57 protein-coding genes, 1 tRNA gene and 1 pseudogene (1 of these 59 running past the window's edge) are annotated in these 56,123 nt (G+C 58.4%); 28 read left to right on the forward strand and 31 right to left on the reverse strand.

The genetic code is table 11. The annotated features are described in order from the left end of the window. Nucleotides 1-142 precede the first annotated feature (142 nt). The 24 genes from AKL27_RS22815 to AKL27_RS22930 form a co-directional block, all read right to left on the reverse strand. Nucleotides 143-703, reverse strand: coding sequence for a hypothetical protein (locus AKL27_RS22815; RefSeq protein WP_232311074.1), 561 nt, complete (start codon nucleotides 701-703; stop codon nucleotides 143-145). A 204-nt stretch (nucleotides 704-907) separates the two neighbouring features. Then, nucleotides 908-1,570: a DUF799 domain-containing protein gene (locus AKL27_RS22820; protein WP_050465178.1), complete on the reverse strand. Its 663-nt coding sequence runs from the start codon at nucleotides 1,568-1,570 to the stop codon at nucleotides 908-910. 11 nt (nucleotides 1,571-1,581) lie between these two features. After that, complete coding sequence (locus AKL27_RS22825; protein WP_050465179.1) at nucleotides 1,582-1,941, reverse strand: DUF4810 domain-containing protein; 360 nt, start codon at nucleotides 1,939-1,941, stop codon at nucleotides 1,582-1,584. A gap of 18 nt (nucleotides 1,942-1,959) precedes the next feature. Next, nucleotides 1,960-2,634: a CsgG/HfaB family protein gene (locus AKL27_RS22830; RefSeq protein ID WP_050465180.1), complete on the reverse strand. Its 675-nt coding sequence runs from the start codon at nucleotides 2,632-2,634 to the stop codon at nucleotides 1,960-1,962. Nucleotides 2,635-2,908: 274 nt separating this feature from the next. Further along, entirely contained in the window at nucleotides 2,909-3,673 is a 765-nt protein-coding gene (locus AKL27_RS22835; RefSeq protein ID WP_083439227.1) for a 4'-phosphopantetheinyl transferase family protein, read from the reverse strand. 20 nt (nucleotides 3,674-3,693) lie between these two features. Next, nucleotides 3,694-4,941 (reverse strand): beta-ketoacyl-ACP synthase, encoded by a 1,248-nt coding sequence (locus tag AKL27_RS22840; RefSeq protein WP_050465182.1) that lies wholly within the window; start codon nucleotides 4,939-4,941, stop codon nucleotides 3,694-3,696. Next, a complete protein-coding gene (gene fabG, locus AKL27_RS22845; protein WP_050465183.1) occupies nucleotides 4,938-5,675 on the reverse strand; it encodes a 3-oxoacyl-ACP reductase FabG in 738 nt (245 codons plus the stop codon). Before fabG ends, AKL27_RS22840 begins: the two co-directional genes overlap by 4 nt. Then, nucleotides 5,672-6,175, reverse strand: coding sequence for an ApeP family dehydratase (locus tag AKL27_RS22850; protein ID WP_050465184.1), 504 nt, complete (start codon nucleotides 6,173-6,175; stop codon nucleotides 5,672-5,674). Before AKL27_RS22850 ends, fabG begins: the two co-directional genes overlap by 4 nt. Before the next feature lies 1 nt (nucleotide 6,176). Next, nucleotides 6,177-7,358: a beta-ketoacyl-ACP synthase gene (locus tag AKL27_RS22855; protein WP_050465185.1), complete on the reverse strand. Its 1,182-nt coding sequence runs from the start codon at nucleotides 7,356-7,358 to the stop codon at nucleotides 6,177-6,179. After that, entirely contained in the window at nucleotides 7,355-7,936 is a 582-nt protein-coding gene (locus AKL27_RS22860) for a DUF3261 domain-containing protein (RefSeq protein ID WP_083439228.1), read from the reverse strand. Before AKL27_RS22860 ends, AKL27_RS22855 begins: the two co-directional genes overlap by 4 nt. After that, nucleotides 7,927-9,156, reverse strand: coding sequence for an NAD(P)/FAD-dependent oxidoreductase (locus tag AKL27_RS22865; protein WP_050465186.1), 1,230 nt, complete (start codon nucleotides 9,154-9,156; stop codon nucleotides 7,927-7,929). The genes AKL27_RS22860 and AKL27_RS22865 overlap by 10 nt, the downstream gene beginning before the upstream one ends. Continuing rightward, nucleotides 9,143-11,512 (reverse strand): MMPL family transporter, encoded by a 2,370-nt coding sequence (locus AKL27_RS22870; RefSeq protein ID WP_050465187.1) that lies wholly within the window; start codon nucleotides 11,510-11,512, stop codon nucleotides 9,143-9,145. The genes AKL27_RS22865 and AKL27_RS22870 overlap by 14 nt, the downstream gene beginning before the upstream one ends. Nucleotide 11,513: 1 nt before the next feature. Beyond that, complete coding sequence (locus AKL27_RS22875; protein ID WP_083439229.1) at nucleotides 11,514-12,134, reverse strand: outer membrane lipoprotein carrier protein LolA; 621 nt, start codon at nucleotides 12,132-12,134, stop codon at nucleotides 11,514-11,516. A gap of 14 nt (nucleotides 12,135-12,148) precedes the next feature. After that, nucleotides 12,149-12,616 carry an acyl-CoA thioesterase gene (locus tag AKL27_RS22880; RefSeq protein ID WP_050465189.1) on the reverse strand — a complete coding sequence of 156 codons (468 nt, stop codon included), beginning with the start codon at nucleotides 12,614-12,616 and terminating at the stop codon, nucleotides 12,149-12,151. Continuing rightward, the gene (locus AKL27_RS22885; RefSeq protein ID WP_050465190.1) at nucleotides 12,609-14,183 is read right to left on the reverse strand and encodes an HAL/PAL/TAL family ammonia-lyase; all 1,575 of its coding nucleotides are present in this window, start codon (nucleotides 14,181-14,183) and stop codon (nucleotides 12,609-12,611) included. Before AKL27_RS22885 ends, AKL27_RS22880 begins: the two co-directional genes overlap by 8 nt. Continuing rightward, entirely contained in the window at nucleotides 14,176-15,147 is a 972-nt protein-coding gene (locus tag AKL27_RS22890) for an LpxL/LpxP family acyltransferase (RefSeq protein WP_050465191.1), read from the reverse strand. Before AKL27_RS22890 ends, AKL27_RS22885 begins: the two co-directional genes overlap by 8 nt. Beyond that, on the reverse strand, nucleotides 15,144-15,902 hold the full coding sequence (locus tag AKL27_RS22895) for a glycosyltransferase family 2 protein (RefSeq protein WP_050465192.1): 759 nt from the start codon (nucleotides 15,900-15,902) through the stop codon (nucleotides 15,144-15,146). Before AKL27_RS22895 ends, AKL27_RS22890 begins: the two co-directional genes overlap by 4 nt. A gap of 2 nt (nucleotides 15,903-15,904) precedes the next feature. Then, nucleotides 15,905-17,686, reverse strand: a complete 1,782-nt coding sequence (locus AKL27_RS22900; protein WP_050465193.1) for an AMP-binding protein — start codon at nucleotides 17,684-17,686, stop codon at nucleotides 15,905-15,907. Next, nucleotides 17,679-18,236 (reverse strand): COG4648 family protein, encoded by a 558-nt coding sequence (locus tag AKL27_RS22905; RefSeq protein WP_050465194.1) that lies wholly within the window; start codon nucleotides 18,234-18,236, stop codon nucleotides 17,679-17,681. The genes AKL27_RS22900 and AKL27_RS22905 overlap by 8 nt, the downstream gene beginning before the upstream one ends. After that, nucleotides 18,223-18,498 carry an acyl carrier protein gene (locus AKL27_RS22910; protein WP_083439230.1) on the reverse strand — a complete coding sequence of 92 codons (276 nt, stop codon included), beginning with the start codon at nucleotides 18,496-18,498 and terminating at the stop codon, nucleotides 18,223-18,225. Before AKL27_RS22910 ends, AKL27_RS22905 begins: the two co-directional genes overlap by 14 nt. 9 nt (nucleotides 18,499-18,507) lie before the next feature. After that, entirely contained in the window at nucleotides 18,508-18,768 is a 261-nt protein-coding gene (locus AKL27_RS22915) for a phosphopantetheine-binding protein (RefSeq protein WP_050465196.1), read from the reverse strand. Continuing rightward, a complete protein-coding gene (locus AKL27_RS22920) occupies nucleotides 18,755-19,525 on the reverse strand; it encodes a lysophospholipid acyltransferase family protein (protein WP_050465197.1) in 771 nt (256 codons plus the stop codon). The genes AKL27_RS22915 and AKL27_RS22920 overlap by 14 nt, the downstream gene beginning before the upstream one ends. Next, the gene (locus tag AKL27_RS22925) at nucleotides 19,515-20,312 is read right to left on the reverse strand and encodes a beta-ketoacyl synthase chain length factor (RefSeq protein ID WP_332308361.1); all 798 of its coding nucleotides are present in this window, start codon (nucleotides 20,310-20,312) and stop codon (nucleotides 19,515-19,517) included. The genes AKL27_RS22920 and AKL27_RS22925 overlap by 11 nt, the downstream gene beginning before the upstream one ends. 526 nt (nucleotides 20,313-20,838) lie before the next feature. After that, nucleotides 20,839-21,807, reverse strand: a complete 969-nt coding sequence (locus AKL27_RS22930; RefSeq protein WP_050465198.1) for an aliphatic sulfonate ABC transporter substrate-binding protein — start codon at nucleotides 21,805-21,807, stop codon at nucleotides 20,839-20,841. Between AKL27_RS22930 and AKL27_RS28700 the strand changes: the two genes are divergently transcribed. The 8 genes from AKL27_RS28700 (at nucleotide 21,806) to AKL27_RS22965 (ending at nucleotide 29,311) form a co-directional block, all read left to right on the forward strand. Next, nucleotides 21,806-21,934 carry a hypothetical protein gene (locus AKL27_RS28700; RefSeq protein WP_269749270.1) on the forward strand — a complete coding sequence of 43 codons (129 nt, stop codon included), beginning with the start codon at nucleotides 21,806-21,808 and terminating at the stop codon, nucleotides 21,932-21,934. The two genes, AKL27_RS22930 and AKL27_RS28700, sit on opposite strands and share 2 nt — an antisense overlap. 74 nt (nucleotides 21,935-22,008) lie before the next feature. After that, entirely contained in the window at nucleotides 22,009-22,938 is a 930-nt protein-coding gene (locus AKL27_RS22935) for a LysR family transcriptional regulator (protein ID WP_083439231.1), read from the forward strand. Nucleotides 22,939-23,259: 321 nt separating this feature from the next. Beyond that, nucleotides 23,260-24,219, forward strand: coding sequence for an SMP-30/gluconolactonase/LRE family protein (locus AKL27_RS22940; RefSeq protein ID WP_050465200.1), 960 nt, complete (start codon nucleotides 23,260-23,262; stop codon nucleotides 24,217-24,219). A gap of 58 nt (nucleotides 24,220-24,277) precedes the next feature. Beyond that, entirely contained in the window at nucleotides 24,278-25,306 is a 1,029-nt protein-coding gene (locus AKL27_RS22945; protein ID WP_050465201.1) for a TRAP transporter substrate-binding protein, read from the forward strand. Continuing rightward, the gene (locus AKL27_RS22950; RefSeq protein ID WP_050465202.1) at nucleotides 25,303-25,863 is read left to right on the forward strand and encodes a TRAP transporter small permease; all 561 of its coding nucleotides are present in this window, start codon (nucleotides 25,303-25,305) and stop codon (nucleotides 25,861-25,863) included. Before AKL27_RS22945 ends, AKL27_RS22950 begins: the two co-directional genes overlap by 4 nt. Next, nucleotides 25,847-27,133, forward strand: coding sequence for a TRAP transporter large permease (locus AKL27_RS22955; RefSeq protein ID WP_050465203.1), 1,287 nt, complete (start codon nucleotides 25,847-25,849; stop codon nucleotides 27,131-27,133). The genes AKL27_RS22950 and AKL27_RS22955 overlap by 17 nt, the downstream gene beginning before the upstream one ends. A gap of 38 nt (nucleotides 27,134-27,171) precedes the next feature. Beyond that, nucleotides 27,172-28,140: a hydroxymethylglutaryl-CoA lyase gene (locus AKL27_RS22960; protein WP_050465204.1), complete on the forward strand. Its 969-nt coding sequence runs from the start codon at nucleotides 27,172-27,174 to the stop codon at nucleotides 28,138-28,140. A gap of 10 nt (nucleotides 28,141-28,150) precedes the next feature. Further along, entirely contained in the window at nucleotides 28,151-29,311 is a 1,161-nt protein-coding gene (locus tag AKL27_RS22965; protein WP_083439233.1) for a CaiB/BaiF CoA transferase family protein, read from the forward strand. Between the two features lie 42 nt (nucleotides 29,312-29,353). On the opposite strand, the gene AKL27_RS27945 is transcribed toward AKL27_RS22965, so the two are convergent. Next, nucleotides 29,354-29,491, reverse strand: a complete 138-nt coding sequence (locus tag AKL27_RS27945; RefSeq protein ID WP_157057061.1) for a hypothetical protein — start codon at nucleotides 29,489-29,491, stop codon at nucleotides 29,354-29,356. 348 nt (nucleotides 29,492-29,839) lie between these two features. On the opposite strand from AKL27_RS27945, the gene AKL27_RS22970 reads away from it, so the two are divergent. After that, on the forward strand, nucleotides 29,840-30,367 hold the full coding sequence (locus AKL27_RS22970; protein WP_232311075.1) for a response regulator transcription factor: 528 nt from the start codon (nucleotides 29,840-29,842) through the stop codon (nucleotides 30,365-30,367). 1 nt (nucleotide 30,368) lies between these two features. Next, nucleotides 30,369-31,007 carry a GGDEF domain-containing protein gene (locus AKL27_RS22975; RefSeq protein ID WP_232311076.1) on the forward strand — a complete coding sequence of 213 codons (639 nt, stop codon included), beginning with the start codon at nucleotides 30,369-30,371 and terminating at the stop codon, nucleotides 31,005-31,007. Nucleotides 31,008-31,047: 40 nt separating this feature from the next. Here AKL27_RS22975 and AKL27_RS27950 read toward each other — a convergent pair. Continuing rightward, nucleotides 31,048-31,221, reverse strand: a pseudogene (locus AKL27_RS27950) (integrase core domain-containing protein); the annotation flags it as partial. Between the two features lie 80 nt (nucleotides 31,222-31,301). Between AKL27_RS27950 and AKL27_RS22980 the strand changes: the two are divergent. Then, the gene (locus AKL27_RS22980; RefSeq protein ID WP_050465208.1) at nucleotides 31,302-32,480 is read left to right on the forward strand and encodes a hypothetical protein; all 1,179 of its coding nucleotides are present in this window, start codon (nucleotides 31,302-31,304) and stop codon (nucleotides 32,478-32,480) included. A gap of 6 nt (nucleotides 32,481-32,486) precedes the next feature. Continuing rightward, complete coding sequence (locus AKL27_RS22985) at nucleotides 32,487-33,578, forward strand: hypothetical protein (protein WP_050465209.1); 1,092 nt, start codon at nucleotides 32,487-32,489, stop codon at nucleotides 33,576-33,578. Nucleotides 33,579-33,843: 265 nt separating this feature from the next. Here AKL27_RS22985 and AKL27_RS22990 read toward each other — a convergent pair. Then, a tRNA-Leu gene (locus AKL27_RS22990) sits at nucleotides 33,844-33,930 on the reverse strand. Between the two features lie 136 nt (nucleotides 33,931-34,066). Between AKL27_RS22990 and AKL27_RS22995 the strand changes: the two genes are divergently transcribed. Continuing rightward, nucleotides 34,067-36,028 (forward strand): APC family permease, encoded by a 1,962-nt coding sequence (locus tag AKL27_RS22995; protein ID WP_050465210.1) that lies wholly within the window; start codon nucleotides 34,067-34,069, stop codon nucleotides 36,026-36,028. A gap of 28 nt (nucleotides 36,029-36,056) precedes the next feature. On the opposite strand, the gene AKL27_RS23000 is transcribed toward AKL27_RS22995, so the two are convergent. From AKL27_RS23000 to AKL27_RS23010, 3 genes are all read right to left on the reverse strand, one after another. Continuing rightward, on the reverse strand, nucleotides 36,057-36,479 hold the full coding sequence (locus tag AKL27_RS23000; protein ID WP_083439234.1) for a surface-adhesin E family protein: 423 nt from the start codon (nucleotides 36,477-36,479) through the stop codon (nucleotides 36,057-36,059). 328 nt (nucleotides 36,480-36,807) lie between these two features. After that, entirely contained in the window at nucleotides 36,808-37,821 is a 1,014-nt protein-coding gene (locus AKL27_RS23005; protein WP_050465211.1) for a DctP family TRAP transporter solute-binding subunit, read from the reverse strand. A gap of 119 nt (nucleotides 37,822-37,940) precedes the next feature. Next, nucleotides 37,941-39,017: a tartrate dehydrogenase gene (locus AKL27_RS23010; protein ID WP_050465212.1), complete on the reverse strand. Its 1,077-nt coding sequence runs from the start codon at nucleotides 39,015-39,017 to the stop codon at nucleotides 37,941-37,943. Nucleotides 39,018-39,148: 131 nt separating this feature from the next. Here AKL27_RS23010 and AKL27_RS23015 point away from each other — a divergent pair, with 131 nt between their 5' ends. Then, entirely contained in the window at nucleotides 39,149-40,060 is a 912-nt protein-coding gene (locus AKL27_RS23015; protein ID WP_050465213.1) for a LysR family transcriptional regulator, read from the forward strand. A gap of 12 nt (nucleotides 40,061-40,072) precedes the next feature. Here AKL27_RS23015 and AKL27_RS23020 read toward each other — a convergent pair whose 3' ends face one another. Continuing rightward, the gene (locus AKL27_RS23020) at nucleotides 40,073-41,146 is read right to left on the reverse strand and encodes a substrate-binding domain-containing protein (protein ID WP_050465214.1); all 1,074 of its coding nucleotides are present in this window, start codon (nucleotides 41,144-41,146) and stop codon (nucleotides 40,073-40,075) included. Nucleotides 41,147-41,328: 182 nt separating this feature from the next. Between AKL27_RS23020 and AKL27_RS23025 the strand changes: the two genes are divergently transcribed. The 14 genes from AKL27_RS23025 to AKL27_RS23085 all read left to right on the forward strand — a co-directional run. Then, nucleotides 41,329-42,972 carry an OFA family MFS transporter gene (locus AKL27_RS23025; protein ID WP_050465215.1) on the forward strand — a complete coding sequence of 548 codons (1,644 nt, stop codon included), beginning with the start codon at nucleotides 41,329-41,331 and terminating at the stop codon, nucleotides 42,970-42,972. A gap of 331 nt (nucleotides 42,973-43,303) precedes the next feature. Next, entirely contained in the window at nucleotides 43,304-43,807 is a 504-nt protein-coding gene (locus AKL27_RS23030; RefSeq protein WP_083439235.1) for a formate dehydrogenase subunit gamma, read from the forward strand. Then, on the forward strand, nucleotides 43,804-45,369 hold the full coding sequence (locus tag AKL27_RS23035) for a formate dehydrogenase beta subunit (RefSeq protein ID WP_198156061.1): 1,566 nt from the start codon (nucleotides 43,804-43,806) through the stop codon (nucleotides 45,367-45,369). Before AKL27_RS23030 ends, AKL27_RS23035 begins: the two co-directional genes overlap by 4 nt. A gap of 28 nt (nucleotides 45,370-45,397) precedes the next feature. Then, complete coding sequence (gene fdhF / locus AKL27_RS23040) at nucleotides 45,398-48,271, forward strand: formate dehydrogenase subunit alpha (RefSeq protein ID WP_050465216.1); 2,874 nt, start codon at nucleotides 45,398-45,400, stop codon at nucleotides 48,269-48,271. Nucleotides 48,272-48,366: 95 nt separating this feature from the next. Continuing rightward, complete coding sequence (gene fdhD, locus AKL27_RS23045) at nucleotides 48,367-49,227, forward strand: formate dehydrogenase accessory sulfurtransferase FdhD (RefSeq protein ID WP_083439240.1); 861 nt, start codon at nucleotides 48,367-48,369, stop codon at nucleotides 49,225-49,227. 28 nt (nucleotides 49,228-49,255) lie between these two features. Beyond that, the gene (locus AKL27_RS23050; RefSeq protein WP_050465217.1) at nucleotides 49,256-49,480 is read left to right on the forward strand and encodes a formate dehydrogenase subunit delta; all 225 of its coding nucleotides are present in this window, start codon (nucleotides 49,256-49,258) and stop codon (nucleotides 49,478-49,480) included. A gap of 406 nt (nucleotides 49,481-49,886) precedes the next feature. Further along, a complete protein-coding gene (gene dapA, locus AKL27_RS23055; protein WP_050465218.1) occupies nucleotides 49,887-50,756 on the forward strand; it encodes a 4-hydroxy-tetrahydrodipicolinate synthase in 870 nt (289 codons plus the stop codon). Between the two features lie 60 nt (nucleotides 50,757-50,816). Then, nucleotides 50,817-51,455 carry a glutathione transferase gene (gene yfcF / locus AKL27_RS23060; protein WP_050465219.1) on the forward strand — a complete coding sequence of 213 codons (639 nt, stop codon included), beginning with the start codon at nucleotides 50,817-50,819 and terminating at the stop codon, nucleotides 51,453-51,455. 158 nt (nucleotides 51,456-51,613) lie between these two features. Further along, nucleotides 51,614-51,991, forward strand: coding sequence for a YdcF family protein (locus AKL27_RS27290; RefSeq protein WP_083439236.1), 378 nt, complete (start codon nucleotides 51,614-51,616; stop codon nucleotides 51,989-51,991). After that, complete coding sequence (locus AKL27_RS27295) at nucleotides 51,988-52,344, forward strand: YdcF family protein (protein ID WP_198156062.1); 357 nt, start codon at nucleotides 51,988-51,990, stop codon at nucleotides 52,342-52,344. Before AKL27_RS27290 ends, AKL27_RS27295 begins: the two co-directional genes overlap by 4 nt. A gap of 318 nt (nucleotides 52,345-52,662) precedes the next feature. Next, nucleotides 52,663-53,760: a LacI family DNA-binding transcriptional regulator gene (locus tag AKL27_RS23070; RefSeq protein WP_232311077.1), complete on the forward strand. Its 1,098-nt coding sequence runs from the start codon at nucleotides 52,663-52,665 to the stop codon at nucleotides 53,758-53,760. 177 nt (nucleotides 53,761-53,937) lie between these two features. After that, nucleotides 53,938-54,744 carry a transporter substrate-binding domain-containing protein gene (locus AKL27_RS23075; protein WP_050465221.1) on the forward strand — a complete coding sequence of 269 codons (807 nt, stop codon included), beginning with the start codon at nucleotides 53,938-53,940 and terminating at the stop codon, nucleotides 54,742-54,744. A gap of 95 nt (nucleotides 54,745-54,839) precedes the next feature. Beyond that, nucleotides 54,840-55,646: a transporter substrate-binding domain-containing protein gene (locus AKL27_RS23080; protein WP_050465222.1), complete on the forward strand. Its 807-nt coding sequence runs from the start codon at nucleotides 54,840-54,842 to the stop codon at nucleotides 55,644-55,646. A 79-nt stretch (nucleotides 55,647-55,725) separates the two neighbouring features. Further along, nucleotides 55,726-56,123: the 5' portion of an amino acid ABC transporter permease gene (locus tag AKL27_RS23085; protein WP_050465223.1), read on the forward strand. 301 nt of this gene lie beyond the right edge of the window; the window shows 398 of its 699 coding nt (coding positions 1-398); its start codon is at nucleotides 55,726-55,728; its stop codon lies beyond the right edge, outside the window.

The raw sequence follows: 56,123 nt of genomic DNA on the forward strand, positions 1-56,123 counted from the left end.
CTATTGCCCGCGCCTACGAACATAAAAAATCTCAAAAAAGAATCTTTGGGCGTGCCTCGGACCATGAAGGTCGGTTTTTTTGCAGCTTTGGGAGAAGAAAAAGGCGGCGGGTCCCCGCCGCTTTGTCATGACTTGCCGGCGCTTATTTTTGCGCGGTGGTCGCGGTTCCGGCCGGCGCTTCATCCTCGACGCCGGTAGGACCGCCGACGGCGATCCGGTAATTGTTCTGGGTGTATTCGGTAATCAGGGTCGTCATGCGCGTGAGCATGTTGCGGTCCGTGCCGCCGAATGAATAGGCGCCGCCCATGGCGAAGGCGCGCTGGTAGAACTCAGGTTCGGCTACCACTCTGCCGGACGCTGCATCGGTATAGCGCACGCGCATCACCACCGCCGAGCTGCCGGACAACGGTCCGGTAAAAATGCGCTTGGCGGTACCGATCATCTTGGCATCGGTACAGAATGGTTCGATGATCAGCCGGCGCGTAGCCGTCTCCGGTTTCTTGCGCTGGTTCCACTCCGTGAGCACCGGCGTCAGTATCTTGCCGAGCCGTCCTTGCACACCCTGAAACGCACTGTCGGCGCCGCTCTGCTTGGAGCATCCGTCCTGCATGTTGACCGGCTTCAATTCAAACGTGTTGAATGCCGAAAAAGCTTCAAGCGGGGGCGGGTTGACCGCATTGGCTGGCATTTTAACGGTGGTCATGCAAGCTGAAGTCAGAACTGCGGTGGCAAGAATGGCGCTGCAAGAGAGTACTTTCGGGATTGGCATAGTGGGTATCAGGACAGAGTTTTGCGTAGTTTTAGTTTTCTGAAGCGACACGAATTGTAACCCCGGCCGGCAATCAGTATTCTTTGCCATCGAACTATTTGATAGTGCAGACCGATTGCCGCCAGATACGGATGCGTCTCAGTCTTTGCCGTAGCGGGGGGAGCGCGGGCCATACAGCATGCCGTTCGGCGGGCGCGCCATCAACAGGCGCTGACTCGTGAGTCCGGCGATTCTGTAGCTGGCGTCGGTGGCGCTGTTGATGATTTGATTGATCACTGCGCTTACCAGCATGCCGACAAGACCGCCCGAATTGTTCTGGCCTTCTTCGCTGGAAGCGGAGGCCGCGCCGTGCCACAGCGTTTTGCCGTTGTTGAGATCGACCAGCCGGGCTTCGGCAGTCACTATCGTTGCGCTGCTGACCACCATATAGCGGGAACCGTAATCCTTGACGTCGACATACAAGGCAGCGTCGGCACCGAAAATCTCGCGTAATTTGCGAGGCTCAACGTGATGGATGTCATGGGCGGTGTGCAGGCCATTTTGTTTGAAGGTTTCGTCCACCAGCGCCACCGGTAAGACATAGTAGCCGGACTCCGCCAGCGGATGGCTCATCTGCGACAGCATGCCGTAAGTTGCCTCCACCTCCGGCGAACTGTTGAGCGGCGGCAGGATCAGCAAGGTGCGCGGATCGGCGTCCCGGAACGCAGCGTAATCGTAAGGCCGGGGTGCGATGGCACAACCGCTTGCCAGCACCGTCAGCAGTAAGATGGCAGCGACGGTCCATGATTTTTCAAACGGCATTTTGCGGCTCCTTATTTCCGGTATTTGTTCAGCAGAAAATCGATGTAGCCGGATGATTCCGGAAACAGTGTCTTTTCAGTTTCAAATGATTGAACCACCTGATCGTGCTTGCCGATCCTGGCATACAACATGCCAAGGTGGGCGTGGTAGCCGGGTGGCATGGCACCGCCATTGGCGCGGGCTTTCACGATGCCTTGCTCCAGAGCGGCGATCTGTTCTTCGCTACTGTTGCCTTCGGTTTTAAAGTGCTGATACACCTGCTGTTGATAGTCGCCCCAGTGGTAGATGGTTTTTTGTGTGGCGCAGCCGGCCAGCATTACCAATGCGATGGACAGCATCAGTGACGAACGCTTTGTGAGCGCGTTTTTCATGAATGAACTCCTGTTGGTTTACTGCCGGCGGGGGCGCCATGCGCCGGAATCAATATCGCCGACGAGCTTGTTGATGGCTTCGCGGATGGCGAGATCAAGCACTTTGCCGTTGAGCGTGGCGTCATAGCTGGCGGTGCTGCCGAAGCCGGCTATTTCGCGGCTGGCGAGGCTGTACTCACCGGCCCCCTGTGCCGAATGGACGACCTGCGCAGTACCGACATCGACGATGTTCAGACTGACCCTGGCATACGCGATCTGCGATTTGCCGCGGCCCAGAATGCCGAACAACTGCCGGTCTCCGACCTCTTTGCGGCCGAACCCGGTGACGTCGCCGGTGACGACATAAGCCGCGCCGTTGAGGTTTTGGGTTTGCCGGCCGAGTTTTGCTTCCTGACCGATTTCAGCCATGTTGTCGCGGTCCAGTACATCGAATCTGCCGGTTTTCTGTAAATGCGTAATCAGGATGGTTTTGGCCTGTCCGCCGAGACGATCAACGCCGTCGCTGAACAAGCCGCGCATGTAGCTGGAGCGGTTGTCGAACTTGCCGATGGCGATTGGCGTGCGTATCCCCTGATAGGGTGTCGCGCTGGCGGTCGTTTCTGCAATCGCCAGGGGGCGCGACTGTTCTGTGGTGGCGCACCCGGCAAGCAAGAACAACATTCCAAGCGCGATAGAAATAGTGGTATTGCGCATTTCCGCTCATTCCTTTTCTTGATGTAGATGCGGGCAACCTGATGGTTGTCATTGAAGTTTGTTGATTTTTTATCAACACCGGCGGCTCACTTTAAGGGAATGTGCGTTGTCTGGATATCGTAAAAATGCGAAGTCGGCAGGCTTTTTTATCGGCAAGCGATTTGATTGTTTGGCGCCGGGCAATGCCCGGGACCAGCGTGCGAAGCTGGACGACGGCAGCGGCTTTGTCTTTGTCAGATGCCGCGATTACGCCACTGCCGGCGCCCTGACCGCGTCAGGAAAAGAAGCGCCCGATGTCGTTGCCGTCGCGGTCGGAGCGGAAGGAAAAGAGGGGGAGGCAAGTCACGCAAGACAGTGCCTGCATGCTGCAAATCGCCACAAATATATCGGGGCGGGGGCGAGGGAAAACAAAGCAGGGTGGTCCCGCAGTCAGCAGCTTGCCGTCAGGGCCGGTCATTTCGGGGAGTGCGGATGGCTGTCGTTGCAGTATGCATTGCAGCTTGTATAGCGCTTCCTTGCTGTTCCACAGCTGATAAAACGCAGCCGTGCGGTCCGCTTCATTCTGCGCCAGAAGCCAGGCATGTTCTGCCGGTGAAAATGTGGCGCGGCTGATGGCCAGCGGATCATGTCGCGGATTGTGTGTTTCGATGTCGAGACCCAGCGCCTGGGTTTGACTGACGGCGCAAGCGACGATGCCGTTGCTGTGCGACAAACTGAAAAATGGCACGTCTGTGGTGCTGCCGTTCACCCTCAGGTGCGGAGCGGCATCGGCTTCGACACTGACTTCAATTGCAGCGGTTGCGATCTGCAAATGCCGGGAAATTGCCAGACGCAGCAACAGTCGCGACGCCAGAAATTCAAGTTGTCGCTGCGCCCGGATGAAGCCGGCGTACCGCCGTCGTTCATCGGGTGTCAGGAATGCCAGGCAATCGGCGTAATTGCTCACGTTCGTCGCCAGACTGTCGCGCACATCGGCCAGCCAGAGTGTCGCTGCGCCGGACGACATGGCGACTGCTGGTTGGCTGGCCGGGGTGGACATGGCGCTGAATCAGCCGCTGCTCAAGTCAGCCGCTTGAATATCAGCGAAGTATTGATGCCGCCGAAAGCGAAATTGTTCGACATCACATAGTCGCATTCGAGCGCGCGACCGTCGCCGGTCAGGTAATCGAGTTCGCCGCACAGCGGATCGACCTGTTGCAGATTGATTGTCGGCGCAAACCAGCCGGTGCGCATCATCTCGATGCTCATCCAGGCTTCCAGCGCACCGCAGGCGCCGAGCGTGTGGCCCATGTAACTCTTGAGCGAACTGATCGGGGTGCGGTTGCCGAATACTTGCGCGGTGGCGTTGGTTTCGGCGATGTCGCCTTGCCGGGTGCCGGTGCCGTGGGCATTGATGTAACCCATGGCGCTGGCCGGCAGGCCGGCATCGGCCAGCGCCAGTTCCATGGCGATGCGCATGGTGTCGGCATTCGGATTGGTGACGTGACGACCGTCGCTGTTGGTGCCGAAGCCGACCACTTCAGCGTGGATCGTGGCGCCGCGCGCCAGCGCATGTTCCATGTCTTCCAGAATCAGGCTGCCGGCGCCTTCGCCCAATACCAGGCCGTCGCGTTCGCTGTCGAACGGGCGCGGTGTGGTGTCGGGCGTATCGTTACGAACGCTGGTGGCATACAAGGTATCGAACACCGCAGCTTCGGTCGCGCACAGTTCTTCCGAACCGCCGGCAATCATGACTTGCTGGCGGCCGCTGCGGATGGTTTCGTAGGCATAGCCGATGCCTTGACTGCCGGAAGTGCAGGCACTGGAGGTGGTGATGATGCGGCCGGTGACGCCGAAGAACACGCCCATGTTGACCGGCGCCGTATGCGCCATCATTTTGAGATAGGTATTGGCATTGATGTTGCGGGTACTTTTTTCCGCAAACATCATGCTGAAATCGGCGATGGCATTCGGCGTGCCGGCCGATGAGCCGTAGGCGATGCCGACCTTGCCGCTGGCCAGCAGCGGATCATCCAGCAAGCCGGCATCTGCCAGCGCCAGTTCGCTGGCGCGGGTTGCCAGCAGCGCGACCCGGCCCATGCTGCGGGTGGTTTTACGGTTGTAACGGTCGCTCAGTTCGAAGGCGGCGGCGGGCGCACCGAGGCGGGTATGCAAGCCGTCATATTCGGCCCACTCCGGCATCTGCACCACGGCATTGCGCAAACTGCGCAGCGCCTGCTGCACGCTGTGCCAGTCGTTGCCGATCGGGCTGATGCCGGCCATGCCGGTGACCGCCACGCGGCGGTTGTGGTTGCCTGCGGTGTTCATGCCAGGCCTCCGTTTACCGAGATCACCTGGCGCGTGATATAGGCCGCATCATCGGCCATCAGAAAGCTGACGGCAGCGGCCACTTCCTCAGGCTTGCCGACACGGCGCGCCGGAATCAGCTTGACGATCTCGTCGAGCGGCGCATCGTGCGCCATGTCGGTATCGATCAGGCCCGGGGCAACGCAGTTGACGGTGATGTCGCGCTTGGCCAGTTCCAGCGCCAGCGCCTTGGTGGCGCCGATGATGCCGGCCTTGGCGGCGCTGTAGTTGACCTGGCCGCGATTGCCGACCAGTCCCGAGACCGATGCCAGCGTCACGATACGACCCGGCTGGCGGCGGCGCACCATGGGCATGGTGAGCGGTTGCAAGACATTGTAGAAACCATCCAGATTGGTTTTCAGCACGCTGTCCCAGTCTTCGCCGGTCAGCGCCGGAAAGGCATTGTCGCGGGCGATGCCGGCATTGCACACGACGCCGTAATAGCAGGCATGCTGCTCGATGTCTTGCAGCAAGATGGTGGCGCACTGCTGGCGGTCGGCGATATCGAATTGCAGCACGCGTGCGGCGCGACCGAGTTCGCGTACCTGTTGCGCGACGTCGTCGGCAGCGGCGCGCCGGCTGTGGCAATGCAGCACGATGTCGAAGCCGTCGCGCGCCAGGCGCAACGCAATGGCCTTGCCGATGCCGCGGCTGGAACCGGTCACCAGAATGGTTTTACCGTCATGCTTGCTCATGTGTGTTTTCCCCTGGTAAATTCTGGCGCGTTGTCCGGCTGGAATACAGTTACCGTAGCTTCTGCCAGCGTTTCACGCGTCTGTTTGTCTTGTATCGTACAGGCAAAGGATCCCAAACCGTTGTCTGTGTGCAGCAATTTTTGTGCTTTGATGATCAGTGTGCTGCCAGTCGCAAATTGCGCGGTCCGGCATGCATAGCGCCGGGTGCCGAGCAAAAAACCGATCCCGGGAGTATCGCCGCGCTGCTGCGCATGATACCCGGCATAGGCGGCGATGGTTTGCGCCATGTATTCGATGCCGATCCAGCTGCCGACGCCGCTGCCGTCATGAAACAGGCTGGCCGGCGTGATCTCGGTCTCGGCCCACAAGCAGTCTTCGTCGACCGCCACCATGCGCTTGAGCAACAACATGGTGGCGGCGTGCGGCACCAGTGTGTGCAAGGGCGGGAAACGGTCGGGGTCGGTTGCCGGAATTGCGGCGGCAGGATTGAACAACGTCATCTCAACTCCGGCCGAATACCAGCGCAGCATTGCTGCCGCCAAAGGCAAATGAATTGCTGAGCGCCAGCCGCAATGGCCGCCCCAGTCGCTGGCCGGGCGCAACCAGTTGCAATGGCGGCAGCGCCGGGTCGGCGACGCCATCCCACAGATGCGGCGGCAGGTTGCCCTGGTCGTCCTGCATCGCCAGCCAGCACAAACCGGCTTCAACCGCGCTGGCCGCACCGAGTGCATGGCCGGTCAGCGGTTTGGTGGAGCTGACGGCCACCGTATGGCCGAACAGGGCGGCAATCAGTTGTGATTCCATGGCGTCGTTTTGCAGTGTCGCGGTGCCGTGCAGATTGATGTAGTCGATCTCGCCGGACTTGATTTGTGCGCGCGCCAGCGCTTTTTCAATCGCCAGCCGGGCACCGGTGCCGCTCGGATCCGGCGCGGAAATATGATGGGCATCGGACGACTCGCCCCAGCCGCGCAGGCTGACGGTGGCTTCTTGCCTGCTCATCAGAAACAGCGCTGCACCTTCGCCGATATTGATACCGTTGCGATTGGCGCTGAGCGGATTGCAGCGGCTGGCGCTGACGGATTCCAGTGCACTGAAGCCGGCGATGGTGAAGCCGCACAAAGAATCGACACCGCCGCTGATGACCGCGTCGCACAAGCCCATATTGAGCAGGCGGGCAGCACTGGCCATGGCTTTGGCGCTGGAAGCACAGGCGCTGGAGTGGACATAGGCCGGGCCGCTGACGCCGAGCGTCTGGGCCAGCGCCGCAGCCACCGAGCCGAGTTCTTGCTGGCCGTAATGAAAGTGCGCCGGAAAGCTGCCGTGCTGCGCGGCATGGGCGAACGCTGCTTCGCCTTCGGCGATGCCGGAGGTGCTGGTGCCGATAATGATGCCGACCCGATGCGCGCCGAAGCGGGCAATGGCGGCGTCGGTCTCGGGCCGGATGCGTTCCAGCGCGGCCAGCGCCAGCCGGTTGTTGCGGCTTTGATCGCGCAACGGCAGATGCATGACCGATGGCAAGCCGGATTCGGCCAGCGTGATGCTGCCGAGCGCCAGCATCTGGCCCGCAAGGTGGCGGTCGCTGGCTCGCACGCCGCTGTCGCCGGCATACAGGCGGCGGCTGATCGCGGCGTGATCATGGCCCAGCGGACACACCAGGCCGAGTGCGTTCAGATAAATGCTCATGGCGCAGCGGCAGATTGAATGGTCAGACGATAGTGGTAGCGCAGATTGGTCAAGATTACCGTGCCGCCCCAGGTCTTGTGGTCGGGATAGTCGATTTGCATGATGGGTTCATTATGCAACAGCAGCGTGCGATTGCCGTCTTTTTGCTGCAGCGTCCAGCCGGCCGGCAGCGCGGCGCGAATTGCCGCCACCGGCCACAGCGTGAGCTGGATGTCTTCCAGCACGTCTTCGCCGCGCACCTGCGCCGGCAGCATGAAGTGGCGCCACGTAGTCAGTTCCTTGCCGTCGTAATGCAGGGTCATGACGCGCTGGCCGACGGCCAGGCCGACCAGATTCAATTCCTTGTCATCGATTTCGAGCGCGGTATCGAGATCGTCGGTGCGGCCTTCGCGTTCGACCTTGAGATGTTGTTGCAGGCTCAGCGTTTCACCGAGCGATGCCGGCGACAGCCGCAAGCCCAGCCGGGCCTGAGGCTGGACGGGTGCCGGTGGCAGACTGGAGCATGCCGCCAGCGTCAGCGTCAGTGCCAATGCGCATGCCGGCAGCCAGCCGCGATGGCGTAACGAGGTCAGGCGCATATTGCCTCCAGTGCCGTCAGGCGGCGTTTGCTTTCGCTGACATACGGATTGCTGTCGTCCCACGCATAGCCGGCCAGAATCGCGGCAATCATGCGACGGATTTGCGGTTCCTGATGATCATGGAAAATCACTTTCTGGAAACCGCCGGCGTACCAGGATTCGACAAAGGTGCGGAAGGTATCGACCCCGCGCTTGAGCGGCACCGCGTAATCCTGCTGCCAGTCGACCGTCGCGCCGGCAAATTGGCGCTCAAGTGCGGCCGCAGCCAGCACCGCCGATTTCATCGCAATCGTCACGCCCGAGGAAAAGACCGGGTCGAGGAATTCACCGGCATTGCCGAGCAAGGCGTAACCAGGACCCCACAGCGATTTGACGTTGGCGGCATAACCGGAAATCTTGCGCGCCGGAGTGTCCCATGCAGCGTGTTGCAGCAATTGCTGCAAGCTGGGATCTTCCGCTGCCAGCGCTTGCAGGCGCTCGGTTTCGCTGCCCTGATACGCGGCCAGAAAGGCTTCGCTGGCCACCACGCCGAGCGAGCAGCGGCCGCCGGCAAACGGGATCAGCCAATACCAGACATCGCAATGCTGCGGATGGACCGTGATGCGGATTTTATTGCGATCAAAATCGGGATTGCCGATACCGTCGGCAATGTGAGTGAAGATGGCGCCGCGCAGCGGAAAGCCGGAGGGTATTTCCAGATCCAGCAGGCGCGGCAAGACCCGGCCGAAACCGCTGGCGTCGAGCAGGAAGCGTGCCGTGATGCGATATGCGCTGCCATCGGCACGGGTCACCATGGCGCTCGGTTGCAGCGCATCCGGGGTGATTGCGCTGACGGTTTCACGGTAGCGCACGTCGGCTCCCTGACGCTCGGCTTCACGCGCCAGAATGTGATCGAAATCGGCGCGCGGCACCTGATAGGTGGTACCCCAGCCGGCCGAATGCTTGTCGCGGAAATCGAACGCGGTGTAACGCTCGCCATGGACGAAGGCGGCGCCGTTCTTGAATTGAAAGCCGGCTTCGACTACCGCTTGCAGCATGCCGGCCTGTTCCAGAAAGACCATGCTTTGCGGCAGCAGACTTTCGCCGATGCTGAAACGCGGAAACTGTTCGCGTTCGACCACGATCACATGCCGTCCCTGCTGGCGCAGCAGGGCAGCGGCCACAGCGCCGGAGGGGCCGGCGCCGATGATCAGGACATCACAATGTTCATGCTTGCTCATAAGTGCTTTCGGTGGTGCTGAAACAGGGCGCGATCACCCAGATGGTGGCCATGCCGATCAGCATGGTCAGGCCGAAGGCATGCAACGGCGGACTGCCGCTCAGTGCCAGCAGGCCGAATGACAGCAATGCGCTCAATGCCGACAAGCCAACCGTCAGCCACGCAAAGCGGCGATGCCGTTGCGATGGTTCTTGCAGGAAAATGCCGTAATCCACGCCGAGCCCCAGGATCAGCATGCAAGCCAGGACATGGAACAGTTGCAGCGGCAGGTTGAACAGGCCCAGCAAGCTCAACACGATGATGGTGGCAACTGCCGGCGGCGCCACGATGCGCCAGGCGCTGCGGCCATAGCGCAGCGTCAGCAACAGCCAGATCGCGGCATAGGCGCCAAGGATGACCCAGCTCATGTATTCCCGGTAATGTTGCAGCACCGAGGAAATGTCACCCACTTTGTCGACCCACTGCACGCCGTCTTGCGGTGCTGCCACGGCAGCCAGTGTCGATAACTGGCGGTAATCGTTCACACCGCGCAAGGCCACGATGCTGGCATATTGCTGGCCGCTCTTGCCCAGCCAGAGATGACGCCAGGGTTCGCCGGCCGGCGCTTGCAGGAATATCTCCGGTAGCAGTGGCACGGTCTTGTCGCGCAGGCGCTGCTGAATGCCGGCAATCCATTGCGCATCTTCGCCGATGCTGCGGGCGACGCTGGCCAGCGGACCGTTATCGGCCAGCAGCGTGCGTTCCGCCAATTGCCGGTTGGCTTGCTGCGCCTGCAGCGACGGCACCCAATTCGACACTGCCTGATAGCCGCTGATGACGCCGCGTGCGACCAGCGGTAGCAGACGTGCTTTCAATGCTTCTTCGCGTTGCAGGACGATTTCGGCGGAATCGCCGCGCACCAGATAGAACTGCACCGGTGTCGGCGCATCCAGCAATTTGCTCAACTGCATCTGATCGTCGACCAGTTTCTTTTGCGGCGTCTGCAAGGAACGGATGTCGTCGCTCACTTGCAGCCGGCTCAGGCCGGCGGCGGCGCCGATGCTGAACAGCACCAGCAGCGCCAGACTGAAACGGTTTTTGCCGAACAGGGGCCAATGGCGCAGGCTCAGGCTGTAACGGTCAGCGATGGCGGTGGTATGGAAAGAGGAAGCGCGGACCAGCAGCGGGAACCAGCAAATCACGGTCAGCCACGCGAACAACAGGCCGAGGCCGGAAAACACTGCCATTTGCTGCAATCCGGGAAACGGCGTCAGTGCCAGTCCCATGTAGCCGATGATGGCCGCCAGCAACATCAGCGCCAGCCCCGGCAACAGGCGGCGCAGCAATTGTTGCGAATCCAGCGCCGGTGGCGAGCCGAGCCGCGCGCACAGGAAATAAATCCCGTAATCCTGCGCGATGCCGATCAGGCTGGCGCCGAATACCAGCGTCAGCAAATGAATCTGACCGAACAGCAACCAGCACACCGACAGCGCGCCAAGACAGCCAACTGCAATGGAGGTGGCGATCAGGGCAATCGGTTTGAGCGAGCGGAAACTGAGCCACATCAACAGCAAAATTCCGGCCAGCGAACCGATGCCGATGGTGGCCATTTCGCCGGCGGCCTGATTGCCGGCGGCAGCCGCATGCAGCACCACGCCGGCGGTAATGATGTTGGCTGTCGGTACCTGCTGCTGCGCAGCCGCAGTCGCCGCGTCCAGTACCGGCAACGCCGACTTCTGGGTGCTGATGGCAAACGCCGGTTGTAGCAGCGTCATCAACACCATCACGTAAGAGCGGCCATTGCCTTCGACATACAGCTTGCCGTCGCGCGGCCGCACCGGTGTTTCCTGGGCGCGGGTTTGCACCCAGCCGCTGAACAGTGCGAACGGATCATCTTGCCAGGCGCCCAGTTTGGGGCCGGAAAACGCACCATACAAACCGCTCAGTGCGGCATCGGTCCAGTGTTGCGGCGGTGCCGATTGCAAGCTCGCCTGTTGCTCCGGTGTCAGCAGCAACAGCCGGCTCTGGTCGAATGCGGCCAGCCAGTCGCGTTGCAATTGATCCGACATTTCGGCAGTGGTGTGCAGCAATTGCGGGTGTTGTCCGATCACCGCCTGATAGGCATCGGCCGCGCGTACCGCCTCAGGCCAGCTGGCACCACCCACCAGCACCACCACGCGCTGTTGCGCGGAATCGACCATGTGGCTGAAGGCTTGATTCAAGACCGGGTCGCGTTGCGACGCTGGCAGCAAGGCCAGAATGTCGGTGCCGGGGCTGATGCGTTTGCCGAGCCACAGCCAGACGTTGTGACCGACCAGCAAGCTGACGATCAGCAGCCACAGCAGCGCCAGTCGCTTGCCGTTTCCGGAATGGAACACACTAGTCAAACAAGGCTCCTTCTTCGGCCGTCATGGCGGATGGGCCGGTCTGGATGGCAGAAAACACGATCTCGGTATGGTCGCCGCCGGCTTCTTGCATCGTCACTTTCCTGACGTAAGCGCCGCCTTCCAGTGCGATATTGCCGATGGCCTTGGCCAGCGCCGGCTGTCGGGCCTTGAGCGCGACCTGCCAGTTGCCGTTCTTGATACTGCCGTCGAGTTCGAACAGATTGTCGAGCTGGCTGAGGTCGCCCGACAGCAGCGAAAACATGACGCTGTTGATCATCTTCACCACCGGTTCCTGTTTGGCATCGAGCCGCATGGCAACGCGGTCGCCCTGCATTTGCACGATTTCATCGCGGGTCAGGCGCAAGGTGTTGGGGAACGGTTGCAGCGTGCGCCACAAGACGCCCTTGCCGGCCACCACACAAAAGCGGCCGTTCGACAGCAAGGGCTTTTTGATGCCGCTCAGTTGCTTGGTCTGGTCGAAGCGGCCGCACATCAGTTTGGGTTTGTTCAGTGCGGCCTGGATCTCGGCCACCGGTGCTGCGGCTTGTGCCGCCGGATTGAGTGCGAGGAGCAGGGGGGTGCTCAGCGCCAGTGCGGAAAGAATGCGTGGCATGGAGTTACCTCGGTTCATGATGTGGCCGGCAAGCCGAGCTTTTGCAGCAGTATCGGCGGCGAGACGAAACACATCTCATGGGTGGCGGCATCGACGGCGACTTGCGTGGTGCTGGCGCGGGTCAGGCGCTGACCGCTGGTGCAGTCGCTGATCAGATAGTCGATCTTGAGGCGGTTTTCCCATTCGACGATGGCAGCGCGCACCTTGATGCGCTGACCGAACGTGGCCGGATGGGCATAGCGCAAATGCAGGTCGATGATCGGCCATGCATAGCCGGACTGCTTCATCGCCGGATAGTTGTAGCCGATCTGGTCGAACAGCGCGCAACGCGCGTTTTCCAGATACTCCACATAACGTCCGTGCCACACGATTTCCATCGGATCGAGATCGTAAAACTGGATCTGCAATGCGATTTCGGCACTCCACGGCGATGACTTCAGCGACAGCGGCGCCACCGGTGTTGGCGGCAGGGGTTCATTCATACAGACTCCAGACTTGAGTGCGAATGCTGGTAAGCAACTGGCGCAGTTCCGGTTCCAGCATGCGGTCTTCGACAATCGCCGGGATGTGCGCGCTCAGTGCTTCTTGCATCGCTGCCAGCCGGCCTTGCGGCAATTGCGCCAGGGTACCTGCCGGCTGCATCGCGGCGCGCAAGGCCACACCCTGGCGCACGGTGATCAGCAATGCCGCCACCACTTGTTCCGTCAACTCCAATATACGCAGACAGTCGCGCGCGGCAATCGTGCCCATGCTGACCTTGTCCTGGTTGTGGCATTCGGTGGACCGCGAAAACACCGAGGCCGGCATGGTCAGTTTCAGGGCTTCGGCGGTCCATGCCGAGACGCTGATCTGCAAGGCTTTGAGCCCGTGATTGATGCTGGCGCGCGGACCGCTGGCACCGGACAGGTTGGGCGGCAAGCCATTGTTGTAACGGCTGTCGACCAGCAAAGCCATCTGACGGTCGAGCAGATCGGCGATATTGGCCACCGCGTTTTTCATGCTGTCCATGGCGAACGCAATATGGCCGCCGTAGAAATGGCCGCCGTGCAACACGCGCTCATTGTCGGCATCGATGATGGGATTGTCGTTGGCGCTGTTCAATTCATTTTCAATCGAACTGCGCAGCCACGGCAGGGCGTCGGCCAGTACGCCGATGACATGCGGCGCGCAGCGGATCGAGTAACGGTCTTGCAGACGCTTTTCATTGCGCAGCGGCTGATCGCAATTGAGATCGGTTTGCAGCCAGGCGGCGATTTGCTGCTGGCCCGGATGCGGCTTGACGGCAAACAGCGTGGCGTCGAAATGATGGGCGTTGCCATCCAGCGCAAAGCTGGCCATGGCCGTGATGCGGGTGGCGATGCGGCTCAGATAGTCGGCGCGGCTGTAGGCGAGGCAGGCCAGCGCGGTCATGACGGCAGTGCCATTCATGATCGCCAGTCCTTCCTTGGGCCGCAGGCGCAACGGTGTCAGGCCGGCAGCGGCCAGCGCGGAGGCGGCCGTTACCCGTTCGCCATCGCGCCAGACTTCACGTTCACCGCACAACACGGCGGCCAGATAAGACAGCGGGGTCAGGTCGCCGCTGGCGCCGACCGAACCTTCCGAGGGAATCAGCGGCAACAGGTCATGTTCCAGCAAGGCCGCGATTTGTTGCAGCAGGGCGACGCTGACGCCGGAGTAACCCTTGCTCAGCGAGGCCAGCCGGGCGGCCAGAATGGCGCGTGTTTGCGCCGGCGTGAACAATTCGCCGAGGCCGCAGCCGTGATAGGTATACAGATGATGCGGCAATTCCGCGACCAGTTCCGGCGGCACCGTCACCGTGCACGAGTCGCCATAGCCGGTGGTGACGCCATAAATGGTGCCGTCTTCGCGCAACAGCCGGTCCAGAAAATCGGCGCCGCGCTGAATCTGGGCGCGGAACGCCGGATCTGCCGACAAGCGGGCGCGGGCCGAGCCGTCGGCGATGGCGACGATATCTTCAATCGTCAGGCGCTGGCGGTCGAAATGGACCGTGCGTGTTGCGGAGTCGGTTGCAGTGGCAGGCTTAGTCATTGGCAGGCAAGTCATTCGTAGCGGGCAAAGCCCAGAAATCGTAAAAGTTGAACCATTGCAGCGGCGCTTGCAGGCAATGATGTTCCAGCCGCGCGGCATAATCGGCGGCGAGTTCATCGAGCAAGCGTGCGCGGTTTTTGCGCGGCAGCACGATGCTGTCGCGGAATGGCTCGAAGGTCAGATCGGCGCCGTTCGCCGTGCGACGTGAAAACAGCAGGAACGCCGGGCACTGCAACAGGCTGGCCAGAATGAACGGGCCCACCGGAAACGGCGCCGGCCGGCCCAGAAAACCGGCCCAGGCCACACGTGGATGCGGTGATACCGGGATGCGGTCACCGGCGATCACCACGAATTCACCTTGCGCCACTTTTTCCGCCAGCATGATGGCGGTGGCCGGCGACATTTCCGTCACTTGCAGCAAATTGAGTTCACTGCCCGGATTCAGATGCGCCAGCATGCGATTGAACGCCTGCGCATGTTTGGTATGCACCAGCACTGTCATTTTCAACCCGGGACAGCGGCCCGACATCACCCGGCACAATTCGAGATTGCCGAGATGGGTACAGATCAGCAGCCCGCCGCGGCCTTGCGCAATGTTTTCCAGCAGCGGCGGATGGCCGTGGACGGTGACCTGATCCAGCTTGAACTGACCGCCCCACAACAGCATCTTGTCGAGAATGCTTTCGGCAAAGCTGGCGAAATGACGCAGCACGCCGGGCAGGCCGGTGGGCACCTGTGGATTGCGTTGCCGGGCCAGTTGCAGATACTGTGCCGATGCATTGCGGGCGCGGCGGTTGCTGGCGACAAACCACAGCAATACCGGATACAGGGCCAGCCGGAACGGCCAGCGGCCACAGCAGCGGTACAGGAAAAACAAAATGCGCATGCCGCTCACGAAGCTGACTTCATTGATCTGCGCCCAGTGCGAGGATGGCTTGGCTGACTTCACGGCGGTAGCTTTCATGGTTGCCGGCGCGGCCAATGGCGGCGCAGGTTGCGCGCCAGCAGTCGCGGGCTGCGCAGCAGCATGCCGGCAAACAGCACGGCATGCATGCGCGTGATCAGCAGGTTGTCTTGCACCGCGCGGAAGTGCGATACGCCATCGAGCGGATAGCCGACGCGCGTCGGCAAATTGATGACGCGTGAGCCGGCCCAGTACAGACGCACCAGAATCTCGGTATCGAAATCCATATGGGCACCGATCTTGCGCGTGCTGATCAGGCGCATGACGGGCGTCAGCGGATAGAGCCGGAAGCCGCACATCGAATCCTTGATTTCCAGCGACAAGGTATTGATCCAGACCCAGATGTGGGTCAGGTAGCGGGCGTAAAAACGCAAGGCCGGCACGCTGTCGTCATAGATCGGGCAACCGGCGATGACGGCCAGCGGGTGTTGCTGCGCCAGTTGTACAAAACGCGGAATGTCGGCGCAATCGTGCTGGCCGTCGGCATCGATTTGCAATGCGTGGCTGTAGCCGGTGGCGGCCGCATGCTGCATGCCGCTGATCACCGCCGCGCCTTTGCCGCGATTTTGCGGATGGCGCAGCAGGGTGACAAGCTGCGGTGTGGCTGCTGCCAGTTGATCCAGAACCCGGGCGCAGTCGGCAGTGCTGCCATCGTCGACCAGAATGCAGTGCAAGCCGTGCGCCATGACGGCGGCGGTTACCGTGCCGATGACTTGCGCGTGGTTGTAAACCGGGATGACGACACAGGTGCGCATGATCAGGCTCCGAACAGGATGCGGCCGCTGGCGTGCGCCCCGGCCTCGGAATGAATGCGGAAATTCAGCGCCGATTTCTGGCTGTCATGCTGCAATTCCAGCGTCACGCAGGCCCCTGGCAGAATCACTTGCTGGAACTTGAGTGCTTGCATGCCGATGAACTGCGGCGGCAAATCGAAATAGCGGCGGCCGTAACGGATGGCCCAGTCGGTTTGCACCACGCCGGGCAAGATCGGGGCCCCGGGGAAGTGGCCATCGAAGTACAGCAGATCGGCAGGAATCGTCAGCGTCAGCACGACGCGTTGCTGATCTTGCTCGTGCAGTTGTTCCTGCGGCCACTGCGGACGCGCAGGCGGCGCTGGTTCCGTGACCAACAAGGCCAGCAAGGCGGCGCGCGTAATCTTGCCTTGTGCATTGAGCGGCAAGGCATTGACATAGCGCCAGCTGCGCGGCAGTGCAATCGCTTCCACCGCACCGGCCAGCAGCGCGCGCAATTGCGTATTCACGGCCAGCTTGCCCGCGCTCGCCAGCAATTGTTTGCCGGCGTCACTCAGCACCACGCAGGCAGCGATGCGTTGCCGCCGGTGCTGGCGGGCGCCGGCATCGTGCAACAGCGTGCGGACCTCGGTGACCAGCGGCGAGGCATGCAGCAGACGTTCGATGGCGTCCAGCGAGACGCGCTTTTCTTCCAGTTTGACGATGCGGTCGGCGCGACCGAGCAACACGAAGCGGCCATCCGCGAGCAACTGTGCGCGGTCGGCCAGTCGCAGCCATTGCGCATCGGGCAGATGCGGCGAACTGACCGCCAGGGTTTGATGCTGGTCTTCACCATCGGCGTCTTCCGGCTGGTCATCGGCGGTTAACTGCACGCGGACGTGCGGCATGGTTTGCCAGTTGTCGTCAGTAACGCTGGTACGCTGACGCCAGGCGATGCCGCCGGTTTCCGAGCTGCCGTAAATTTCAATCGGAGACTCCCCGAACAAACCGGCGCAGGCCATTGCGGTATCCGCCGGCAACGGGCCGCCGGAGGAAAACACACCGCGCAAACGGCGCGCATCGGCGACAAACGGGCTGTCAGGAAAACGTTTCAGATGCGCCGGGCTGGAAATCAACAGGCAATCGCGGCTGCTCAACATCGGTGCCAGTTCTTGCGGGAACACCACGCTGCGCACATGGACCGCGCGGCCTGCGGTCAGCGGCCACAAGACCTTGAACAGCAAACCATAAATATGTTGATGCGAGACCGTGGCAATGATGTCGGCCTGGCCGGCGCGGGCACCGAACAAGGCTTCCAGCGTGGTCACTTCGCTGGCCATTTGCGACAGCTTCTTGGGAATCGCCTGGGCCTCGCCGGTACTGCCGGAAGTGAATACCACCAGACCCGGGAAATCGGGGCTGAGCGGCGACCCGGTACTGAGCGCGATCGCCGGCGGCGGGAGTTCGTCAGCGACCGGCAATGGCAGTGGCGACCAGCGCGCGTCAAACTGACCGATAAAGCCATCGACCAGCCCATGCAGTGCCTGACAAGTAGCGGGCAGGGCATCGCCCGGCAGATAAACGGTTTTGCCGGCCATCCATGCGGCAAACAGGATCGCCGCAAATTGCACGCTGTCGTCACTGTACAAGGCAAAGCGCTGTCCCGGATGGCGGCTCAGGACCTGCCGCCAGGCGGCAAGCTCGTGCAGAAACGCGGCATTGGCGACGGGCCGGGCATCACGCCAGCCGACGACGCTGTGCGGTGCGCGCGTCAGCCACGGTTGATTGAGCAAATTGACATCAGGCATGGTGTCTCCGTCGTACATGCAGGCGCACCAGATATTCGCCGCAAAACAAAATACCCATCAACAGATAGGAAATCACGCCGGTCCAGAGCGACCAGGCGGCGGCCGACATCCACAAGGCGGTGATCAGCGCAATGCTGCCATTGAGCGCAAAAAACACACACCACACTTGCGTCACGCGCCGCGTATAGATGACCGCGAACGGCGGCAGATCCGGTTCGCGCAAGCGCGCCATGCGTTCAATGATGGTCGGCGGGTGCAGCAGGCTGTAGCCGAACAGCGCCAGCATGCCGGCGCTCACCAGCACCGGGTACAGTTTCAGCGGCAACAGCGCGTTTTGCCAGATGGCCAGCGCCGCCAGCGCCAGTGCCGCAGCACCCCACCAGCGATTGCCGCGCGACAGCCGCAGCGTAAACAAGCGCACGCCGGCAATCACCAGCAACAACAAGGCCAGCATGCGCGGCTCGATGCGCCCGTGACCGAGCCAGATCGCCAGCGGATACAACAGCGTGATCGCAACCGTAACGACGGTGGCCGGATCAGGCCTTTTCATCTGCCAGCAGGGCGGCGAGAACCTCGACCACATCATTGACGGTGCGCACCGAACGGAACACATCGGGCTGGATGCGCTTGCCGGTCAGCTGGTTCAGTTTGACCACGATGTCGACGGCGTCGATGCTGTCGATGTCGAGATCGGTATACAGATTGGCTTGCGGAGTGATGTCCGCCTTGTCGATTTCAAACATGTCATGCAGCATGTCGACCATCCAGTCATACAGCTGTTCTTTGCTCATTGCGCTGTTCAGAGTACTCATGCTTCAACCTTATTGCGGGCGGTGGGCGGCGATCATGGTCGCCAGTGATTGAACCGATGCAAAATGCCGGCGGGTTTCTTCGGAATTGGCCGACAGGCTGATACCGTAACGCTTTTGCAGTGCGACGCCGAGTTCCAGGGCATCGATGGAGTCCAGCCCGAGGCCGTCGCCGAACAAAGGCGCAGCGGCATCGATATCGGCCGGCGTGATGTCTTCCAGTTGCAGAACCTCAATGATGAGTTCTTTGATTTCTTGTTCAAGCTGCTGCATGGCCTTGATACGCTTTCGTGAAATAGTCTTGCAAATAGGCGGTCAGGTGACGCGCCGCCAGTGTGGTATTGCCTGCTTGCCGCACAATATTGTCGACGGCAATGTCAGGCTGAATCTCGATCCGGAAATGGGCAATCGTCGGCGGCACGTGCCACCACTTTTCATGTTTTCCCAAGGTCGGCGGCCGGCAATGAATGATGACCGGGGTAATGTTGTGCAGACTGCGTACCGCAATGTTGGCGGCGCCGCGCTGAAACAGCAGCGGCATGCCGGGGGTGCTGCGGGTGCCTTCCGGAAAAATGATCAGGTTGCCGCCGTTGCTGATCGACCTGATACAGGCGTCGATCAGGGCCGGGCCGCCGTGATTGCTGACATAACCGGCGGCGCGGATTGGTCCGCGCATGAACGGGTTGTGCCACAAGGCATCCTTGACGATGCAATCGGCATGTCTGACAAACGCCATCAGAAAGACGGTATCGATCAGTGTCGGGTGATTGGCCAGAATCAGCAAGCCGTTTCGGTCGAGCCGCTCAAGTCCGCTGATGTCGTAACGCAACACGCCGAGCAGGCGCATCAACTCCACAAAACCGCGAAACGCCAGTTGGATCACGCGGCGCGCAAGATCGATGCGGCGCACGGGATCGCGCACGAACAGGTTGAGCAGCGGGAATACGCACATGCGCAGCAGCAGACCGCCGGCGCCAAAGGTGGCGAAGCTCAGTCCGGTGCCACAGATGCGCCAGTATTTATTGAGCATGATGTTCCCAGTGCCAGCAGCGGCCGTCGGCGATGCGTTCGGTACGACCTGTTGCGGCCAGTTGAAAGCGCAATACGGTGAGCAGAGCATTGTCCAGCAGATGGCCGGGATCAGTTGCCAGTGCATGCGTGCCGGCGGCCCACGACAGCGAGATCGACGGCGCTTGCGGTTGCGCCGGCTGCATCAGCCAGGCCCAGGCCAGTGCTTGTTCGTGACTGTCCTGAAAGGCTGCGAAAGAGGCCGGCACCGGATTGTCGAATGCCACCAGAATCACTTGCGCGGCACCGTCGGCCAGCAAACCGCAGGCTTCGATAGCGGCATGTTCGATGGAACTGGCCCCGGCGGCCAGCGCCAGATTGTTGCTGCGGTCACCGCGCGCAATCGACAGCAGGCCTGCACTCGCGTTATGCACGGAAAGACTGAACGCAGTTGGCGAGAGTGGGTTGTGATGGGCGAGCTGATCGAGCAACTCGGCGGAACGGGCGCATTCACCGTGCCGCGAAGCAAAAACGACCGGCGTCTCGGGGGCGGGAGTTGTACCTTGTGCGGCGAGACATTGGTAAGCCACTTCGAGCGCCATCTTGCCGGACGCACTGGCGCGTCTGCGCAGCAGGGCGGGCATGGCTTCGAGCGCCGGCACCGAACCGGCACCGACAGCGACGACAGGCAGCTCGCCGCCATCCCAGGCTTGCCAGGCGGCTGCGTCAGTCATGCCGGGCGCCCATGCAGCATGGGCGGCCAGCGCAAACCTGATGCTGCCGGCGTAGGTGCATTGCTCCGTTGTCACACTATTTCCTCGTTTGCCATCGTGCCCGACATCGAATGTCATCTCCCCCATCGGGTATCTTGATATGGTGCCGGTGATGCGTAGCGCCATTCGTGGCTTTGCCGCCGAAAAATTATACGTGTATGTATCGTCAAAACCATTCGTAAATCAATGATAAATGCGTGATAAATCAGTGACAAAGCCGTGAAATTTTTATATATCGGAAAAATAGCGGCAAAAAAAAGGCAGGAACGATGATCATCGTTTCCCACCTGAGTTTTTTTCAGCTATGACTGCATCGTAGCTGGCACCGTTAGCCGGAATCGGTGCGTTGTTAAAATCAAGTACTTAGGCTGCCGCCACGTGCTCCGGACCGGGTCTGAATTCCTGATAAAACGACACACGCGGCGATTTCGCTCGCATTGTACAACGGATGCCCCCACGCTTTGGTGGCTGGCAAGCCAATAAGCGCGGGAAAAGTTGACCGCTTTGCAATACGTTGCAAAATTGCAAATCAGCCATGCCCCGGAACGCCGCTGGCAGCAGCTTATTTGATATCGATGACGGCGTCCGTGACCCGGATTGTTTTTGGTAACAGGTGGTAACGGTAGAAGGTATCGGCCACTTCTTGCTGTGCGGCAATCACCTGTGGCGTCAACGGAAAGAACACGCCCCACGGCTGACGCGCCAGTACCTGATGCCAGACAGCCTGCTTGACGCCGGTATCCTGTTCCAGAAAACGGGCGGTGTCGGGGATGTGCCGGCTGGCATGCAACTCGGTCTGGTTGACTTCCTGCAAGGTGGCGCGCAATACCGCCGGGTAGCGCTGTGCAAATTTGCGCGGGGAGATATAGAAGCCGTAATTGGCCGGCAGACTGCTGGCATTGATCAGCACCCGGGCGCCGGTGGCCGCTTCGACATCGGCCAGGCGCGGATCAAGTACTACCCAGGCCGCAACGTCGCCGCGTTCGAATGCCGAACGGGCTTCGCTGTATTGCAGGTAGGCCGGCGTTACGTCGTCCGGTGTCAGCCCGCTTTTTTCCAGCGCTTTCAATAACAGGTACTGTCCGGCCGAACCTTTGGCGACCGCGATGCGCTTGCCTTTGAGATCGGCCACTGTTTGCACCGTTGAATTTTTCGGCACCAGAATGCCGTAGTTGTCGCCATAGGGCGCGGTATAGCCGACATAACTGACATCCGGCGCACTGCCGGCCTGGGCAAAGACGGGTGGGGTAGCACCGACATAGCCGAGATCGATATCGCCGGTATTGATCGCTTCGACCAGCGGCGGCCCGAACGGGAATTCATACCATTTGACCTTGACGTCATGGCTGCGCAACAGTTTTTCCAGCGCACCGCTGGATTTCAGAATCACCAGACTGTTGCCTTTCTGGTAGCCGATGCGAATCTCTTTGGGCCAGGCCGGTTCTGCGGCTTGTGCCGTGAAGGCAGTGGCAAAGGTGGAAATGAGCAGCAGCAATGACAGCAGCAGGGGACGTGATGAAACGGTGAACATGGATGAATTCCTTGAAAATTTTGATGCCAGCATCAATCCAACAAGCGCTAATATCCATGGCGTCAGCGTAATCACCGCGGCATGGTCAGCGCAAAAAAACAAGCATAGCCACGCCGCCCGGGAATGAATACGAAGGCTTGTGCAGATGCTTATCTGATTTTCGATGCAGCCAGGATTTGATCAACCGGAACCGAGTGCCCCATGCCCATGCGCAATATAGATCCCTTCTCGATTCGCCTGTTTCTCGCCATTCTGGAAGAGGGCAGCATTGCCAAGGCGGCAGCGCGCGAGGCGATTGTGGCGTCGGCGGTCAGCAAGCGCATCAGTGAATTGGAAGCGCAATTTCGCGTGCCTTTGCTGGAGCGCGGCGCCAAAGGCGTGACGCCGACGCCGGCCGGCGAGGCCTTGCGGCATCACGCGCGCATGTTGTTGCAGGCGATGGACCGCATGGATGGCGAGATGTCCGAGTATTACGATGGCATTCGCGGCCGCATCCGGGTGCAGGCCAGCTTTTCCTCGCTGTCATCGTATCTGCCCGGCGATATCAAGGATTTCGTGCGCAGCCACGAGCGCATCAAGCTCGATTTGCAGGAAGACATCACGCCCGCCATTTTTCGCGCCGTCATCGATGGCACCTGTGATGTCGGCATCGCACCCGATATCGCTGATCATGAAGGTGTGCAGATTTATCCCTATCGCAGCCTGAGTCTGGCCGTGGTGGTGCCGACCGGGCATCCGCTGTCGCAACGCACGCAACTGCTCTATGCCGAAACGCTGGAATTCGAACAGGTCGAACTCAATCCCGGCAGCGGCATGGCGGCGTTGCTCGATAACGTCGCGCGCGATCACAAGCCGCCCAAGCGCACTTACATCCGGGTCGGTTCGTATGAAACCATTTGTCGCATGGTCGCCAACAATATGGGGATCGGCGTGGTGCCGCTGTTTTTTTCGCAATCCCATGCTCAGGTGTTCGGCCTGAAATTCATTCCGCTGGCCGATGCGTGGGCCCATCCGATGATTTGCATCGCGGTGCGCGAATCGGAATCCTTGCCATCGGCAGCCAAGGCGTTTGTCGAGCATCTGCGGCAGCGCGGCATGCAAGACCGGCCCGACGCCAGCGTTCCGGTCTGAGAGTCCCCGGCAACCGGCAGCACTGCCGCAATGGCATGGCCTGCTGGCCGCATTTGTCTTCTGTCGCCCCGGGAGGCAGGCTCCGGTTGTCGCTCCGGCACTTCCCGACGGTGCCGCCCGGGCGCCTGATTGTTTCCGTTTACTCCTGAAAGCCATCTCCAACGGAGATGGTCACGTTCCAAACAATTGCTTGTTGCCACCATGGACAAAACCGACAATGCCTGTGGCTGTCCGCACCGGTATCGGTGACGGCCAACATACACAAGGTGGTGGCAACAGACCAACCACGGTAAAAAAACAATCCATCAACAAGGAGACACAATGTTGACAGTTTCACCAGCCGATCTGACGTTCATCGGCAATGATATCGAACGCGGCGAATGCATACTCGCGACCAAATCCGGCGAACTGTTTTTGCCGGACCGGCGCGGCGGCGTGAACATTGTGCATGCGAATGGCCGTACCGAACGGATCATGGCGCAAGGCGCACCCGAGGGTTTCATGCCGAACGGCATCGCCTTGCTGCCGGATCGCAGTTTCCTGATGGCCGATCTGGGACCGGGCGGCGGCGTGTATCACATGAAGCCGGATGGACAGATCAAACCGCATTTGCTGGAAGTGGACGGCCACCGGCTGGAACCGACCAATTTTGTCGGCATCGACAGCAAATTGCGCACCTGGATCAGCGTCAGCACGCGCATGGTGCCGCGCGAGCAATCGATGAAAAAAGGCCACGCCGACGGCTATCTGATTTTGATGGATGAACGCGGCGCGCGTATCGTCGCCGAAGGCTTCGGGTTCGCCAATGAAGCGATTGTCGATCCCACCGGTAAATGGCTGTACATCAATGAAACCTTCGCGCGTTGCACCAGCCGCTTTGAAATCCGCGCCGACGGCTCGCTCGGCCCCAAGGAAATTTTCGCGCAATACGGTGCCGGTACCTTCCCCGATGGTTTCACGTTCGATGCCGAAGGCGCGGTGTGGATCGTCAGCGTGGTCAGCAATCGCGTGATCCGCACCACGCTCGACGGCAAGCAGCACATCATGCTGGAAGATGCCGATCCGGACATGCTGGCAACCGTGGAAGCGGCCTTCCATGACGGTAGCTATTCGCGCAAGCATCTCGATTCCGGCGGCCAGCGCAAGCTCGGCAATTTATCCGGGATCTGCTTTGGCGGCCCGGACCTGAAGACGGTGTATCTGGCGTCGCTGTTCGGGCATCAGGTAGCCAGCTTTCGGTCACCGGTTGCCGGCGCACCGCCGGTGCAGTGGGAATTCTGAGTTGCACTGACCATCATCCATGCCGGCATGGCATGCAAAAAAACAGATTGGAGACGACATGAAACACAAATTGCTTGTGGGCCTGAGTGCGGCCTTGGCCACCGTTTCGACCGCAGCCATGCTATTGCTGGCAGCACCGGCAACAGCGCAGACGCCGGCCACGCGCACCATCAAGGTAGCCACCATTGCGGTGACCAACAGTCCGTGGCACAAGGCCTTGCTGAAGTTCAAGGAAATCGTGGATGCCGACAGCAAAGGGCGTTACACCGTCAGCCTGTATCCGGACGGCCAGCTCGGCGATATTCCGCAATTGTTGTCGGCCATGCAGATCGGTACCGTCGACATGGCTTACTTCGGCTTGTCATCGATCAGCTATGTGCGCGGCGGCGAAGCCCTGAACGTGATCTACGTGCCGTATCTGTTCAAGGACGGCGAATGGGCCGAGAAAATTCTCAACAACGATGAATTCCAGAGTATCTACGCCAAGGTAGCGACCAGTTCCGGCGTGCGTGTGTTCGGCGCCTGGGGCCAGCGTTCACCGCGCGCGATGCAGACCACCAAGGGACCGGTCAAAAAGCCGGAAGATTTGCGTGGCATGCGCATTCGCATCCCGCCGATCCCGCTGCTGAAAGCCACCTTCGACCGCTTGAATGTACAAGTGGCATCGATGGGGGTGCTGGAAATCTACAACGCCTTGTCGCGCGGCATGGTGGATGGACAGGATAACGGCTTCGATCTGGCGATGCCGCCCAAATTCTATGAGGCAGCCAAGTACTGGTCCGCCACCGATCACGTCTATGAAGTGGTCGGCTGGTTCGTGTCCGAGAGATTGTGGAAGACCTTGCCGCCGGCCGATCAGGAAATGTTCAAGAAAGCCTCGCGTGAAGCCGGCAAGGTCGCGACCGATCTGGAAAAGAAATACGACCACGACAGCATCGCCGTCATGCAAGCCGCCGGCGTCACTTATACCGTGCCTGACAAGGCCGCATTCCGCGCCGCCGTGGCCGGTGTCGAAAAACCGTTCGACGGCAAGCTGTGGCCGGCCGGCCTGGTCGAGCGCATTCACAAAATCCAGGGTGACAAGTGAGCAGCGGGCTGAATCTGCCTGAAGCTGAGGCACCCCCGACCGTGCCGTTGCTGGTGCCGGTGCGCTGGCTGCACTGGCTCGCCAAAGCCGGTGCGGTACTGGCGCTGTTCACGGTGCTGGCGTTCACGGTCGGTCAGGTGGCGGATCGCTACATCCTGAAATCGAGCTTCGGTGCCTACGATCAGTTTGCCCGCATGGGCATGGTGTGGCTGACCTTCATCGGCATTGCCATTGGTATCCGTGACCGCGTCAATGTCCGCATCGAATTGCTCAATCACCTGGCGCCCAAAAAAATTCGCACCGCCGTGGCGCTGGCGCTCGATTTCGTGATCCTGTGCATGGCGGTGGTACTGGTACTGGTGGGCGTGCGGTTGATGGATATCGGTTCATTCCAGACCATCATGGGCACCGACCTGACCTACGACGCCATGTACGCCGCGTTGCTGGTCGGCATGGGGTTGCTGATTCTGTTCCTGGTTTTTCGGTTCGCCGATTTCTTTTGCGGCGGTCGTTTGAATATTGATACTCCGGTGCCTGACGATGATCATCATTTTTAGTGTTCTGATTTTCTTTTTGTTGCTGGTGGTCGGACTCGATGTCGGTTTTTCGATGATCGTGGCGGCCTTGACCGGCATGCTGTTGCACACCGGCGGCGGGGTTGATCCGATCATGGTGCCGATGACGCTGGTATCGAGTGTCGACAGTGCCGCGCTGGTGGCGGTGCCGTTGTTCGTGCTGGCCGGCGAGATCATGAATCAGGGCGGCTTGACGCGACGCCTGATCGAATGGTCAACCGCGATGGTCGGCCATTTTCGCGGCAGCCTGTCGCAAGTGGCGATGACCACCAACCTGATGATGGCCGGCATTACCGGTTCGGCGGTAGCGGATGCCACTGCCACCGGCGCCATGCTGATTCCGGCCATGAAAAAGGAAGGCTACAAGCCCGGTTACGCAGCAGCCGTGATTGCGGCCGGCGCCATGCTGGGGCCGATCCTGCCGCCGTCGATCCCGATGATCGTGTATGCGGTAGTGGCCAATGTTTCGGTCGCCAAGCTGTTCATGGCGGGCATCGTGCCGGGCTTGATGCTGTTTGCCGGCTACGTGGCGATTTGCGCTTTCATCGCCCGCAAGCGCAACTATCTGGCCAAGCCGCGCGCTACCTGGCGCACCCAGGTGCAAAGCACGCGGGTGGCGATCTGGGCGCTGGTGGTGCCGGTCATGATCGTGCTTGGGATCCGCTCCGGCATCATCACCGAAACCGAAGCCGCCGGCGTGATCTGCATTTACGCCTTGTTCGTCGGTATCTTCGTTTATCGCGATTTGAAAATCCGCAAGCTGGGCGCGGTGTTTTACTCGGCGGCCAAGACCTCGGCAGTGATCCTGTTTTTGCTGGCCGCCGCCGGACCCTTCTCGTGGCTGATGAGTGAAGCGCATATCGCGACCATGATTTCGCAGTTCATTCTCGGTATCTCCAAGGATCCGCTGATCGTGCTGCTGGTGGTCAACCTGTTGCTGCTGGCAGTCGGCATGGTGTTCGAACCGTTGCCGGCGCTGGTGATGTTCGTGCCGACCCTGTTGCCGATTCAGGCCGCGCTCGGCATCGATCCGATTCACTTTGCCACGGTGGTCATCATCAACCTGATGATCGGCATGCTGCATCCGCCGGTCGGTTTGCTGATTCTGATCACGGCGGCCATCGGTCGCGTGCGGCTGTGGTCGGTGGCCATGGAAACCCTGCCATTTCTGGGCTGGTCGCTGGTGGTGCTGTTGCTGGTCTCGGTCTTTCCGTTTCTGGTGACTTGGCTGCCGAATCTGGCGATCAGGTGACGCTCTTGTCCATAGCTAATAACGACTGAGGAATACGCATGCAACAACACGTTTCTGGTTCTGTTCTGCCGGCTGGCGACAGCTGGGTGGATGTGATTGAAGTCGGTACCCGCGACGGTTTGCAGATTGAAACCACGCTGGTGCCGGCGGCGCAAAAGATCGCCATTCTCAACGCCATGATTGCCAGCGGTATCCGGCATATCGAAGTGACCTCGTTCGTGTCACCCAAAGCGGTGCCGCAGCTGGCGGACGCCAGTGAAGTGCTGGCCGGCATTGCGCGTCGCGACGATACGTTTCTGATGGCCCTGATACCGAATGTCAAGGGCGCCGAGCGGGCGGCACTGACCTCGCTCGATGGCGGCGTATTGCTGTGCTCGGCATCGGAGACGCATAACCGCAAAAATCTCAATCGCAGCATTGCCGACACCATCAGCGGTTTCGGGCCGGTGGTGGAGTGTCTGCATCAGGCCGGGATTGATGCCATGGGTGCCGTTGCCACGGCATTCGGGTGCCCGTTCGAAGGTGAGGTCAGTATCGCGGCGGTGGAGCGGATTGTCGGCGCTTATGCTGAACTGGGAATTACCCACATCACGCTCGGCGACACCACCGGCATGGCGACGCCGCGCAACGTCCGCAGTACCGTGCGCGCCTTGCGCCAGTCCTTTCCCCAACTGCAAATCACGCTGCATTTGCACAATACCCGTGGCATCGGTCTGGCCAATGTGGTGGTCGGACTGGAAGAGGGCATTCGCCGTTTCGATGCTTCGGTCGGCGGCTTGGGCGGTTGTCCGTTCGCGGCCGGCGCGACCGGCAATATCTGCACCGAAGATCTGGTGTATCTGCTGGCCGAAAGCGGGTATCGCACCGGCATTGATCTGTCGCAATCGATTGCGGTGGCGTTGCAGATGGAGCGGGTGCTCGGCAAGCGATTGTCCGGCCAGGTCATGCGCGCCGGTCCGCGTCTGGCGTTGCACGCAGCCGATGCGGTTCCCACCGCAGCCGGTTAGGAGGACAGATATGCAACAACCTCTTTCCGGGATCAAGGTCATCGACCTCACGCGCATTTTGTCGGGGCCGTTCTGTACCATGCTGTTGGGCGACATGGGTGCCGACGTGATCAAGATCGAAGGCGCCGGCGATGGCGATCCGGTGCGCCGGCAGGGCGCCAGGGTCGAGGATTTCAGTTGGTACTTCGCTTCCTTCAACCGCAACAAGCGCTCGATGGTGCTGGACTTGCGCTCGGCCGAGGGCAAGGCGGTGCTGACGCAACTGATCGCGCAATCCGATGTACTGGTGGAAAACTTCCGTCCCGGCGTATTGGCCGAGATGGGTTTTGATGACGACCGTCTGGCCGCCATCAATCCGCGGCTGGTGACGGCTGGCATTACCGGCTATGGCGCCAGCGGCCCCTATGCAGAACGGCCGGCCTTCGATTTTGTGGTGCAGGCGATGAGCGGTTTCATGGCGTCCAGCGGCGCCGCCGATGGCCCGCCGATGCGCTGTGCGCCGCCGATCACCGATCTGGTGGCCGGCTTGTATGCGGCCTGGGGCATCGTCAATGCCTTGCGCGCCCGCGATCAAAGCGGCAGCGGCCAGCGCGTGGAAGCCGCCATGATGACCGGTATTCTGAGCATGTTCGCCTATCTGAGCGCGGACTATCTGGCCACCGGAAAACTGCCGGTGCGGACCGGCAACGATCATCCGATTGCCTCGCCGTATGGCTTGTTCAGCGCCAGCGATGGCGAAATCGCCGTCGCCCCGAGCACCGAAGATATTCTGGCGCGCTTTCTCGGCCTGCTTGGTCTGCGGCATTTGCTCGATGAAGCGCGCTTTGCCAGCAACCCGCAACGGGTGCTGCATCGCCAGGAGCTCAACCGCCTGATCAACGAACGGGTCGGCACCGATACCCAAGCCAACTGGATCAGTCGCCTGAATCTGGGCGGCGTGCCTTGCGGCCGGGTGCAGGATATCGGTGAAGCCTTGCGCGATCCGCAGATGCTGCATCAAAACATGGTGCTGGATATCGAGCACCCGGGACATGGCGTGGTCAAGATGGTCGGTTTTCCGGTCAAGCTGTCGGCCTCGCCGTGCGTGGTGCGTTACCCGGCGCCGGATTACGGGGCGCATACGGCAGAAATTCTGGAGGAGTTGCGGCTGTCGACGACGGCCGGCGGCTGAGGCAATCATGCGCAGCAAGGTTTCTGGCATGCCGGTCCGCGATCAATGCGTTCCGGCATGCTCTTTTTCTTCAATTTGACAGATATCGCCAACGTCATAGCGGCAATCCCCGCCGCCGATCTTCACGTCCCACGCTAAAAAATCACGATTTTCATCGTTGTCATGCACTGAAATTGCCATGTGGAAATTTTAGTGAGATTTTTTGTGCATTTATTTTCCCCCGAAAAAATGTATAACGTTACCGAGAGCTAACATTGCATGGAGTTAACGTCTCAAAAAGATTCGTCGGTTGGGGAAAAGACGGATTGTGTTATTGGCAGTGTTTTGGGGAAGCACTCGGGTGAGTATTTTAATTGTCGAACTCCAGGATAATTTGCGGGGGATCATGGCAAATCACCTTGCAGGATCCGGGATTTCAGTTCGTTCTGCAGCGAGCATTGTGCAAATGAATCTGGAGATTCAAAAAAAAAGCCGACCGTCGTCGTGATGGAGGCGCAGGCTGTTAACGGTTCCGGATTGTCGGGAATCGTGAATCTGCGGCAGCGCTTTCCGTTGCTGGGTATCGTGGTGATCACCGAAAAGAACGATGATGCAGGGCACGTGCGGGCACTGCAGGAAGGCGCCGACCATTTCTTTCCGCGCTCGGTAAGCCTGCCGGTCTTGTCGGCTACCGTGGGCGCCTTGTTCCGGCGCGTTCATGTCCATGTCGATTCCCGCAAAGAACAGGTCCGCGTGTGGAAATTCAACCGGCGCTCGCAAATGCTGTCGGGTTCGTGCGGCACCCGCATCAATTTCAGTGACCGCGAGAGCGCGATACTGACCATGCTGTTTCTCAATCCGCATTTCCCGGTAAGTACCGAAAGACTGCTGCACGCATTGAACATGTCGGCAGAGATCTTCGATCCGCACCGCGTCGACACCATCATTTACAGAATCCGTAAAAAGCTCAATCAAGGCTCCGGTGCCGCGTTTGAGATTCGCAACATCTATGGCCAAGGGTACATGTGCATTGGATCAGAAGGGGACGCGGTATTTCATGTTTGGGATGGACAATAAGTTGAGTCTCGCCGCTCTGCTCTGCCTGCTGTTTGCGGTCGCCAATTGCTGGCTGCTGATCCGGCTGGCCGCAGTCCGGCGACAACGAGATGCGGCCGGCGTGACGATCGCCCTGTTGCAAAAGGAAATGGCGCTGCTGCAAGATCAGGCGCTGCACGATCACCTGACCGGTCTGCCCAATCGCGCCTTGCTGGAAGACCGCATCCGCCAGGCCCTGGTCAAGGCCACGCGCGAAGAAACCAATTTCCTGATTCTGTTCCTCGACCTGGATCGCTTCAAGCCGGTCAATGACATGTATGGACACGATGTCGGCGACCGCCTGCTGATCGATGTCGGCCGCCGCATCCGGCAAGCCGTGCGCGAAGAAGATACCGTGGCCCGCATCGGCGGCGATGAATTCGTGGTGCTGGCGTTCATTTCATCCCCGCCGGACGCCGCGCTGATGGTCAGGAAAATCGGCGATGTTTTGAACCACCCGTTCGAAGCCGGCGGCAATGCGATTCATATCGCAGCCAGTATCGGGCAGTCGGTATTTCCGCAGGATGGCCGCTCGCTGGAAGAATTATTGTGGAAAGCCGATGGCGCCATGTATCTTCACAAAAAACGGACGCATAAAAATAACGGCGTGGTCAGTATCTGATTGTCTGCCGGCAGGGGGAAGTTGTCACAGCCGGCGCAAGTCAGTCATTGAACTGATGTGGCCGCACCCAGTTATATCGTTGCATCAGATAGTGACTGATGTCCCGATGTGCTTGCTGTGCCGTCATGTAGCCTACATTCGGAACCCATTCAGATTTCAGGCTTCTGAACAATTTTTCCATCGGGGCATTGTCCCAATAATTTCCACGACGACTGTGGAGGAAAACATTCCTAATGTGCTTTGTATTTTCATTGATATACTAGGTCTACTTGAACGTCAATTTGGGGTTTCTTAATGTCTCATCCACTTCTGGTACTTGAAGATAAAAATACAAAATGTGCGTCGTTAATGGCGACCTTGGAGCTGGGCGATTATCTGGAGCTTGTCGAAGAAGCCTATTCAGACCAAGGAGGACTAGCGGGTCAGCGTGCGCCTATTCGTACCAAAACTGCGCTTAAAATTAGAAACCGGTTAGTGCAAGATCTGAAGCAAGGAGCCGTCATTCCTCCAGTTGTAATTGGGGTTGTTTGTACTCCACGGTTAAAAAGTAAGATGCGCGGCCTTGCAATGTCATCAGATCTGGTCAGTTTGCTTAAAGCCCATAAATTAGATCTATCTATTATTGACGGAATGCAGAGGACAACTGCATTGAAAGAGGCGTTCGATAAGAAGAACAAAAATCATTTTATTCGAGTAGAAATATGGGTTGCGGAAAAGGTCAGTAGTTTGATTTATCGCATGCTTGTCTTGAATACCGGTCAGGTTCCATGGGATCTAAAAAGACAGTTGGATACGTTGTATCGGCCTATCCTTGCCGAGATAAAGGTGAAGCTACCAAAGATTAAAATAATTGGCCTTGATGAAACTAATCGTCGATCACAAGCTGGGGAATACCGCAGCTCCAGAATCATCGAACTTTTTTTAGCATTTACGTCGCGATCTATTGAAATTGATATTAAGGAAAAAGTTGCTGAAGAGTTTATTAAGATTGACTTGACTGAGGCAACTGCCTCGGACAATTTTTTACCTCTTTTTATTAAATCTTTGGAGCTTATGGCAAAGCTTGATGCAGAATTTGACCGGGTAAAATTAGCCGCGGAAGAAGGTGCAAGAGTTAGGAACGGCAAAGATATTTTTACATCTGCCCCAGCAGCGATCGGTTTTGTTGTTGCTATTGCCGAGCTAGTTCTTGGAGAGCCAGGATTTGACTATGACATGATTACTGCTCAAAAAGACTTGGATAAGATCGAGCGGACGGTCAAATCGCTCGTAACTGCACTAAAAGGCCTATCTCAAAAAGAGTTAGCTGCATTTATGGATTTTGAGACTCTGAACCAGAAGCTTTCTGTGAAATCAGGTCGAGTGGGGGATCATGATCGAAGCTTCTATAAGAAAGCTTTTTTGACGCTCTTGCGACTTCCTAAGGAAGTAATTCGTCAGGGAGCCATGACGCCATGCTGGATGGCGAGATGATTTGATATGTCTCTTAACGTAAAAAAATTCATAACGACGGATATATATCAATGGTTCACCCAAAACGCCGATAGCAGTCAATCGAATAATCTACCGGGAAAAGCAAAGTTTTGGGTTACTCCAGTGGATTCAAAGGATCCTTCCTACGACGAAATTGTAGAGCAATTGATGTCTAGATTTTCCGTTACTTCGGTTGGAATTCCTCGTGTGATTGAAGGTCTCGCATTGGTGGTAGTGCGAGAGGGGAGTCAAGTATTTGTTTGCGGAGCTTATTTGGATGGAAAACGTAGCTTAGTTCTCGCTGACTCACTTGTAGAGGGAGTGCACGAAGCTGAGCTCTCATTTTTACAAAAGATGGCATTTGTTTGCAAGGTTGGTGCGAAAGCGAAGTCTCTGATAGCTCCGGCCGTTTGGCAGAAAATGCCAATCTTTCAGGCTGATTTTGAAGCTTTGTTACCAAAAATTGCATGTATAGAAATTGATGAGGAATTTACACAGGATTCTGAAGAAGTCTTGATATTGAAACTCTTGCTATCCGTTGAACTACCTGCGACGAATGTAATTTTTTTTAGAAATGAACTAATTTCGGTTATGTTAGCAGTACCTCAAAAAGATCATGAGTGGCTACTGCAACAGGTTTTATGGACCGCTATGTCAGGTCGAAATACTAATTTTTTTGTCGAGCTTTACCGGATTGTCGAATTCTTTTTTCCTCTTAAAAAAATATCGAAATTAAAAGAAAAAATTGGTTTTCAAGGCACGGATCTTGAGCTATTGGGCGCGTGTTCTTCTGGCTTAGGGTGGAACGTCAATCACTCACTGGGGTCGAGATTGGCACTAAATTTTGCGACGACTGATTTTGCAGAAATTGCTCTTGATTCCGCCTATTCAGGGGAAAAAGATGAGGAAGCTAGGAAATTTAAGGAGGATGCAATGGAAAAAATTACAGAATTGCGTCATGCCCTCGTTCATCAAAGCTTTCGCGAAAGCAGCACCGAAGATACGCTTCTGAATCTGTTTACACATGCTCTGCTCAATTTCTTATTTACTTCATTTTCTGAATATGGAAGAACCTATCAAAAAATTGAAAATAGTTAATTAAAAAGCATCCTAAATTTTAGGATTTTTTTAGTAGCGGAACTCCGAATACCAAGGTTGTAACCGAACCACGTTTAGCGTGTCATCCAAGTTCGGTGATGTGACCCCACGGAGCGCGACGTCTCTGTAGATTGCACTGAAAACTGAGCCACAAAAAGTGGGTCAATATTCGGTGCAATTCAACATTGCAGTAACAGACCGTACTGATTTCTGCTCTGGAAAATAAAAAAGGCCCTCATTTCTGAGGGCCTTTTAATATATGTTTTGGTGCCGGGAGCCGGAATCGAACCGGCACGGTGTCACCACCGCGGGATTTTGAGTCCCGTGCGTCTACCTATTCCGCCATCCCGGCAACGCAAGAACGCGATTATGACGGAGTTTGTCATTGGAGGCAATACCCTTTTTGCATATTCCTGTCTGACGGGGTTTCGCGCAAACGGGTATCATCGCCGCTTGAATGAAAAGCCGTTGGCACGCGATACACAATAATGAAGCTGTTGAAGATTCGAGAAATACTGTTTGGCAAGGCGCTGGATCCGATGCAACGGGATACGCGTCATTCTCTGGCACTGGTAGCGTTTCTGGCGTGGGTCGGACTGGGCGCGGACGGTCTGTCGTCTTCGGCCTATGGCCCGGAAGAAAGTTTCCGCGCGCTCGGCGGCCATACTCATCTTGGTTTGTATCTGGCGCTGGCCACGGCGCTGACGGTCTTCATCATTGCGCTGGCCTATAACCAGGTGATCGAACTGTTTCCGACCGGCGGTGGCGGTTACCGGGTTGCCACCAAACTGGTTGGTCCCTATCTCGGACTGATTTCCGGCGTTGCCCTGATTCTCGATTATGTCTTGACCATTGCGATTTCGATTGCCTCCGGCGTCGATGCCCTGGCATCGTTGTTGCCGCTCGGTTTTCAACCCTATAAATTATGGGCCGAGGCGTTTTTCATCGGCGTCCTGATCGTCCTCAATCTGCGCGGTCTCAAAGAAGCCATCAAATTCCTGCTGCCGGTTTTTCTCGGTTTCGTGGTGACCCATTTCATTTTGATCGTGTATGGCGTATTTGCCCATGCCGCCTATTTTCCGGCGCTGGTGCCGACCACGTTGGCCGAAACCGGTTCGCTGGCGCAGCAGATCGGCTGGATCGGCGTGGCCGGCATGCTGTTGCTGGCGTATTCGCAAGGCGGCGGTACCTATACCGGACTGGAAGCGGTATCGAATAACGTCAATATGCTGGCTGAGCCGCGCGTGCGCACCGGCAAGATGACCATGTTTTACATGGCCTTGTCGCTGGCGTTCACGGCCGGCGGCATTTTTCTGCTGTATCTGTTGTGGGATGCGCGCCATGTCGATGGCCAGACGCTCAATGCCACGACCTTCCGCATGATCATCGAAAGCATGGCGCTCGGCGATCAGTGGGTCAGCGATCTGTTGCTGGTGATCGTGCTGGCGTTCGAGGCCGGGCTGCTGTTCGTGGCCGCTAATACCGGCTTTCTGGGCGGTCCGGCGGTGTTGTCCAACATGGCGGTGGATTCCTGGGTGCCGCATAAATTCCGCTACCTGTCGACCCGGCTGGTGACGCAAAACGGCATTCTGGTGATGGGCGTGGCGGCGCTGGCGATTCTGTTCTGGACCCAAGGCAGCGTCACCTTGCTGATCGTGCTGTATTCGATTTCGGTATTTCTGACCTTTGCCATTTCGTTGTTCGGCCTGTGTCGCTACTGGTGGCGGCAGCGGCGTCAGCTGGCGCACTGGAAACGGCGCTTCCTGCTGTCGCTGACCGGTTTCGTGATCTGCGCTGCGATTCTGGTGGTGCTGTTGGTTGAAAAGCTGACTGCCGGCGGCTGGGCCACGGCGGTGATCATTGGCGCCATGTCGGCACTGTGCATTTATATCCGCAATCATTATCGCGACACCAAGGAAGCGATCCGCTCGGTGGATCAGATCTTTGCCAGCCAGCCATTCGGTACCCGGATGGAAGCGCTGACGCCGGACCCCGCCAATCAGACTGCGGTGTTCATCGTCGGCACCTCGCGTGGCGGCGGCTTGCATGCCTTGCTGTGGGTACAGCGCATGTTCCCGGCGCATTTCAAGAATTTCATTTTCGTCAATGCGCGCACCGTCGATTCACATGCGTATGGCGGCGAAGGTGCGGTCGAGCAAATGCGGGCCGAAGCCAATGCCACATTGCAGTTCTTTGTTGATTTCTGTCGCAGCCACGGCATGGCGGCCGCCTCGTATCTGGGTTTCGGGACCGATGCGGTTCAGGAAGTGACGCGCCAGTGTCACGCGATCAGCAAGCAATTTCCGAATGCGATCTTTTTCACCAGCAAGCTGATCTTCGAACAAGACAACTGGTTTATCCGTCTGCTGCACAATCAGGCCGCGCTGGCAATTCAGCGCCGGCTGCATTTCGATGGCCTGCAAATGGTGATCTTGCCGATGAAGGTGTGATGCCCGCTGGCTTGCCAGGCGGGAAAAATCAGCGGCCGGGCCGCTTGTTGCAGACCAGTTTGACCATCTGCTCGCCGGTGGAGCCGGGCAGGGTGTCTTGCAGCTTGACTTCGGAGTAGGCCAGATACGGCGAAAACAATACCTTGCCGCGACCGTCGGCCTTGTCATACATGGTGCGGCTGCCGAAACCGATCTTGCGCTTGTCGCAATCGAGATAGGCAGTGGAAATTTCGGAGGTGTAGTACTTGTCGCCGTGGCCGAGCAATTCTTGCGGCTGGTTCCAGTTCAGCAGAATCCTGGCTTGCAACACGCCCCGGGTCGAGATGATGCTGGCCTTTTCGACAAAGAACGTGCCGATATCGTTATCGCCGAGCAGCGACCATTCGGCCGCCTGTGCTGCGGGCATGCTCAGTAATGTGGTCGACAATACCAGTACGGCATATTTCATCATGGCGGGGAAGTGGAGTCGCGCGTTCAGCAAAACATGAAGGCGAGCATGGCGACATCGTCTTCCAGCATGATCAGCACGGTCAACGCCCAGAACAGGGCGTGGGTACTGGCATAGCTGGAAATGGTGCGGAATCTGCTCGTCATGTGGTGCTTGGCTGGCGGTGGTTGGATCAAAATTTCGGACAAATCCTAACATGCCGTGGCGGTTTGCGCTGATTTCGGGCGGCTGCTTTGTGGGATCAATGCTACCGTTGTGACGTCATGCAATGAAAACGGCCGCCCGCGGCGACCGTTTTCATTGCCATCCGCCGCCAGGCAAGTGGCGTCGCTTACCTGAGTGTGATGGTGTAGCCGATTTCCTTGTAGATCGATTGAATCCATTCCTTGCCGATGCGGTCAGCCATTTCGCTATGGACTTTGAACTGAATGGTTTTCCATTCGTTCTTTTCTTCCGGCGTCATGGTCAGGATTTTGGTCTTGCCGGTTTTGCGGATTTCTTCCAGCGCGTCGTCATTTTCCTTTTTCGCATTGCTGTTGAAGTAGGCGGTAGCATCCAGCACCGCCTTGTCCATGATCGGTCGCACATCCGCCGGCAAGGCATCCCAGAAGCGCTTGTTGGCGATGAACACGTAGCCGTGATAGCCGTGCTCGGAGAGGGTCATGAATTTTTGCACTTCATACAGCTTGGCGGTATTGACGATGGACGGCGGGTTTTCCTGGCCGTCGACGACACCGGTTTGCAAGCCCTGATAGATTTCCGACCATGGCATGACTTGCGGCAAGGCGCCGACAATACGGGTGCGCGCATCAATCACTTTGGAGGACTGGATGCGGATCTTCATGCCCTTGATATCGGCCGGTTTCACAATCGGTTTGTTGGAGGTCCAGTCCAGAAAGCCGCTGTCCCACATGGCCAGTCCGGTCAGACCTTTGCTGTCGAGCTTTTTCAGCAGCGCGTGGCCGATAGGGCCTTGGGTGACTTTCTGGGCTTGCGCCATATTGTCGAACAGGTACGGCAGATCGAACACTTCGAATTCGCGCAATCCCATCGGGCCGAATTTGCCGAAGGTCGGGGCCAGCATTTGTACCGAGCCCATTTGCAGCGCTTCCAGTTCTTCCTTGTCTTTATATAGCTGACTGTTGGGAAAGACTTCGACCTTGACGCGGCCGTGCGTGCGTTCTTCGACGATTTTCTTGAAGTAATCGGCGGTCTTGCCCTTGGACGTATTGGCGGCCACCACGTGGCTGAACTTGATGATGATCGGTGCTTGCGGGGTTTGCGCGAAGCTGTTGCTGATGACTGCCAATGCAGCTGCTGGCAGCAGGAATTTCCATGCTTTCATGCTTGTCTCCTCCGGTGGAATGGCAGCCTCTGCGGGCTGTGTGCCTGCCGGTTACGCTCGCGGTCGGGCGTACCGGCAGTGCGGATGCTACTGATGCTGATGCAAGATCAATTGCAGACTCAGATGGCGGCGGCGATGGCCTTGCCAACTTCGGTGGTGTTGCCGCTGCCGCCGAGATCGGCAGTGGTCGGTCCGGCCACCAATACTTTTTCAATCGCCGCCAGGATGGCGTCATGCGCTTGTTTGTATTGCGGTTTGCCGTTGCCGAGGAAGTCCAGCATCATCGCTGCCGACCAGATGGTGGCGATCGGATTGGCGATGTTCTTGCCGGCGATATCAGGCGCCGAGCCGTGCACCGGTTCAAACAGCGATGGCAGCTTGCGGTCCGGATTCAGATTGGCCGATGGCGCGATGCCGATGGTGCCGGCGCAGGCCGGGCCGAGGTCGGACAGAATGTCGCCGAACAGGTTGGGCGCGACCACGACGTCAAAACGTTGCGGATTGAGTACGAAATGAGCGGTCAGGATGTCGATGTGATATTTGTCCCATTTGACATCGCCATACTGCGGTGCCATGGCTTCGACCCGTTCATCCCAGTACGGCATGGTGATGGCGATGCCATTCGACTTGGTGGCCGAGGTCAGATGTTTCTTGGGACGGCTTTGCGCCAGTTCGAATGCATATTTCAGAATGCGGTCAACGCCGTGACGGGTGAATACCGATTCCTGGATCACCACTTCGCGCTCGGTGCCTTCATACATGCGGCCGCCGATGGACGAGTATTCGCCTTCGGTGTTTTCGCGCACCACATAGAAATCGATGTCGCCCGGCTTGCGGCCGGCCAGCGGACACGGTACGCCAGGCATCAGCCGGACCGGACGCAGATTGACGTAGAGGTCGAACTCACGCCGGAACTTCAGCAGCGAACCCCACAGCGAGACGTGATCCGGCACGGTTGCCGGCCAGCCGACGGCGCCGAAGAAAATCGCTTCAAAGCCTTTGAGCTGATCGAACCAGTCATCCGGCATCATCTTGCCGTGCTGGGCGTAGTAACCGCAGTGGGCCCAGTCGAAATGGGTGTATTCAATCTCGATGCCGAATTTGGCGGCCGCTGCTTCCAGCGTGCGCAAGCCTTCCGGGATCACTTCCTGGCCGATGCCGTCGCCGGCGATGACTGCTACTTTATGACGTGTCATGTGTTTCTCCTGTGTCTGAAATCTGATGCTGGACCGACGTTCTGTCGAATGCGCAGGAAATCATAAACGCATTCACTGCGGCCCTGACATCGATATAATTCACGATTTGGTAATTCTATAAAACACGAATCATGAACAATAAGCCACTATTGGAAGACTTGCGCTTGTTTTGCACGATTGCCCGCAAGAGCAGTTTTATCGAAACCGCCAAGGAAGTCGGCGCCTCGCCGGCCTATATCAGCAAGCGCATTGCGGTATTGGAAGAGACGCTCGGCGTGCGCTTGTTTCATCGCACGACGCGCAGCGTGGTGATGACCGAAGACGGCAGCAATGCGCATGACTGGGCGCGCCGCATTCTGGATGATGTCGATCAGATGCTGGAAACCGTGACCAGCGCCAAACGCATTCCGCGCGGCTTGCTCAAGATCAGCACCAGTTTTGCGCTGGGCCGCAAATATGTGTCGCCGATCATTTCCGAGTTTGCCGCCATGCATCCCGATCTCAAGATTCAACTGGAATTGTTTGATCGCAATGTCGACATGATCAATGAAGGTTTCGACCTCGACATCCGGGTCGGGCCGGTGCATGAACCGCATCTGTTTGCCAAGCGCATCATCGGCAGCCAGCGCGTATTGTGCGCCAGTCCGGCCTATCTGCAACGGCACGGCATGCCGGCCAGTCTGTCCGAGCTGACCCGGCATCAATGTCTGGTGATTCGCGAGCGCAACCAGTCATTCGGCATCTGGCGCATGCTGGGTCCCAACGGCATGGAAACCGTCAAGGTCGCCGGCGGCCTGGCATCGAATCATGGCGAGATCATTCACCAATGGGCGGTGGACGGCCATGGCATCATCTTGCGCTCGATCTGGGATGTCGCCGTCAGCCTCAAGCAGGGCAGTCTGCGGCGGGTATTGCCTGATTATTATCAGGAAGCCGATTTATGTGCGGTGTATCCGTTGCAGTTGAAGAATTCGGCCAAGGTGCGCGAATGCGTCAGGTTCTTGCAGGAAAAACTGGATCTGCATCCCGACCTGGCACCCTGATTGCACGTTGGTTCAGGCGTGCGCAAATGCTTCGGCCACGGTTTGAATCTTGCCGGTGTCGGTGCCGTCGTAACCCGGCAAATCATTGATTGCTTCGCGGCAAGCGGGGGATTGCAGAATATCGATCACGCCATGCACCAGCGGATCGCTGAGCGCGGTGGCCGGCATCGCGAAGAAATAGCGCTCGCGCACCAGCGGAATGAAATCGAGACCGAAATGATGGGCCGCGGTCTTGACCCCGAAGCCGACGTCGGCCATGCCGCTGGCGATGAAGGCGGCGACTGCGGAATGGGTGAATTCGTTGCTGCCGAAGCCGGTAATCTGTTTGTGCGAAATCCGGGCGTCGGCCAGCATCAGTTCAAACAACATGCGGGTGCCGGAACCGGCTTCGCGATTGACGAAGCGCAGATCGGTGCGGGTCAGGTCGGACAGGCCCTTGATGTTTTTCGGATTGCCGGTGGCGACAAACAGTCCCAGGTCGCGGATCGCCAGATGCAGTAAAAAGTCGTGCCGCTTTTCCAGCCATTTGGTATAGGTCAGCATGGCCGGTTTCTGGAATTTGCCGAGCGGCACGTGAAAGCCGGCCAGATCGCATTCCTGTCTGACCATGGCGGCCAGCGCATCGGTGCTGTGGCGGTAGCGTACTTCAATCGGTATGCCGGCGCGTTCCAGCAACTTCAATACCGCATTCACGGCAAAGCCGTGACTGGCATTCATGCGCACCGCCTGCAATTTTCCTTCTACCGTTTTTCCGAGCTCGATTTCCAGTTCCGAGGCCAGGCTGTCGAGCGTGGGCGACAGCCGCGCATTGACCAGACGATCGGCCCATAACAATTTATTGGCAAATACCGTGAGGGTGGTGCCGCGCCCGCGATCACTGTCGATCAAGGCATGGCCGAAGTTGGTTTCCGAGGTGCGCAACAAGCCCCAGGCATGCCGATAGGAGTGCTTCAGTTGTTGCGCCGCTTGCGCAATCGAGCCGGTTTGCTGAATCGCCGTCAAGAGCGACAGCAGTTCTGCCGTGTCGAACGGGATGGCGCCGTTATGCGCGATTTCCCAGTGCGGTTTGATCTGGACCTTATACATGAGCGTTTTTTTACGATCTCTTATATGTAAAAAGAAGCATATTGAAGCTGGAAGAGTTCGATGATACCTTGCGCTGAGCAGGCGAACTATATAAAAAATAATATGCAAACTTATGCATGAAGTTCTGGGTTGTTGTCTCTTCTGCATATAATTGCCAATTCGCAACAACTAGAGGAGGACAAATGGCTTTCGATTTCCTGGAAAAAGAACACACCATTGCTAAACCCGGTTTCAATCGCTGGCTGGTTCCGCCGGCAGCACTCGCAATTCATCTCTGTATCGGTATGGCTTACGGTTTCTCGGTATTCTGGCTGCCGCTGTCGCGCGCACTGGGTATCAAGGAGTCGATTGCCTGTGCGCCTGATGCCGGTTTCATGGCGCAGGTCATGTCTACCAGTTGTGACTGGAAAATTTCCATGTTGGGCTGGATGTACACCATGTTCTTCGTTTTGCTCGGCATTTCTGCGGCCATCTGGGGCGGCTGGCTGGAACGTGCCGGGCCACGCAAGGCTGGCGTAGTAGCAGCATTTTGCTGGTGCGGCGGCTTGCTGATCTCGGCCTTTGGCGTCTATTCGCACCAGATCTGGCTGATGTGGCTGGGATCCGGGGTGATCGGCGGCATCGGACTCGGTCTCGGTTATATCTCGCCGGTGTCGACGCTCATCAAATGGTTTCCTGACCGCCGTGGCATGGCCACCGGCATGGCGATCATGGGCTTCGGCGGCGGCGCGCTGGTCGGCAGTCCGCTGGCCGACAAGCTGATGAAGCATTTCGCCACGCCGACCTCGGTCGGTGTCTGGGAAACCTTCGTGGTAATGGCGATCATCTATTTCGTCTTCATGATGGCCGGTGCCTTTGGTTACCGGGTACCGCCAAGCGGCTGGAAACCGACCGGCTGGACGCCGCCGGCGGCCAACAACAACACCATGATCACGCAGCATCACGTGCACGTCAGCAAGGTCTGGGGCATTCCGCAGTTCTGGCTGATATGGCTGGTGCTGTGCCTGAATGTGTCGGCCGGGATCGGCGTGATCGGGATTGCTTCGCCCATGTTGCAGGAAGTGTTTGGCGGGCATCTGCTCGGGGTCGACGTCAAGTTCGGTGATCTGTCGATGGAGCAAAAGGCGGGGATTGCCGCGATTGCTGCCGGCTTTACCGGGCTGATCAGTCTGTTCAATATTGGCGGCCGTTTCGTCTGGGCCTCCTGTTCCGACTTTTTCGGCCGCAAGATGACTTACTGCATCTTCTTCGTGCTCGGCTTCATCTTGTACGTCAGCCTGCCATGGTCGGCCAAGTCGGGCAGCATCGCCTTGTTCGTCGGCGCCGTCTGTCTGATCCTGTCGATGTACGGTGGCGGTTTTGCCACGGTGCCGGCCTATCTGGCCGACCTGTTCGGGACCCAGATGGTGGGGGCGATTCACGGTCGTCTGCTCACCGCATGGGCCACCGCCGGTATTCTCGGCCCGGTGGTGGTGAATTACATGCGTGAATACCAACTGTCGCTCGGCATGCCGCGGGAGTCGGTCTACAACACCACCATGTACATTCTGGCCGGCATGCTGGTACTGGGCCTGATCTGTAATTTGCTGGTGCGGCCGGTAGCGCAAAAGCACTTCATGACGGCAGAAGAGTTGGCGCATGAAAAGAAACTGGCGCATGAAAAATCGTCTTCAGACAATACCGCCAGCCTGTCGGCAGCGGAACTGGAACGAGTAGGTCATGGCGGCAATCCAATCGTTATTGGTGCCGCATGGCTGGCGGTTGGCATTCCGCTGGTCTGGGGCGTGGCGTTGACCTTGCAAAAGGCAGTGGTGCTGTTCAAATAAGTCGGACGGCGGCCTCTGCGCTGCAGGGGCCGCCGGCAAATGGCTGTAAATGTTGCAATCATTGATTGCTGATGTGTTCCGTACCAACCCGAAAGGCAGGGCGAACATGAATTCCTCTTTCTCCGTTTCACTGGCAAAGGCGGGCGCAGGCTACGGCAGCCGTGCCTGCTGTCGCCGCGCTTCTTGTCATTCTTTACCCCGATCATTGGATGGGCGGCCAATTGGCTGCCGGTGTTGTTGCGCGTAATCACGCGTCATTTTTTGTTGTGCCGGGATGAATATAAAAACGATCAACCGGCGTTATCAGGCAGTACAGGCAGGAGACAAAATCATGAGCAGGCAGCAAACAGAGAGCGCCGTCGTCAGCAGCGCCGATACCCTGGGCCGGGTTAACGCCATCATTGCCGAACGGGCGCAAATGCCGGGGCCGATGTTGCCGATCTTGCACGGCATTCAGGATGCGCTCGGCTTCATTCCCGGCGACGTGGTGCCGGTCATCGCGCAGGCGCTGAACGTGTCGCGGGCCGAAGTGCATGGCGTGATTTCTTTCTATCACTATTTCCGGCAGCAACCGGCAGCGCCGCATGTGCTGCAGATTTGCCGTGCCGAAGCCTGCCAGGCGCAAGGCTCGGAAGCATTGGCAGCCAAGGCCGAAGCGCTGCTCGGTTGTGTCTTTGACGGCACCAGCGCCGATGGTCAATTTACGCTGGAACCGGTGTATTGCCTCGGTCTGTGCGCCTGTGGTCCGAATCTGGTGCTGGATGGCGATCTGCATGCGCGGGTCAGCGACGCTAAACTGGAACGCCTGTTGCAAACCAAGCGAGGTGTGTCATGAGCGCCGTGATGCCGGTGACGGTTTACGTTCCGCGCGATTCGGCGGCGCTGGCGCTAGGCGCGGATGAAGTTGCCGCCGCGATTGCCTCGGAAGCTGCGCAGCGCGGTATCGCCATCCGACTGGTACGCAATGGTTCGCGCGGCATGTTCTGGCTGGAGCCGATGGTCGAAGTGGCGACCGCGCAGGGACGGATGGCTTACGGCCCGGTTGCGGCCGAGGATGTCTCGGGCCTGTTCGATGCCGGTTTTCTGAGCGGTGCGGCGCATCCGCTGACGCATGGCCTGACCGACGAAATTCCCTATCTGAAGCAACAGGAGCGCCTGACCTTTGCCCGCGTCGGCATTACCGATCCGGTCTCGCTCGACGATTATCTGGCGCATGAAGGCTATGTCGGACTCAAGCATGCCTTGCGCATGAGTGCTGCCGCCATCGTCCAGGAAGTGCTCGATTCCGGTTTGCGCGGACGCGGCGGTGCGGCGTTTCCCACCGGCATCAAATGGAAGACCGTAGCCGATGCCAAAGGCGACCGCAAATATATCGTCTGCAATGCCGACGAGGGTGACTCGGGGACTTTTTCCGACCGCATGGTAATGGAGGATGATCCCTTTGTGTTGATCGAAGGCATGACCATTGCCGCGATTGCGGTGGGCGCGACGCAGGGCTACATCTATGTGCGTTCCGAATACCCGCACGCGATTGCCGCGCTGGAGCAGGCAATTGCCGTGGCCAATGACAACGCGTATCTGGGCAGCAATATTCTCGGTTCCGGCAAGCGCTTCCAGCTGGAAGTGCGCAAGGGCGCCGGCGCTTATATCTGCGGTGAAGAAACCGCTTTGCTGGAAAGTCTGGAAGGCAAGCGCGGGGTGGTGCGCGCCAAGCCGCCGCTGCCGGCGTTGCAGGGTCTGTTCGGCAAACCGACCGTCATCAACAATGTGATTTCATTGGCCAGCGTACCGATTGTGCTGGCGCGCGGGGCCATGTTTTACAAGAACTTCGGCGTCGGCCGTTCGCACGGCACCTTGCCGTTTCAACTGGCCGGCAATGTGCGTCATGGCGGCCTGGTGGAAAAGGCGTTCGGTCTGAGCCTGCGTGAACTGCTGTTTGATTTCGGTGGCGGCAGCGCCAGCGGCCGGCCGATTCGTGCGGTGCAGATCGGCGGTCCGCTCGGTGCTTATGTGCCGGCTTCGCAATTCGATACCTTGCTCGATTACGAAGCGTTTGCCGCGATCGGGGCCATGGTCGGTCACGGCGGCATGGTGGTGTTCGATGACAGCGTCGATATGGCAAAGCAGGCGCGTTACGCGATGCAGTTCTGCGCGATTGAATCGTGCGGCAAATGCACGCCATGCCGGATCGGTTCGACGCGCGGCGTGGAAGTCATCGACAAGATCATCGCCAATGACAACCGGCCGCGCCAGATCCATCTGCTGCGCGATCTGTGCGACACCATGGTCAACGGCTCGCTGTGTGCGATGGGCAGCATGACGCCATATCCGGTGTTGTCGGCCCTGAATCATTTTCCCGAAGATTTCGGTTCCAACCCAGAGGAACGGGCGGCCTGAGCCGCTCACCTTGTTGAGGAGTGCAGACATGAATCAACTCAATGAAACAGATTTCGGTACCCCGGCCCGTGTCTCAGAGCAGCGCGTGACGTTGGAAATCGATGGCGTCAGCGTGGAAGTTGTGGCCGGTACATCGGTCATGCGCGCCGCCGTCGAAGCCGGTATCAATGTGCCCAAGCTGTGCGCTACCGACAGTCTGGAACCGTTTGGCTCCTGTCGCTTGTGTCTGGTGGAAATCGAAGGTGCCGACGGCCGCCGCATGAAAGGGTACCCGGCCTCGTGCACCACACCATGCGAAGCCGGTATGAAGGTCAGCACGCAGACGCCGAAGCTGGCCGATATCCGGCGCGGCGTGATGGAGCTGTACATCTCCGACCATCCGCTTGATTGCCTGACCTGTCCCACCAACGGCAATTGCGAATTGCAGGACATGGCCGGTGCGGTCGGTCTGCGCGAGGTGCGCTACGGATACGATGGCGAAAACCATCTGCAGTTGAAAAAGGATGAATCCAATCCGTACTTCACGTATGACCCTTCCAAGTGCATTGTCTGCAATCGTTGTGTGCGTGCCTGTGAAGAAACCCAGGGTACTTTTGCGCTGACCATCAATGGTCGCGGCTTTGAATCGCGCGTGTCGGCCGGGCAGATGGACAGTTTCATGGAGTCGGAATGCGTGTCTTGCGGCGCTTGCGTGCAGGCTTGCCCGACCGCCACGCTGACCGAAAAGACCGTGATCATGATGGGTCAGGCCGAGCATAGCACCGTCACTACCTGCGCCTATTGCGGCGTCGGTTGCGCCTTCAAGGCCGAGATGAAGGGCAATGAAGTGGTGCGCATGGTGCCCTACAAGGATGGCCAGGCCAATCACGGTCACTCATGCGTCAAGGGGCGCTTTGCCTGGGGTTATGCGACCCACAAGGATCGCATCCTGAAGCCGATGATTCGCAGCAATATCAATGACCCCTGGCAAGAAGTGTCGTGGGAGCAAGCGTTGTCGCATGCGGCCAGCGAATTCCGCCGGATTCAGGCCAGGCATGGCAAGGATTCGATTGGCGGCATTACTTCATCGCGCTGCACCAACGAAGAAACCTATCTGGTGCAGAAGCTGGTGCGCGCCGCCTTCGGCAACAACAACGTCGATACCTGCGCCCGCGTTTGTCACTCGCCGACCGGCTATGGCCTGAAAGCGACATTGGGAGAATCGGCCGGGACCCAGACGTTTGATTCGGTCATGAAATCGGATGTGATCATGATCATCGGCGCCAATCCGGCGTCGGCGCATCCGGTATTTGCATCGCAAATGAAGCGCCGTCTGCGCCAGGGCGCCAAGCTGATCGTGATCGATCCGCGCACCACTGAGATGGTGAAGTCGCCGCATATTCAGGCCGACTTCCATCTGAAGCTGCGGCCAGGCACCAACGTCGCCGTGATCACCGCACTGGCGCACGCGATTCTGCAAGAGGGTTTGCAGCAGGAAGAATATATTGCCGAACGCTGCGATATCAAATCCTATGAAGAGTGGAAACAGTTTGTCCTGCAGCCGGAGAATTCACCGGAAGCCATGGCTGAGATTACCGGTGTCGCTGCCGCAGATGTGCGCGGTGCGGCACGGCTGTTTGCTACCGGCGGCAATGGCGCGATTTATTACGGACTCGGCGTGACCGAACATGCCCAGGGCTCGACCATGGTGATCGGCATTGCCAATCTGGCGATGGTCACCGGCAACGTCGGCCGCGAAGGCGTCGGCGTCAATCCGTTGCGCGGACAAAACAATGTGCAGGGTTCGTGCGATATGGGTTCATTCCCGCATGAATTGCCGGGCTATCGCCACATTTCCGATTCCACGGTGCGGTCAGAGTTCGAACATGCCTGGGGCGTGACGCTCAATCCGGAGCCGGGTTTGCGGATTCCCAACATGTTTGAAGCGGCGCTCGATGGCAGCTTCCTCGGACTGTACTGTGAAGGCGAAGATATCGTGCAGTCGGATCCGAATACCCAGCACGTCACCGCCGCGCTGGCAGCGATGGAATGCGTGGTAGTGCAGGATTTGTTCCTGAATGAAACTGCCAAGTACGCGCACGTTTTTCTGCCGGGTTCGTCGTTCCTCGAAAAGGATGGCACCTTCACCAATGCCGAGCGGCGCATTTCGCGCGTGCGCAAGGTGATGCCGCCCAAGGCCGGCAAGTCGGACTGGGAAGTGACCGTGGCGCTGGCCGAAGCGCTCGGCTATCCGATGCCTTATACGCATCCGTCGCAGATCATGGATGAAATTGCGGCGCTGACACCGAGTTTTCATGGCGTCAGTTACCAGCGCCTGGAGCAACTGGGCAGTATTCAGTGGCCTTGCAACGATGCCGCGCCGACCGGTACGCCGATCATGCATATCGGCAGTTTCATTCGCGGCAAGGGACGATTCCTGAATACCCAGTATTTCCCGACTGCGGAAAAGGTAACGCAGCGTTATCCGCTGATTCTCACCACCGGGCGTATCCTGTCACAATACAATGTCGGGGCGCAGACGCGACGTACCGAGAATTCGCAATGGCACAGCGAGGACTTGCTGGAAGTCCATCCTCATGATGCGGAAGATCGCGGCATCAGGGAAGGCGACTGGGTCGGCATCGAATCGCGCGCCGGGCAAACCGTATTGCGCGCCACGGTGACGGAGCGGGTGCAGCCGGGCGTGGTGTATACCACCTTCCATTTTCCGGAGTCGGGCGCCAATGTGATTACCACCGATAATTCGGACTGGGCTACCAATTGTCCGGAATACAAGGTGACGGCGGTGCAGATCTTGCCGGTGACGCAGCCGTCTGAATGGCAAAAGAATTATCAGCGCTTCCATGTGAAACAGATGGATTTGCTGAAAGGCGAACCGGCTGAACCGGCGGTGACCAAATGAGCTGCCAACGAGCAGAAAGTGAAGCAGAAAGTGAAGCAGAAAGTGAAACGGAAAAATGAAGCGTAAAACAGCAGCCTGTGGATATCGGGGGCAGCATGCGTGACGCAGCTTCGTCGCCGACGCTGAGCGCGCTTGAAACAGAGCCGCCGGGTGACGATGCGCATCCGGTGGTGGCCAGCGTTGCAGTGGAAAAATGGCGCGACGGCAAAGGCGAAGTACTGACCGATGTGGTGGCCGAAGAAGTACCAGTGGCCCTCGAATATAACGGTATTTCGCACGCCGTCATGATGGCGACGCCGGCTGATCTGGAAGACTTTGCACTGGGATTTTCGCTGACCGAGGGCATCATCGCCAGCGCCGGTGAGTTGTATGAATGTGAAGTAGTGATGGCGGCTGAAGGCATGCAGGTGCAGATGCGCATTGCTACCGAACGGTTTGCCGCGCTCAAGGAAAAGCGGCGCAATCTGACCGGGCGTACCGGCTGTGGTTTGTGCGGCGCTGAAACGCTGGCGCAGGCGGTGCGGCATCCGGCGGCAGTGCAAGCCGACAGCGCCGTGTTTTCCGCCGATGCCATGCATGCGGCGCTGGAACAAATGCAGCAGCAACAGCTATTGCAGCAACAGACCGGCGCCACGCATGCAGCAGCGTGGCTGGATCGCAGCGGCAAGATTGCATTGGTCAGGGAAGATGTCGGTCGCCACAATGCACTCGATAAGCTGATCGGTGTGCTGGCGCGACAAGGACAGGATTTTTCGACGGGTGCGGTAATCATTACCAGCCGCGCCAGTTATGAAATGGTACAAAAGGCGGCCACGGTCGGTATCGGTTTCGTCGCCGCGATTTCGGCGCCGACGGCACTGGCAATCCGATTGGCGCAGGAAACCGATGTCACGCTGATCGGCTTTGTGCGACGCCAGGGACACGTGGTGTATGCGGGTGCACACCGCCTGCGCTGATCACTTCATACAGAACCAGGAGTACAGCATGCATATCGATAATCTGATCAAGATGGCCAACCAGATCGGCAGTTTTTTTTCCACCATGCCCGACCATGAACAGGCGGTAACCGATCTGGCATCACATCTGAAGCGGTTCTGGGACCCGCGCATGCGCAAGGCCTTGCTGGCCTATGTGGAGCAGGAGGGCGGGACGGAACTCAATCCGCTCGTGCTGGAAGCGGTGAAGTTGCATACCGCGACGCTGGCCTGAGGTCATCGTGTTGCGTGATTGATGCTAATGGCTGAGGCCGGCGTGAATCATCTTGACGCCGGCAATTGCTTTGTTGAATAATCAAACGCAATTGCCGCCTGTTCAATGCGGCACCACCAACGCAAAACCAACGCAGATTCAACGTACTACACCCATATGATTTTTCTTGCCGCCGACATCACTTCCGCACATGGCTTCGCTGCCATGGCACGGACGCTGGTCGCCGCTGCAGGTAAATCGAAAAAACAGTCGCTCATCTGACCGGGGCGTGCTGTCCCGTCAGGTGGGCTGACAGGATGGCAGGCGCTCAGGCTGAGATACAAGATTCCGCAACACTCCCTCTGCAATTTCCTCTTCCGGCATCCCTCCCGACGGTGACTTGACGGTCATTCTTGTGGAGTTTTCAATGACAAGTTTTACAGGTATCTGGGTGCCGCTGGTCACCCCGTTTCGCAATGGCAATATCGATTTCCCGGCATTGCAGAAAACCGCGCAGCATTTGCTGGCATCCGGCATTAGCGGGCTGGTTGCCTGCGGCACCACCGGCGAAGCGGCAGCACTGACCGAGGACCAGCAACTGGCGGTACTCGATGCACTCATCGAGGCAGCACCGGCACATCCGGTCATCATGGGGCTGAGCGACAACAACTTGCCATCCTTGCTGAGCCGGCTGGAGCGGATTCAGCAAAGACGCATCGCCGGCTTGCTGGTGCCGCCACCGTATTACATCCGACCCTCGCAGGCCGGATTGGTGGACTTCTTCCGGCGCGTGGCGGATGCCGCCTCGGTCCCCGTAGCGATCTACAACATTCCTTATCGCACCGGCATCGCCATGGAGCTGGGCACCTTGCGCACGATTGCGCAGCATGAACGCGTCACGGCGATCAAGGATTGCGGCGGCAATCTGGCGACGACCATGCAACTGATCGCTGATGGCAATCTGGCCGTGATGGCGGGTGAAGATCAGCAAATCCTGTCCATGCTGTGCCTCGGTGGCAGCGGCGCGATTGCGGCGGCGGCGCATGTGCGGCCAGACTTGTTTGCATTGCTGCCGTCACTGGTGCAAGCCGGGCAACTGGCGCAGGCGCGGGCAATTTTTTACCGCTTGCTGCCACTGATCCAAAAGCTGTTTGATGAACCCAATCCGGGACCGCTCAAGGCGGCGCTGGCCATGATGGGGCATATGCAGAATGAACTGCTGCCACCGATGCAGAGCATGTCCGCTGCCGGCGCAGAAGCGCTCCGGATCGAGTTGCTGCGGTTGGAATGCCTGTAGCAGATTGTGCTGCGCAATCGCATTGTTGTTGCCGCTTGTATGAAAACGAAAGAGATAAAAATGAAAAACAATGATTTCCAGCTCTACGTGGATTCCCGCTTTACCAGTCCTTATGCCCTGTCGGTATTCGTCACGCTGACAGAAAAAGGCTTGCCGTTTGAGGTGTTGACGGTCGATCTCGGACGTCAGGCCAACCGGCTGCCGGACTATGCAGCATTGTCCTTGAGCGGCAGGGTACCGACGCTGATCGATGGTGCTTTTCATCTGTCCGAGTCGTCGGCGATCACGGAATATCTGGAGGAGCGGTTTCCGGCGCCGACCTATGCCGCAATCTATCCGCGCGACGTGCAGCAACGCGCCAGGGCCAGACAAATCCAAGCCTGGTTGCGCAGTGATTTTTTCAAGATCAGGGAAGAGCGGTCGACCGAGGTGATTTTTTACCAGGTGCCAGCATCGCCGTTATCGGTGGCCGCCCGTGTGGAAGCCGGGCGGCTCATGACTGCGGCAGACAGTTTGCTCGGCGACGACACCTCGAATCTGTTTGATACCTGGTGCATTGCCGATACTGAACTGGCGCTGATGCTCAATCGCCTGCTCAGCAACGGCGATGCCATGCCTGAAAAACTCGCGGCCTATGTGCGTCATCAGTGGCAACGATCATCACTGCAAGGGTGGATCAATCAGCCGCGGGGCGACTGAGCTGTTGCATGATGCAGCACGCCGGCAGTGCCGGCTGCCGGCGGCTGCACACGAAAGCGGATGCTCAAGTTGGTGCTGCATGCAGACTGCTGTCAAATCAATATTTCCCTGTGGAAACATAATATAGTGTCATTCCTTCAACAAAATTGAGGAGTCTGATGATGCTTATTCTGCTTTTCTTGCTGCTGCTGGCGGGTATCTATTGCCTCTGGCGCGAATGGGAAACATTGGGGAGCGGCGTTTGCACCGCCGCCGGCATTCTCTTGCTTATCGTTGGCTGCGGTCCATTGGCGCTCTGGCTGCTGGATCAGCAGTTGGAATATTCTTCGGCCATACCAAGTAACTGGGGCAAGCAAAACACGATCGTGGTGTTGGGATATGCGCTCGAACTGGTCCCGGCCAGCGGTCGGGTTGAGCCGGGGACCTTTGCCTACGGACGCATCGTCAAGGCCGCAGAGCTGTATCAGGCCTATAAAAACACAGTGATGATTGCAAGGTCATGGTCAGTGGCGGCGATCCGCAGCATACGGGCATGACCGAAGCGCATGTCTATGGCGAGATGCTGGTGCGACTGGGCGTGGCCGCATCCGATTTGTTGCCGGAGAGCCGCAGCAACAATACCTGGCAGAACGCCAGATTCAGCAGCGAACTGTTGCAGCATCGTGATCCGTCGGGCATCTGGCTGGTGACGTCCGGCGTGCATTTGCGTCGCAGCCTGATGTATTTTTCCCATTTCGCGGTGACGCCGAAGGCGGTCCGCGCAGATTATCTGGCACCCAGAATGAGTGTCATCCCGAGTGCCTACAATTTCACGCTGGCGGACGTCGCCCTGGCGGAGCAATTCGGGATTGCCCGTTATCACCTCTACAAGCTGCTTGGCGTCAATTAGGCCGGACCGGTAAAAACGCAGCCTGGCACGGCGTCGATGGTGCGTGGCACCATCGATGGAATTTCATGTTGATCCCATCGCCGGCGAGTGGACATCGCCCGCGCAAAATGACGCCATGCGTCAATTGCGATTTGGAAATTGTCGAAGTTTGACGGGTCTTTGTTTCATCGTTGCGATCAAAATTTTCATCCGAAACAAATTGCCAAACGAAATTCATGCTGCTATCTTGGAACCGGTTCCAGAGATTCGCTCAAAAGAAGCGGACCGGATCCGGAAAAAATAATTAATGCAATACCAACCAACGATTTGGCAGGTAGAGTGAGACAAAAATCCAATACGCAGCAGGCACCCGTCACCGGTGCAGGCAAGGTCACGATTGCGCAGGTAGCGCAGGAAGCTGGTGTTTCCAAGACCAGTATTTCGCGCTATCTGGGCGGTGAATTCGATGCCCTTTCCGAACCGTTGCTGGAGCAGATCCGCAGTACCATCGCGCGCCTTGGCTATCAGCCGAGCCAGATGGCGCGCGGCCTCAAGGGCGGTCGTACCAAACTTATCGGCATGTTGGTGGCCGACATTCTCAATCCCTATTCGGTAGCGGTATTGCATGGCGCGGAAGCCGCCTGCCAGCAATACGGTTACACCCTGATGTTGTGCAATACCGCCAATGATGAAAAGCGCGAGCAGCAGTCGCTGGCGGCATTGCATTCGTACAGCGTCGAAGGTTTGTTGTTCAATACCCAGGGCCGCAATATTCGTCCGCTCAAGGAATTGGGCCGCACGGCATTTCCGGTGGTCCTGCTGGACCGGCGCATTGACGGTTGCGACTTCGATCTGGTCGGTCTGGACAATGTGCGCGCGGCACAGATGGCGACCAATCACCTGATCGAGCAGGGCTATACCGACATCGGCCTGGTGGTGCAATCGCTGTATGGCGTCAGTTCCCGGCAAGGACGTCAGGCCGGTTTTTTGCAGGCGATTGCGGCGGCCGGAAACTGTCATGGCGAAACGCTGGAAGTCGATCTGGAGCAACCCGGGCATGTTGCCACCGCGGTGCAGGAATTCTTGCGCCGGCGTCGTGGCAGCAAGGGGAAACTGGCGCTGCTGGCGGGTAACGGTATGGTGTCACTGCAAATCGCATTGGCCTTGCAAAGCATGAAACTGCGTTTTCCCGACGACCTTGGTTTGTTGTGTTTCGACGAATTGTCATGGTCGCCGCTGGTGGGCAGCGGCATCAGCACCATCGAGCAGCCGACGTATGACATCGGTTTCGCCGCGATTGAGCGCTTGCTGGCACGCATCAATGGCGAGCGCGCACCGCGTCGTGAAATCTTGCTGGATGGCCGGCTGATCAAGCGTGGTTCGAGCATCCCGCCGGAACCGGTGGCTCGCGCACGAAAACCGGTACGCAGTGCATGAATTTGCAGTTTTCTGGAACCGATACCAAACGGTTCCGGAATAGTGGTCGCGGCCATGCCGCACTTTGATCTGGAGTAGTGACAACGGGTATCACGACAATTTGACCGATCTTGAAAATGCTGCCGCGACAGAACATACGATCGCAACAGAGCAGCGTTAACGATGGAGACAAGCAAGATGCGTATTCGAAATCTGATTCACGGAAAGTTTCTGACAGTATTGCTGGCTGCCATGTGCGGCCTGCTCGCCAGCGCGCACGCCAGTGCCCAGACCGTCGCCGAACTGATCAAGAAAGGCAAGCTCACGATTGGCGTGGTGAGCGGCACGCCGCCGTTCGGTAGTGTGGACGCCAAGGGCGTTCCGATTGGTTATGACATCGATGTCGCCAATCTGATCGGCAAATATATCGGCTTGCCGGTGGAGATCGTGCCGCTGACCCCGCCGGCGCGGATTCCGGCACTGGAATCGGGCAAGGTCGACTTCCTGGTAGCGACGCTGGCGCCGACGCCGGAACGTGCCAAGTCGGTGTTGTTCACGATTCCCTACAGCGCGTTCGAACTGGCCGTAGTGGCGCCGGTCAGCAGCAATTACAAGACGCTGGCCGATCTGAATAAAAAGAAAATCGCCGTCAATCGCGGTGGTACCAGTGACACGGCGCTGAGCCGGCTGGCCCCGGCCGGTACCAATATCGTGCGCTTTGAAGATGACTCGACCGTAACGCAAGCGCTGTTCAGCAATCAGGTCGATTCGATTTCGATCCCCAGCTCGATGGCGCATGAAATCATCAAGACCCGCGGCGCCGGCAAGATTGAACTCAAGTTTGCGTATTCGGTGCAACCCAATTCGATGACGGTGCGCAAGGGCCAGTTCGATTTGCAGCAATGGCTCAACAATTTCATTTATTACGTGAAGCTCAATGGCGAACTGGAAGCCATTTCGCAAAAGTGGACCGGGGCGACCTTGCCCAACTTGCCGGTGTTTTAACAGCGATTTCATTTTTATTAAGCGGGCGCAAGCCTTTATCAAAGAGCGTCAACGCCGGTAACCATGCCGGCAAGGCGTGACCAAGGAGACTAACCATGAGTATCAGAAATCTGTTCAGTACCAAATTCATCGCGCTGGCGCTGGCTGCCAGTTGCGCCGTCGGCGCTGCCGCCAGCGCTAGCGCGCAGACGGTGTCCGATTTGATCAAGAAGGGCAAGGTCACCATTGGTGTGGTCAGCGGTACGCCACCGTTCGGCAGCGTGGATGCCAAGGGTGAGCCAATCGGTTACGACGTCGATGTCGCCAATCTGATCGGCAAGTATCTGGGGCTGCCGGTCGAGATCGTGCCCCTGGTGCCGCCGGCACGTATTCCGGCATTGGAATCGGGCAAAGTCGACTTTCTGGTCGCGACACTGGCGCCGACACCTGAGCGTGCCAAGTCGGTCATGTTCACCATTCCTTACAGCGGTTTTGAATTGTCCATCGTGGGTCCGACCGGTTCCAAGTTCAAGAATCTGAATGACCTGATCAAGAAGAAAGTCGGCGTTTCGCGCGGCAGCACCAACGATACTGCGCTGACCCGTCTGGCACCTGCCGGTACCGTGCTGGTGCGTTTCGAAGATGACTCGACCGTGACGCAGGCGTTGCTGAGCAATCAGGTGGATGCCATTTCGATTCCAAACACCATGGCGACCGAAATCGTCAAGACCCGTGGCGCCGGCAAGATCGAAATCAAGTTCCCTTACTCGGTGCAACCGAATTCGATGACCGTTCGCAAGGGCGCATTCGATCTGCAACAGTGGCTCAACAACTTCATCTACTACGTCAAGCTCAATGGCGAACTGGATGGTATTTCGCGCAAGTGGGCCGGTTCGCCACTGCCGAATCTGCCAGTATTCTGATCCTCGGTTCACGCTGAAAGACAGACAGACCCCGGACCTCGTCAGAGGTCCGGGATCGGCAAGAGTTGAGGAGTAGACGATGACTTATGATTTTCAGTTTGCCTTCATTTTCCAGCACATGGATCAGTTGTTGTGGGGAGCGTTGCTCACCATCCGGCTGAGCGCGCTGGCAATGATTTTCGGTTTGGCGGTGGGCATTTTCGGTGCCATCGTCAGCATTCACGGTTCGCGTCCGGCCCGCTTCGTGGTAACGACTTACGTCGAAGTGATCCGTAGTACGCCGTTTCTGGTGCAGTTGTTCATTATCTTTTTCGGCTTGCCCGCTGCGGGCGTGCAGGTCGATGCCAATATTGCCGCGCTGGTGGCAATGACAGTCAACCTCGGAGCCTATTCCACGGAAATCGTGCGGGCCGGCATGATGGCGGTGCATCCGTCGCAGATCGAAGCTGCCCAGGCGCTGGCGATGACGCGCTGGCA

The sequence above is a fragment of the Herbaspirillum autotrophicum genome, assembly GCF_001189915.1.
Lineage (GTDB): Bacteria > Pseudomonadota > Gammaproteobacteria > Burkholderiales > Burkholderiaceae_D > Herbaspirillum > Herbaspirillum autotrophicum.

Coding starts and splice junctions, on each gene's coding strand:
- AKL27_RS22815 (WP_232311074.1), bottom strand. CDS start 703: ATGACCACCGTTAAAATGCCAGCCAATGCGGTCAACCCGCCCCCGCTT.
- AKL27_RS22820 (WP_050465178.1), bottom strand. CDS start 1,570: ATGCCGTTTGAAAAATCATGGACCGTCGCTGCCATCTTACTGCTGACG.
- AKL27_RS22825 (WP_050465179.1), bottom strand. CDS start 1,941: ATGAAAAACGCGCTCACAAAGCGTTCGTCACTGATGCTGTCCATCGCA.
- AKL27_RS22830 (WP_050465180.1), bottom strand. CDS start 2,634: ATGCGCAATACCACTATTTCTATCGCGCTTGGAATGTTGTTCTTGCTT.
- AKL27_RS22835 (WP_083439227.1), bottom strand. CDS start 3,673: ATGTCCACCCCGGCCAGCCAACCAGCAGTCGCCATGTCGTCCGGCGCA.
- AKL27_RS22840 (WP_050465182.1), bottom strand. CDS start 4,941: ATGAACACCGCAGGCAACCACAACCGCCGCGTGGCGGTCACCGGCATG.
- fabG (WP_050465183.1), bottom strand. CDS start 5,675: ATGAGCAAGCATGACGGTAAAACCATTCTGGTGACCGGTTCCAGCCGC.
- AKL27_RS22850 (WP_050465184.1), bottom strand. CDS start 6,175: ATGACGTTGTTCAATCCTGCCGCCGCAATTCCGGCAACCGACCCCGAC.
- AKL27_RS22855 (WP_050465185.1), bottom strand. CDS start 7,358: ATGAGCATTTATCTGAACGCACTCGGCCTGGTGTGTCCGCTGGGCCAT.
- AKL27_RS22860 (WP_083439228.1), bottom strand. CDS start 7,936: ATGCGCCTGACCTCGTTACGCCATCGCGGCTGGCTGCCGGCATGCGCA.
- AKL27_RS22865 (WP_050465186.1), bottom strand. CDS start 9,156: ATGAGCAAGCATGAACATTGTGATGTCCTGATCATCGGCGCCGGCCCC.
- AKL27_RS22875 (WP_083439229.1), bottom strand. CDS start 12,134: ATGCCACGCATTCTTTCCGCACTGGCGCTGAGCACCCCCCTGCTCCTC.
- AKL27_RS22880 (WP_050465189.1), bottom strand. CDS start 12,616: ATGAATGAACCCCTGCCGCCAACACCGGTGGCGCCGCTGTCGCTGAAG.
- AKL27_RS22885 (WP_050465190.1), bottom strand. CDS start 14,183: ATGACTAAGCCTGCCACTGCAACCGACTCCGCAACACGCACGGTCCAT.
- AKL27_RS22890 (WP_050465191.1), bottom strand. CDS start 15,147: ATGAAAGCTACCGCCGTGAAGTCAGCCAAGCCATCCTCGCACTGGGCG.
- AKL27_RS22895 (WP_050465192.1), bottom strand. CDS start 15,902: ATGCGCACCTGTGTCGTCATCCCGGTTTACAACCACGCGCAAGTCATC.
- AKL27_RS22900 (WP_050465193.1), bottom strand. CDS start 17,686: ATGCCTGATGTCAATTTGCTCAATCAACCGTGGCTGACGCGCGCACCG.
- AKL27_RS22905 (WP_050465194.1), bottom strand. CDS start 18,236: ATGAAAAGGCCTGATCCGGCCACCGTCGTTACGGTTGCGATCACGCTG.
- AKL27_RS22910 (WP_083439230.1), bottom strand. CDS start 18,498: ATGAGTACTCTGAACAGCGCAATGAGCAAAGAACAGCTGTATGACTGG.
- AKL27_RS22915 (WP_050465196.1), bottom strand. CDS start 18,768: ATGCAGCAGCTTGAACAAGAAATCAAAGAACTCATCATTGAGGTTCTG.
- AKL27_RS22920 (WP_050465197.1), bottom strand. CDS start 19,525: ATGCTCAATAAATACTGGCGCATCTGTGGCACCGGACTGAGCTTCGCC.
- AKL27_RS28700 (WP_269749270.1), top strand. CDS start 21,806: ATGGATGAATTCCTTGAAAATTTTGATGCCAGCATCAATCCAACAAGC.
- AKL27_RS22930 (WP_050465198.1), bottom strand. CDS start 21,807: ATGTTCACCGTTTCATCACGTCCCCTGCTGCTGTCATTGCTGCTGCTC.
- AKL27_RS22935 (WP_083439231.1), top strand. CDS start 22,009: ATGCCCATGCGCAATATAGATCCCTTCTCGATTCGCCTGTTTCTCGCC.
- AKL27_RS22940 (WP_050465200.1), top strand. CDS start 23,260: ATGTTGACAGTTTCACCAGCCGATCTGACGTTCATCGGCAATGATATC.
- AKL27_RS22945 (WP_050465201.1), top strand. CDS start 24,278: ATGAAACACAAATTGCTTGTGGGCCTGAGTGCGGCCTTGGCCACCGTT.
- AKL27_RS22955 (WP_050465203.1), top strand. CDS start 25,847: ATGATCATCATTTTTAGTGTTCTGATTTTCTTTTTGTTGCTGGTGGTC.
- AKL27_RS22960 (WP_050465204.1), top strand. CDS start 27,172: ATGCAACAACACGTTTCTGGTTCTGTTCTGCCGGCTGGCGACAGCTGG.
- AKL27_RS22965 (WP_083439233.1), top strand. CDS start 28,151: ATGCAACAACCTCTTTCCGGGATCAAGGTCATCGACCTCACGCGCATT.
- AKL27_RS27945 (WP_157057061.1), bottom strand. CDS start 29,491: ATGGCAATTTCAGTGCATGACAACGATGAAAATCGTGATTTTTTAGCG.
- AKL27_RS22980 (WP_050465208.1), top strand. CDS start 31,302: ATGTCTCATCCACTTCTGGTACTTGAAGATAAAAATACAAAATGTGCG.
- AKL27_RS22985 (WP_050465209.1), top strand. CDS start 32,487: ATGTCTCTTAACGTAAAAAAATTCATAACGACGGATATATATCAATGG.
- AKL27_RS22995 (WP_050465210.1), top strand. CDS start 34,067: ATGAAGCTGTTGAAGATTCGAGAAATACTGTTTGGCAAGGCGCTGGAT.
- AKL27_RS23000 (WP_083439234.1), bottom strand. CDS start 36,479: ATGATGAAATATGCCGTACTGGTATTGTCGACCACATTACTGAGCATG.
- AKL27_RS23005 (WP_050465211.1), bottom strand. CDS start 37,821: ATGAAAGCATGGAAATTCCTGCTGCCAGCAGCTGCATTGGCAGTCATC.
- AKL27_RS23010 (WP_050465212.1), bottom strand. CDS start 39,017: ATGACACGTCATAAAGTAGCAGTCATCGCCGGCGACGGCATCGGCCAG.
- AKL27_RS23015 (WP_050465213.1), top strand. CDS start 39,149: ATGAACAATAAGCCACTATTGGAAGACTTGCGCTTGTTTTGCACGATT.
- AKL27_RS23020 (WP_050465214.1), bottom strand. CDS start 41,146: ATGTATAAGGTCCAGATCAAACCGCACTGGGAAATCGCGCATAACGGC.
- AKL27_RS23025 (WP_050465215.1), top strand. CDS start 41,329: ATGGCTTTCGATTTCCTGGAAAAAGAACACACCATTGCTAAACCCGGT.
- AKL27_RS23030 (WP_083439235.1), top strand. CDS start 43,304: ATGAGCAGGCAGCAAACAGAGAGCGCCGTCGTCAGCAGCGCCGATACC.
- AKL27_RS23035 (WP_198156061.1), top strand. CDS start 43,804: ATGAGCGCCGTGATGCCGGTGACGGTTTACGTTCCGCGCGATTCGGCG.
- fdhF (WP_050465216.1), top strand. CDS start 45,398: ATGAATCAACTCAATGAAACAGATTTCGGTACCCCGGCCCGTGTCTCA.
- fdhD (WP_083439240.1), top strand. CDS start 48,367: ATGCGTGACGCAGCTTCGTCGCCGACGCTGAGCGCGCTTGAAACAGAG.
- AKL27_RS23050 (WP_050465217.1), top strand. CDS start 49,256: ATGCATATCGATAATCTGATCAAGATGGCCAACCAGATCGGCAGTTTT.
- dapA (WP_050465218.1), top strand. CDS start 49,887: ATGACAAGTTTTACAGGTATCTGGGTGCCGCTGGTCACCCCGTTTCGC.
- yfcF (WP_050465219.1), top strand. CDS start 50,817: ATGAAAAACAATGATTTCCAGCTCTACGTGGATTCCCGCTTTACCAGT.
- AKL27_RS27290 (WP_083439236.1), top strand. CDS start 51,614: ATGATGCTTATTCTGCTTTTCTTGCTGCTGCTGGCGGGTATCTATTGC.
- AKL27_RS27295 (WP_198156062.1), top strand. CDS start 51,988: ATGACCGAAGCGCATGTCTATGGCGAGATGCTGGTGCGACTGGGCGTG.
- AKL27_RS23075 (WP_050465221.1), top strand. CDS start 53,938: ATGCGTATTCGAAATCTGATTCACGGAAAGTTTCTGACAGTATTGCTG.
- AKL27_RS23080 (WP_050465222.1), top strand. CDS start 54,840: ATGAGTATCAGAAATCTGTTCAGTACCAAATTCATCGCGCTGGCGCTG.